The sequence below is a fragment of the Pseudoalteromonas sp. SG44-1 genome (genome assembly GCF_014164315.1).
Classification (GTDB): Bacteria; Pseudomonadota; Gammaproteobacteria; order Enterobacterales; family Alteromonadaceae; genus Pseudoalteromonas; species Pseudoalteromonas rhizosphaerae.
This window is the reverse complement of record NZ_JACJEW010000026.1, coordinates 1-57,671: the sequence shown is the minus strand read 5'-3', so window position 1 is coordinate 57,671 and position 57,671 is coordinate 1. Positions and strand designations below refer to the sequence as shown.

At 40.4% G+C, this 57,671-nt stretch carries 54 protein-coding genes (1 of these 54 running past the window's edge); 16 read left to right on the top strand and 38 right to left on the bottom strand.

The genetic code is table 11. The annotated features are described in order from the left end of the window. Positions 1-364, bottom strand: partial view of a potassium channel family protein gene (locus tag H5187_RS13305; RefSeq protein WP_182718559.1) — the 5' portion only. The gene continues 704 nt to the left of window position 1, outside the view; 364 of the gene's 1,068 nt are visible here — the first part of the coding sequence; the start codon lies at positions 362-364; its stop codon lies off the left edge, out of view. 169 nt (positions 365-533) lie between these two features. Here H5187_RS13305 and H5187_RS13300 point away from each other — a divergent pair, with 169 nt between their 5' ends. Beyond that, positions 534-1,484, top strand: coding sequence for a chemotaxis protein CheV (locus tag H5187_RS13300; protein ID WP_149980441.1), 951 nt, complete (start codon positions 534-536; stop codon positions 1,482-1,484). 165 nt (positions 1,485-1,649) lie between these two features. Continuing rightward, complete coding sequence (locus H5187_RS13295; protein ID WP_182797937.1) at positions 1,650-2,963, top strand: short-chain fatty acid transporter; 1,314 nt, start codon at positions 1,650-1,652, stop codon at positions 2,961-2,963. 51 nt (positions 2,964-3,014) lie between these two features. Here the strand turns inward: H5187_RS13295 and H5187_RS13290 are convergent, their stop codons facing one another. Further along, entirely contained in the window at positions 3,015-4,031 is a 1,017-nt protein-coding gene (locus tag H5187_RS13290; protein ID WP_182797940.1) for a metalloprotease, read from the bottom strand. A gap of 144 nt (positions 4,032-4,175) precedes the next feature. Here H5187_RS13290 and H5187_RS13285 point away from each other — a divergent pair, with 144 nt between their 5' ends. Then, positions 4,176-5,396, top strand: a complete 1,221-nt coding sequence (locus H5187_RS13285; RefSeq protein WP_149980438.1) for an EAL domain-containing protein — start codon at positions 4,176-4,178, stop codon at positions 5,394-5,396. Here the strand turns inward: H5187_RS13285 and H5187_RS13280 are convergent. Continuing rightward, positions 5,393-6,469 (bottom strand): CNNM domain-containing protein, encoded by a 1,077-nt coding sequence (locus H5187_RS13280; RefSeq protein ID WP_182797939.1) that lies wholly within the window; start codon positions 6,467-6,469, stop codon positions 5,393-5,395. The two genes, H5187_RS13285 and H5187_RS13280, sit on opposite strands and share 4 nt — an antisense overlap. Positions 6,470-6,625: 156 nt before the next feature. Here H5187_RS13280 and H5187_RS13275 point away from each other — a divergent pair, with 156 nt between their 5' ends. Both H5187_RS13275 and H5187_RS13270 read left to right on the top strand, forming a co-directional pair. Beyond that, positions 6,626-9,121: a S9 family peptidase gene (locus tag H5187_RS13275; RefSeq protein WP_182718557.1), complete on the top strand. Its 2,496-nt coding sequence runs from the start codon at positions 6,626-6,628 to the stop codon at positions 9,119-9,121. A gap of 154 nt (positions 9,122-9,275) precedes the next feature. Further along, the gene (locus H5187_RS13270; RefSeq protein ID WP_149980436.1) at positions 9,276-9,983 is read left to right on the top strand and encodes a response regulator transcription factor; all 708 of its coding nucleotides are present in this window, start codon (positions 9,276-9,278) and stop codon (positions 9,981-9,983) included. Positions 9,984-9,996: 13 nt separating this feature from the next. Here the strand turns inward: H5187_RS13270 and H5187_RS13265 are convergent, their stop codons facing one another. The 3 genes from H5187_RS13265 to dinF all read right to left on the bottom strand — a co-directional run bounded on the left by H5187_RS13265 (position 9,997) and on the right by dinF (position 13,610). Next, the gene (locus H5187_RS13265; RefSeq protein WP_182731733.1) at positions 9,997-11,511 is read right to left on the bottom strand and encodes a YifB family Mg chelatase-like AAA ATPase; all 1,515 of its coding nucleotides are present in this window, start codon (positions 11,509-11,511) and stop codon (positions 9,997-9,999) included. 33 nt (positions 11,512-11,544) lie between these two features. Further along, the gene (locus H5187_RS13260; protein ID WP_145237840.1) at positions 11,545-12,159 is read right to left on the bottom strand and encodes a trimeric intracellular cation channel family protein; all 615 of its coding nucleotides are present in this window, start codon (positions 12,157-12,159) and stop codon (positions 11,545-11,547) included. A gap of 116 nt (positions 12,160-12,275) precedes the next feature. Continuing rightward, positions 12,276-13,610: an MATE family efflux transporter DinF gene (gene dinF / locus H5187_RS13255; protein ID WP_182731732.1), complete on the bottom strand. Its 1,335-nt coding sequence runs from the start codon at positions 13,608-13,610 to the stop codon at positions 12,276-12,278. Here dinF and H5187_RS13250 point away from each other — a divergent pair. Further along, a complete protein-coding gene (locus H5187_RS13250; protein WP_182797936.1) occupies positions 13,587-14,618 on the top strand; it encodes a polysaccharide deacetylase family protein in 1,032 nt (343 codons plus the stop codon). The two genes, dinF and H5187_RS13250, sit on opposite strands and share 24 nt — an antisense overlap. 64 nt (positions 14,619-14,682) lie before the next feature. Here the strand turns inward: H5187_RS13250 and H5187_RS13245 are convergent, their stop codons facing one another. The 13 genes from H5187_RS13245 to H5187_RS13185 form a co-directional block, all read right to left on the bottom strand. Continuing rightward, complete coding sequence (locus tag H5187_RS13245; RefSeq protein ID WP_149980432.1) at positions 14,683-15,714, bottom strand: chemotaxis response regulator protein-glutamate methylesterase; 1,032 nt, start codon at positions 15,712-15,714, stop codon at positions 14,683-14,685. A 10-nt stretch (positions 15,715-15,724) separates the two neighbouring features. Next, entirely contained in the window at positions 15,725-16,342 is a 618-nt protein-coding gene (gene cheD, locus H5187_RS13240; protein WP_182718552.1) for a chemoreceptor glutamine deamidase CheD, read from the bottom strand. Further along, a complete protein-coding gene (locus H5187_RS13235) occupies positions 16,335-17,156 on the bottom strand; it encodes a protein-glutamate O-methyltransferase CheR (RefSeq protein WP_182718551.1) in 822 nt (273 codons plus the stop codon). Before H5187_RS13235 ends, cheD begins: the two co-directional genes overlap by 8 nt. A 121-nt stretch (positions 17,157-17,277) precedes the next feature. After that, positions 17,278-19,965 carry a methyl-accepting chemotaxis protein gene (locus tag H5187_RS13230; RefSeq protein WP_182794414.1) on the bottom strand — a complete coding sequence of 896 codons (2,688 nt, stop codon included), beginning with the start codon at positions 19,963-19,965 and terminating at the stop codon, positions 17,278-17,280. A gap of 47 nt (positions 19,966-20,012) precedes the next feature. After that, the gene (locus tag H5187_RS13225) at positions 20,013-20,498 is read right to left on the bottom strand and encodes a chemotaxis protein CheW (RefSeq protein WP_149980428.1); all 486 of its coding nucleotides are present in this window, start codon (positions 20,496-20,498) and stop codon (positions 20,013-20,015) included. Then, complete coding sequence (locus H5187_RS13220) at positions 20,495-22,582, bottom strand: chemotaxis protein CheA (protein WP_182718549.1); 2,088 nt, start codon at positions 22,580-22,582, stop codon at positions 20,495-20,497. Before H5187_RS13220 ends, H5187_RS13225 begins: the two co-directional genes overlap by 4 nt. Positions 22,583-22,597: 15 nt before the next feature. After that, complete coding sequence (locus H5187_RS13215) at positions 22,598-22,960, bottom strand: response regulator (RefSeq protein WP_145237813.1); 363 nt, start codon at positions 22,958-22,960, stop codon at positions 22,598-22,600. Positions 22,961-22,969: 9 nt separating this feature from the next. Beyond that, entirely contained in the window at positions 22,970-23,242 is a 273-nt protein-coding gene (locus tag H5187_RS13210) for a lipid asymmetry maintenance protein MlaB (RefSeq protein WP_149980677.1), read from the bottom strand. A 168-nt stretch (positions 23,243-23,410) separates the two neighbouring features. Beyond that, positions 23,411-24,034, bottom strand: a complete 624-nt coding sequence (locus tag H5187_RS13205; protein ID WP_182718548.1) for an SCO family protein — start codon at positions 24,032-24,034, stop codon at positions 23,411-23,413. Next, positions 24,031-24,939: a heme o synthase gene (cyoE, locus tag H5187_RS13200; protein WP_182794413.1), complete on the bottom strand. Its 909-nt coding sequence runs from the start codon at positions 24,937-24,939 to the stop codon at positions 24,031-24,033. The genes H5187_RS13205 and cyoE overlap by 4 nt, the downstream gene beginning before the upstream one ends. Positions 24,940-24,947: 8 nt before the next feature. Then, positions 24,948-25,937, bottom strand: a complete 990-nt coding sequence (locus H5187_RS13195) for a heme A synthase (protein WP_145237805.1) — start codon at positions 25,935-25,937, stop codon at positions 24,948-24,950. Between the two features lie 17 nt (positions 25,938-25,954). Next, positions 25,955-26,449: a transmembrane cytochrome oxidase associated protein gene (locus tag H5187_RS13190; protein ID WP_182718545.1), complete on the bottom strand. Its 495-nt coding sequence runs from the start codon at positions 26,447-26,449 to the stop codon at positions 25,955-25,957. Beyond that, positions 26,446-27,186: an SURF1 family protein gene (locus H5187_RS13185; RefSeq protein ID WP_145237798.1), complete on the bottom strand. Its 741-nt coding sequence runs from the start codon at positions 27,184-27,186 to the stop codon at positions 26,446-26,448. Before H5187_RS13185 ends, H5187_RS13190 begins: the two co-directional genes overlap by 4 nt. A gap of 12 nt (positions 27,187-27,198) precedes the next feature. On the opposite strand from H5187_RS13185, the gene H5187_RS25045 reads away from it, so the two are divergent. Continuing rightward, positions 27,199-27,513: a DUF2909 domain-containing protein gene (locus H5187_RS25045; protein ID WP_149980424.1), complete on the top strand. Its 315-nt coding sequence runs from the start codon at positions 27,199-27,201 to the stop codon at positions 27,511-27,513. Here H5187_RS25045 and H5187_RS13175 read toward each other — a convergent pair. The 6 genes from H5187_RS13175 to H5187_RS13150 all read right to left on the bottom strand — a co-directional run bounded on the left by H5187_RS13175 (position 27,413) and on the right by H5187_RS13150 (position 33,499). After that, the gene (locus tag H5187_RS13175; RefSeq protein WP_182739924.1) at positions 27,413-28,288 is read right to left on the bottom strand and encodes a cytochrome c oxidase subunit 3; all 876 of its coding nucleotides are present in this window, start codon (positions 28,286-28,288) and stop codon (positions 27,413-27,415) included. The genes H5187_RS25045 and H5187_RS13175 overlap by 101 nt on opposite strands. A 35-nt stretch (positions 28,289-28,323) precedes the next feature. Further along, positions 28,324-28,851, bottom strand: coding sequence for a cytochrome c oxidase assembly protein (locus H5187_RS13170; RefSeq protein ID WP_182794412.1), 528 nt, complete (start codon positions 28,849-28,851; stop codon positions 28,324-28,326). After that, positions 28,851-30,449 (bottom strand): cytochrome c oxidase subunit I, encoded by a 1,599-nt coding sequence (gene ctaD, locus H5187_RS13165; RefSeq protein ID WP_145237784.1) that lies wholly within the window; start codon positions 30,447-30,449, stop codon positions 28,851-28,853. Before ctaD ends, H5187_RS13170 begins: the two co-directional genes overlap by 1 nt. Continuing rightward, positions 30,449-31,591 (bottom strand): cytochrome c oxidase subunit II, encoded by a 1,143-nt coding sequence (gene coxB, locus H5187_RS13160; protein WP_182718542.1) that lies wholly within the window; start codon positions 31,589-31,591, stop codon positions 30,449-30,451. Before coxB ends, ctaD begins: the two co-directional genes overlap by 1 nt. Positions 31,592-32,012: 421 nt before the next feature. After that, the gene (gene lexA / locus H5187_RS13155) at positions 32,013-32,630 is read right to left on the bottom strand and encodes a transcriptional repressor LexA (protein WP_145237778.1); all 618 of its coding nucleotides are present in this window, start codon (positions 32,628-32,630) and stop codon (positions 32,013-32,015) included. A 74-nt stretch (positions 32,631-32,704) separates the two neighbouring features. Further along, positions 32,705-33,499 carry a hypothetical protein gene (locus tag H5187_RS13150; protein ID WP_182739926.1) on the bottom strand — a complete coding sequence of 265 codons (795 nt, stop codon included), beginning with the start codon at positions 33,497-33,499 and terminating at the stop codon, positions 32,705-32,707. A 121-nt stretch (positions 33,500-33,620) separates the two neighbouring features. Here H5187_RS13150 and H5187_RS13145 point away from each other — a divergent pair, with 121 nt between their 5' ends. Beyond that, positions 33,621-34,064 carry a PaaI family thioesterase gene (locus tag H5187_RS13145; protein ID WP_149980420.1) on the top strand — a complete coding sequence of 148 codons (444 nt, stop codon included), beginning with the start codon at positions 33,621-33,623 and terminating at the stop codon, positions 34,062-34,064. On the opposite strand, the gene H5187_RS13140 is transcribed toward H5187_RS13145, so the two are convergent. After that, entirely contained in the window at positions 34,061-34,441 is a 381-nt protein-coding gene (locus tag H5187_RS13140; RefSeq protein WP_145242456.1) for a hypothetical protein, read from the bottom strand. The genes H5187_RS13145 and H5187_RS13140 overlap by 4 nt on opposite strands. A gap of 167 nt (positions 34,442-34,608) precedes the next feature. On the opposite strand from H5187_RS13140, the gene H5187_RS13135 reads away from it, so the two are divergent. Together H5187_RS13135 and H5187_RS13130 are read left to right on the top strand one after the other, a co-directional pair. Continuing rightward, complete coding sequence (locus H5187_RS13135; RefSeq protein ID WP_182794411.1) at positions 34,609-35,325, top strand: hypothetical protein; 717 nt, start codon at positions 34,609-34,611, stop codon at positions 35,323-35,325. Positions 35,326-35,437: 112 nt separating this feature from the next. Further along, entirely contained in the window at positions 35,438-36,091 is a 654-nt protein-coding gene (locus H5187_RS13130; protein ID WP_145242452.1) for an endonuclease, read from the top strand. Between the two features lie 67 nt (positions 36,092-36,158). Here H5187_RS13130 and hmpA read toward each other — a convergent pair whose 3' ends face one another. Both hmpA and H5187_RS13120 read right to left on the bottom strand, forming a co-directional pair. Beyond that, positions 36,159-37,340 (bottom strand): NO-inducible flavohemoprotein, encoded by a 1,182-nt coding sequence (hmpA, locus tag H5187_RS13125; RefSeq protein ID WP_182739928.1) that lies wholly within the window; start codon positions 37,338-37,340, stop codon positions 36,159-36,161. 10 nt (positions 37,341-37,350) lie between these two features. Next, the gene (locus H5187_RS13120; RefSeq protein ID WP_182739929.1) at positions 37,351-38,583 is read right to left on the bottom strand and encodes an NnrS family protein; all 1,233 of its coding nucleotides are present in this window, start codon (positions 38,581-38,583) and stop codon (positions 37,351-37,353) included. Positions 38,584-38,749: 166 nt separating this feature from the next. On the opposite strand from H5187_RS13120, the gene norR reads away from it, so the two are divergent. Continuing rightward, the gene (gene norR / locus H5187_RS13115; RefSeq protein ID WP_182739930.1) at positions 38,750-40,318 is read left to right on the top strand and encodes a nitric oxide reductase transcriptional regulator NorR; all 1,569 of its coding nucleotides are present in this window, start codon (positions 38,750-38,752) and stop codon (positions 40,316-40,318) included. A gap of 234 nt (positions 40,319-40,552) precedes the next feature. After that, positions 40,553-41,602, top strand: coding sequence for a ribosome small subunit-dependent GTPase A (rsgA, locus tag H5187_RS13110; RefSeq protein WP_145242444.1), 1,050 nt, complete (start codon positions 40,553-40,555; stop codon positions 41,600-41,602). Between the two features lie 84 nt (positions 41,603-41,686). Here the strand turns inward: rsgA and H5187_RS13105 are convergent, their stop codons facing one another. After that, the gene (locus tag H5187_RS13105; protein WP_145242443.1) at positions 41,687-42,583 is read right to left on the bottom strand and encodes a LysR family transcriptional regulator; all 897 of its coding nucleotides are present in this window, start codon (positions 42,581-42,583) and stop codon (positions 41,687-41,689) included. 126 nt (positions 42,584-42,709) lie between these two features. Here H5187_RS13105 and H5187_RS13100 point away from each other — a divergent pair, with 126 nt between their 5' ends. Beyond that, a complete protein-coding gene (locus H5187_RS13100; protein WP_145242441.1) occupies positions 42,710-43,279 on the top strand; it encodes an NADPH-dependent FMN reductase in 570 nt (189 codons plus the stop codon). A gap of 5 nt (positions 43,280-43,284) precedes the next feature. Here the strand turns inward: H5187_RS13100 and H5187_RS13095 are convergent, their stop codons facing one another. Further along, the gene (locus H5187_RS13095) at positions 43,285-43,731 is read right to left on the bottom strand and encodes a TerB family tellurite resistance protein (RefSeq protein ID WP_145242439.1); all 447 of its coding nucleotides are present in this window, start codon (positions 43,729-43,731) and stop codon (positions 43,285-43,287) included. 96 nt (positions 43,732-43,827) lie between these two features. Here H5187_RS13095 and H5187_RS13090 point away from each other — a divergent pair, with 96 nt between their 5' ends. Beyond that, positions 43,828-44,199: a hypothetical protein gene (locus H5187_RS13090; RefSeq protein WP_145242437.1), complete on the top strand. Its 372-nt coding sequence runs from the start codon at positions 43,828-43,830 to the stop codon at positions 44,197-44,199. A gap of 3 nt (positions 44,200-44,202) precedes the next feature. Here the strand turns inward: H5187_RS13090 and H5187_RS13085 are convergent, their stop codons facing one another. The 7 genes from H5187_RS13085 to H5187_RS13055 all read right to left on the bottom strand — a co-directional run bounded on the left by H5187_RS13085 (position 44,203) and on the right by H5187_RS13055 (position 52,473). Then, positions 44,203-44,796 (bottom strand): hypothetical protein, encoded by a 594-nt coding sequence (locus H5187_RS13085; RefSeq protein ID WP_182797935.1) that lies wholly within the window; start codon positions 44,794-44,796, stop codon positions 44,203-44,205. 125 nt (positions 44,797-44,921) lie between these two features. Continuing rightward, complete coding sequence (locus H5187_RS13080) at positions 44,922-45,887, bottom strand: hypothetical protein (protein WP_182767854.1); 966 nt, start codon at positions 45,885-45,887, stop codon at positions 44,922-44,924. Positions 45,888-46,005: 118 nt separating this feature from the next. Beyond that, complete coding sequence (gene leuD, locus H5187_RS13075; protein WP_182739932.1) at positions 46,006-46,605, bottom strand: 3-isopropylmalate dehydratase small subunit; 600 nt, start codon at positions 46,603-46,605, stop codon at positions 46,006-46,008. After that, positions 46,605-48,005, bottom strand: a complete 1,401-nt coding sequence (gene leuC, locus H5187_RS13070) for a 3-isopropylmalate dehydratase large subunit (protein ID WP_182739933.1) — start codon at positions 48,003-48,005, stop codon at positions 46,605-46,607. Before leuC ends, leuD begins: the two co-directional genes overlap by 1 nt. Before the next feature lie 75 nt (positions 48,006-48,080). Beyond that, the gene (gene leuB / locus H5187_RS13065) at positions 48,081-49,157 is read right to left on the bottom strand and encodes a 3-isopropylmalate dehydrogenase (protein WP_182735445.1); all 1,077 of its coding nucleotides are present in this window, start codon (positions 49,155-49,157) and stop codon (positions 48,081-48,083) included. After that, a complete protein-coding gene (leuA, locus tag H5187_RS13060) occupies positions 49,154-50,707 on the bottom strand; it encodes a 2-isopropylmalate synthase (RefSeq protein WP_182739934.1) in 1,554 nt (517 codons plus the stop codon). Before leuA ends, leuB begins: the two co-directional genes overlap by 4 nt. 551 nt (positions 50,708-51,258) lie before the next feature. Continuing rightward, the gene (locus H5187_RS13055; protein ID WP_182718531.1) at positions 51,259-52,473 is read right to left on the bottom strand and encodes an ankyrin repeat domain-containing protein; all 1,215 of its coding nucleotides are present in this window, start codon (positions 52,471-52,473) and stop codon (positions 51,259-51,261) included. 142 nt (positions 52,474-52,615) lie between these two features. Between H5187_RS13055 and H5187_RS13050 the strand changes: the two genes are divergently transcribed. Both H5187_RS13050 and H5187_RS13045 read left to right on the top strand, forming a co-directional pair. Beyond that, a complete protein-coding gene (locus H5187_RS13050; RefSeq protein ID WP_182767852.1) occupies positions 52,616-55,306 on the top strand; it encodes a hypothetical protein in 2,691 nt (896 codons plus the stop codon). Beyond that, positions 55,303-56,658, top strand: a complete 1,356-nt coding sequence (locus tag H5187_RS13045; RefSeq protein ID WP_182718529.1) for a tetratricopeptide repeat protein — start codon at positions 55,303-55,305, stop codon at positions 56,656-56,658. Before H5187_RS13050 ends, H5187_RS13045 begins: the two co-directional genes overlap by 4 nt. A 72-nt stretch (positions 56,659-56,730) precedes the next feature. Here H5187_RS13045 and H5187_RS13040 read toward each other — a convergent pair whose 3' ends face one another. Next, positions 56,731-57,174, bottom strand: a complete 444-nt coding sequence (locus tag H5187_RS13040) for a hypothetical protein (protein ID WP_182718528.1) — start codon at positions 57,172-57,174, stop codon at positions 56,731-56,733. Between the last annotated feature and the right edge of the window lie 497 nt (positions 57,175-57,671).

Here is a 57,671-nt window from a genome sequence, read left to right as displayed (position 1 = left end):
TGTGAAAATGTGCAAAACTTTTATCACCCGTCATAGCGCGCCTAATTAAATAAGTAACTGTTTGCCCTGTTTTACCTAACAGAACACCAAATAAAGCTAAACCAAATGGAATTTGCAGTATCGCCACAATCCATCTACCCAGATCTGTAGTTGCACTAAAATCACCATATCCTACCGTTGAGGTAGTAACGATATAGTAATAAACAAAGGTGCTAACGGGCCTTAGTGCGGCTTCTCCTGCGAAGATTAACAACAACCAGATCAAGACCATATGTAATAATGTCGCAATAGCGACAGCTTGCCAACTAACCTGATCAATATGATTTCTGACTAGTAAAAATAATCGTTTAAATATAAAAGGCATGCCCACACTTGGTTATTCAGCTATCAATTATCCGATAAGTTACTGTAATGCTGAAATGAAGGCAATGCTTGAAATACCTTTGAGGATCAAGATTATTATCTAGACTGCTTTTTTAAAGTAGAACAGTGTAAGCTATACTTGAATTATTAATTATAAAGTCGAGCGTGTTATGTCAGGTGTATTAGCTTCTGTTGATCAACGAACTCAACTCGTTGGTGAAAATCGCTTAGAGTTATTATTGTTTTATTTGCACAGTCGTCACTTGTTTGCTCTTAATGTCTTTAAAGTTAAAGAAGTAGTGAAACTGCCGCATCTTAGTATCATTCCACATGCCCATCCTAAAATATCAGGCGTGGCCAATATTCGTGGTGAATCAATCCCTGTTATTGATTTACGCCAAGCGATTTGCATGTCTGCGGCTAAGAATACTGAAGATAGTAACTTAGTGATCACTGAATACAATCGTACAGTACAAGGGTTTTTAATTGGTAAGGTTGATCAAATCGTTAATATGACATGGTCAGATATAATGCCACCGCCTTCCTCTATCGGTAAAAATCATTATCTAACTGCGCTCACTAAAATTCAACGTGATGGTCAAGAGCAGTTAGTAGAGATCATTGATGTAGAAAAAGTACTAGCAGAGATTATTGAGTACGAAGTGCAAATCTCTGATGAGGTACTTGACCAAAGTATCGTAAACGAATTTGTTGGCCGAAAAATACTCCATGCAGACGACTCACCTACAGCACGAAAGCAAGTGAGCGATACATTAACGCAGTTGGGTATTGAGATTATCCCAGCGAGTAATGGTCTTGAAGCACTCAATATGCTTAAAGCCTGGGCTGATAAAGGCATGGACGTAGAAAAAGAGTTACTGATGGTGATCACCGATGCAGAAATGCCAGCAATGGATGGTTATCGCTTAACGCACGAGATACGTAACGATAACCGCTTAAAAAATCTGCATGTGGTACTTAACACATCCCTCAGTGGCAGCTTTAACCAAGCCATGGTCGAGAAAGTGGGTTGCAATGCGTTTTTATCTAAATTTCAACCAGATTTACTCGTAGAAGAAGTACAAACACGTTTAAAAGCGGTCCTCGCACCACAGAAATAGCACTGTATCTAAGCGTGGCTAATGCCACGCTAGTGCTTGAATTAACGTTTGTTATAATGACGAAGAAATACGCGATTTAACACCACGACTACAACTCTATTTGCCAATTAAACGCTTTCGTGATTAATTGGCAATATGTAGCAATAATCAAAACACACAATCATTATGCTAAATCATGTTGCCAAACCGTTCACTAAATTAGTGGAACGTTACCTACCCGATCCCTTTATTTTTGTTATTTTACTCACACTACTTACCTTTATAATTGCGTGTGTAGTGACACCTTCAAACCCACAACAAGTGCTGAGCGCGTGGGGCAGTGGTTTTTGGAACTTACTGAGTTTTGCCATGCAGATGCTGTTGGTATTACTCACCGGATATATGCTGGCAAGTACACCGATGATGAGCCGACTGCTCACGCAATTAGCAAAACTTGCCAATACTGCGCCAAAAGCTATTTTATTAGTGACTTTTGTATCATTACTCGCCAGTTGGATTAACTGGGGATTTGGCTTAGTTATTGGCGCTTTATTTGCCAAAGCCATTGCCCGCCACACACTCGTTGATTATCGCTTACTGGTTGCCAGTGCGTATTCTGGCTTTATTGTTTGGCATGGTGGCTTGGCAGGCTCAATTCCTTTAACTATCGCAACGTCAGAGCATTTTGCACAGCAAAGCATTGGTGTGATAAACACCAGCGAAACACTGTTTTCAGGATTTAATATAGCTATAGTTATTGGCTTATTTATCATTATGCCACTGGTTAATCGTTATATGTTACCCAGCGCAAAAGACAGCATTTATGTTGATAAAACGCTATTAGCAGAACCGATACCTAAGCCCTACAATGTTAGTCGCCCTGCCGATAAAATTGAACACAGTAAGTTATTAGGACTAGGCATTGGAGTACTTGGGCTAGTTTATTTAGCTAATTATTTTGTGTTTAGTGGCGGCTCACTTAATTTAAACAGTGTGATTGCACTGTTTTTATTTTCTGCGATTTTACTGCATCAAACGCCGTATAATTTACTTAATAGCCTGCAGCAAGCAGTCCCCAGCGGCGCAGGGATTATTATCCAGTTTCCATTTTATGCAGGGATCATGGCAATCATGGTACAAACGGGTTTGGCGCAGCAGATATCACAAGGATTTATCGCCATCGCCAGTGCACAATCATTGCCATTTTGGAGCTTTTTAAGTGCTGGCTTAGTAAATATATTTGTGCCCTCAGGTGGCGGCCAATGGGCTGTACAAGCGCCTATAGTGATACCCGCAGCACAAGCTCTGGGTGCAGATATGCCGCGCGTCGCGATGGCAGTAGCGTGGGGGGATGCGTGGACTAATCTTATTCAGCCATTCTGGGCTTTACCGGTATTGGCAATTGCCGGCCTAAAAGCCAAAGACATTATGGGCTTTTGTTTAGTGCAGCTAATTATAACCGGCGTGTTTATATCATTGATGTTGAGTTTTTATCCGTAACGCTTGCTGCAAAAATACAGCGTGAGTAACACCTCACGCTATTTAAATTTGTTAACTCGATAGAATTTTCATTGGCAGGCTTAAAATTGCGTTTTCAGAGTCAGCAAAGTGCATCATCACCCCGACGTGTCCTGCAACGACGAGTGCATACATTACCGCTGAAAAACCTTGCCCGTATTTATCTAGTGGCAGTAAATGCGAATAGTGGCGGCCGCGCCATTCAAAGGCGATTTCCAGTGCACCGATAAATAAGAAAAACACTAATAGCATTAAACCAAAGGTGTAGCTTAGCCATAAGCCAAATAACACGCCTAAAATACAAATACTTAAACCAACCCATGAACGCATTGAGAAGCTAATACTTTTTAATACATGCCCGCCATCAAGCGGTAAAATAGGCAGCAAGTTAAATAAATTCAATAATGCGCTGAGTACTGCGACCCCGGCAAATATTTCCATCTCGGTGGCATAATAAAGCACCACACCAAGTACGGAGGTGATCAAACCAAATGCAGGCCCCATTAAAGAAATCACCACATCTTGCCAGCGGGTGGTAATTTTATCGTCGCTTACGGCAAGCCCGCCAACAAATGGGATTAAATAGATACCCTTGGTTTTAATACCAAAATATTGCATTGCTCTGACATGGCCGTACTCGTGGATCACCAAACAAGCAATTAGCATAAGCGCAAACTCAAACGTAAATAACCAAGCATAACCAGCCACTGAGGCGCCCGCTAATACTACCTTGACGACTTTCGCACTTTTAAAAATCTTAAAACCGAGCGCAAATAATCCAAGCAGCCCCTGCTTAGGTTTAGTTTTTTCAATAGGCGGTAATGTCAGTTGTTTTACAAATTCATTATCAATATGTAGCGCTATACTATGCTCAATGACCGTACTGGTGTCTAAACCAATCACTTGATTATTTAGCTTAAATTCAAAATAGTTAACACGTGGATTATCAAATCCGATTGCCTGTTGTTGCTGAAAAATTTTTACAATTTGTTGCCCCGCGAGCACTAAACTAAATTGTTGATCAGCAAGGGTCAGCTGTATTTGCATGATGTCACTTCAAATCTTAAAAATTATATCGTTAGTATACCCATTTTTTTAGCTAGATTATGGAATATATTTGCAACTATAAAGCTGACACCTTCGCTATTCTCGACTACTTTTAATTAACGAGTAAATTTTATTTCAGGGAAGAAAATGACAAAGCTAGCACGCAGCATTTTGGTCGTTGATGATTCAAAAGCTATTTTAGTAGTGATGCAGGCTATCTTAAATGAGCTTGATGTGCCCAATGTAACAACCTGTTTAGATGCGCAAGATGCCCTCAATAAAGTAAAAGCGCATCCATATGCTTTTGATGCCGTATTTACTGATCTGAATATGCCGAACATGGATGGCATGGAGCTTATTCGTCACCTTGGCGAGTTACATTACCCTGGGGCAATTGTCATTATTTCTGAAATGAATTCAAAAATCATTGATTTAGCGGCTGATTTAGCGCGTAAAAACAACGTACATTTAATTGGTAATATCGCCAAACCAGTACAACTCAACCAAGTTTATACACTGCTACAAAAACTAGAGTATTTAGCTTGTCATACTGAAAAGCCCACAGAACCAATTTCTGAAACGCAATTACTGCATGCGATAAGCCATAATGAGATAACGCCGTTTTATCAACCAAAAATAAACCGTACTAATAATAAAGTTGAAAGCGTAGAAGTATTAGCCAGAATTGTGACCGCAGCACAAGGTGCTATATTTTTACCTGAACGGTTTATTTGTGTTGCTGAAGATTTAGATTTAATTAATCTGATCACGTTTCAGTTGTTTGAAAAGGCAACAGGCGATTTCTCAGAAATAAAAACTCGTTTAGGCTACAAACTTAAACTGGCTTTTAATTTGTCCCCCTGCCAGCTAGAAGATTTAAGCTGCCCGGATAAGCTGGCTTTAATTTTACATCTTAATCAACTGACCCCAAGTGAGATTATTTTAGAGATCACAGAACAGCATGCTTTATCCAGTTCTGCACAGCTAGAAACTCTAAACCGTTTACGAATGCGCGGTTTTGGCATTTCTCTTGATGATTTTGGCACCGGCTTTACCAATGTACAGCAATTAAAAACATTGCCTTTTACTGAGGTGAAAATAGATCGTACCTTGATCAGTAATATTGAAAGTGATTTATTTTCTCAAGTCATTGTTAGTAGCTTAGTAAATATAGCCATTCAAGATGACTTAACAATTGTCGCTGAAGGCATTGAGCGCGTTGAAGAGCTTGAATACTTAGATCGTTTTAAAGAGCACATCTTAATGCAGGGCTTTTTGATCAGTCGCCCAAAAGGCAAAACTGAATTTATTCGTTGGGCGCAATCATGGCTACATATGGTTTCATTAAATAGTCATAGCCGACGTTAATTTTTTCGTTTCGCCATGGTATTCTCAGTACTTAACAATTTATTGCTACTTTCCAAGCGCTGACGCCAGCGTTGCTTAGCAACTGCCTGCATATTAGCTGATTGATCATGCTCATCGACTATTTCAAAGCCCATTAACGCTTCGATCATATCTTCGAGTGTCACAATCCCCTGCACATCACCATATTCATCTATCACTAAACAAATATGAGTACGCTCAGCTAGCAAAGTATGCAATAAAGTAGGTACGTATAAAGTCTCTGGCACAGTATAAATAGGTTTTATCAACTTACTGATTTTATAGTTTTCACCCAACCTATGATACGCCAGCATAATATCGTTTTTATGCACAAAACCGATAATATCATCACCATTTTTATCATATACCAACACCCGAGAAAACGACGCTGAACCATGCTCAGCCAAATATTGATTTACGGTTAAATCTTTATGTACTTTAAACAAAACGGTACGCGGGGTAATTAACGCATCTAATTTGGCGTGACGAAAATGCAATAAACTACGGATGATTTCAGACTCTTCCTGATGTAAGGCACCTGATTGCGATCCCATATCAGCCATGGCTTCAATTTCTTGGCGAATATAGTACTCTTCGTTGTAATTACGACCCAACATACCGGTGAGTTTTTCAGCAAGCCACACAAAAGGTTTGAGTGCGATAACTAAATACTGTAATGCTTTGGTCACCATAGGAGCAAGCGTTCGCCAATGCTTTGCGCCCAGAGTTTTTGGAATGATTTCCGACAACACTAATACTAACAAAGTCATTATCGCCGAAGCAATTCCCACCGCCGCATCAGAAAAAACTACGGCAGCTTGTGCCCCTACACCGGCAGCTCCAGCAGTATGGGCAACCGTATTTAAGGTTAAAATAGCAGCTAAAGGCTGATCAACATTGGTTTTCAAGTGCTCGAAACGCTTGGCTAGTTTAGGCTTTTTTTTACGTAATACTGCAACATAGCTAGGCGTTATACTCAATAATACGGCTTCCATAATCGAACATAAAAAAGAAATCGTAATCGCCGCTACCATGTAAACGATTAATAATGTCACTGTTACCTCTACGCTACTCAATTGCTCAACACCTTACCAAGTGTCAGCCCTAACCTCAAACCTTATACTGCTGAGCAATGGAATCCATCGCAGAGCACTTTTTGACATCACAACCACATGCTATATTAAATTAAATTCCCTACATCAGGCTCAATAATGAATTTTAGTTCACTATGGCGCGGAAAAACACCTCGCCTAACAACCACACTCGCGGTGTTAACTTTAAGCACGTTAAGTAGCGCTCTAGTGGCTGCACCATTAGATAAAGCAGATATTAAGTTTATTGGCCCAATTGCAGCCGACATGCAGCTAAAGCCATACCAAACTGAGCATCAAGATGCGATTATTAACGCCCTATTACCTAGCATTCAACAACCAACAACAAGCATTACGGTATTTGGCGAAAAATTAAAATGGCAAACCTTAGATAAAGTAAATGCATTAACCCTCGGCGGTCTACAAGCATTAAAGTTTACCACTCATGCTGAGCGCTTTAGCCAAGGCACATTGACACTTAAAGGTATCGAAAAAGCGCAGTTGTTTATCAATGGTGAAAAACAAACAGCCACAAAAGAAAGCTATGAACTGGCATTACCGCAAGGCGATCACCAAATAGTGATTATTGCTGAACAAGTTGCTAATTGGCACGATGTTGACGTTGATTTCGAGCCTAAAGCAGCAATTGATCGATTAACTTTTAGCAATAAAGAGCAACATGGTTTATCTGCCAAGCAACTGTTTGATGCCACAACGGTCAGTTCACTATCTTTAGCACCTGATGCCAAACACTATTTAGTGGCAAAACGCCATTATCAAGATAGCACGGGTAATCAAGCAAATGTGATCACTGAGCTAAAAAATGATGATAATCAAATAGTTTACCGTTTTGAGTCGGGTCAACCGAGTAACATTATTTGGAGCCCCGATAACAATTATTTAGTCTATCTATTAGATGGAAAATTAAAGCAATTAAACCGCAAAACCCTTAATCTTAAAGTGATTGCCAACAACCTAGAGGGCGCGGGTGACTTTGCTTATTACGATAACAACAGCTTAATCTTCAGCTGGTCCAAATCACCAGCAGCTGATAACAGCCTAACTAAACACTACCAAGGTTTACAAGATCGCTGGTCATATGCCCGCACAACCTCACAAGCTTACTTATTAGATATAAGTACAGGCCTGAGTAAAGCATTGAGCCAAGGACCACTTAGTCACAGTATTGAAGATTTTAATAGCAAACGTGGTACGGTATTACTGAGTCGTGGTGTGCAAGTAATGCAAGCGTCGACTCACCCCACCACAGAGTTAGTGGAACTGAATATTGCCAATGCGAGCAACACAGTTATTGGTCAGTTTACTACGTTTAATCAAGCTAAATACACAGGTGATGACATTTATGTCACTGCGGGTCCTGATTTTAAAGATGGTTTAGGCAGAAACCTACCTGAGAATATGCTTGCCAACAACTATGATGGACAGCTTTACCTATTAACTGATCATGGTAAAAATGCAGCACCATTAAGTCGTGAATTTGATCCTGCCATTGGTCAACTTGAAGTACTCGCTAATGGCGATGCCCTCGTTAAAGTCACTGAGCAAGATACGATTGCTTTATACCTGTACGATAAAAGCAAACAACGCTTTAGCAAACTCAAAACAGGTTTTGATGTAGTTGAACAATTCAGTTATTCAAACAACCGCAGCCCAGCTATTTTAGTTAGCGGCTCTAATGCATCATCTCCACAGCAATTAAAACAGTTAAGTATTAATAAAAACACCGCAACCACATTGTGGGATTCTAAACCACAAGCGTATGCAAATACCGATATAGCCAGCTTAGATGAATTTAACTTCATCAATACCGCAGGTGTTGAAATTAAAGGTCGTGTTTACTTTCCAAGCAATCTTGATAAGAACAAACACTACCCAGCATTAGTATATTACTATGGCGGTACATCACCGGTTACTCGTGGTTTTACTGGGCGTTATCCTTTCAATTTATGGGCAGAGCATGGCTATGTGGTTTATGTAGTGCAACCGACCGGTGCAACTGGATTTGGCCAACAGTTCTCTGCTAAGCATGTGAATGCGTGGGGTCAATATACTGCTGACGATATTATGCAAGGTACCCAAGCACTATTAAAACAGTATCCATTTATTGATAAAAATCGTTTAGGTAATTTAGGCGCATCATACGGTGGCTTTATGACTATGTTACTGACCACTAAAACAGACATGTTTAGTGCCTCAATCGCACACGCGGGGATTTCTAATATTACCTCGTATTGGGGTCACGGTTGGTGGGGCTATTTATATTCTGGCGAAGCCTCTAAAAACAGCTATCCTTGGAATAATAGTGAACTATACAGCCAACATAGCCCGGTTTTCCATGCAGACAAAGTAACCACACCGCTACTGCTATTACATGGTGATGCTGATACCAATGTACCTGTAGGCGAAAGTCACACTATGTATACTGCGCTGAAACTACTAGGCAAAGATGTTGACCTTATTGAATATAAAGGGGCGGACCATCAAATTTTTGCTCGCGATCAACGCTTTGATTGGTGGAATACTATGCTTGCCTACTTCGATAAGCATTTAAAAGAGCAACCACAGTGGTGGCAGTACTTATACCCTGAAAAGTAGCTTTTATTCTGTTCAACAGGTAAACCTAGTATGTTTACCTGTTGATAATAATTAAATAATCACCTAAATAGTGCATAAATACTAAAAATCGCCCTTCTCACCTTTTACGAATGAGTGATAACATAGAGGCATCATTAAAGGTAATTAAGATACTATGACTATTCATGTTTTATTGGTTGAAGATGACGAACTATTAGTTAAACGCATAATCAATCATTTTGCAGAGACTGAATTTTGCATTGAGAATGATGCAACTGGCGCTGATGCCTTAGCTATAGTGCAATCTCGCGCTAATAATTATGATGCCATATCATTAGCAATTATTGACATAGTATTACCTAAACGTGATGGCTTACATTTAGCAAAAGAACTCAACACCCTCACAGACATTGGTGTGATCATGCTTTCAAGCCGAGATTCTCAAGCCGATCGTATTGCCGGACTTGCTCAAGGCGCTGATGACTATATTTGTAAACCTGTTGATTTATTAGAGCTTGAACTGCGTATAAGAGCACTTTATAAGCGCTTAAAAAGCAATAATAACAGTAGCGATGAAAGCGAAGAATTTATTGAATATGCTGACTTCAAACTGCATCCAGACAACCGCACTTTAATCACTGCTAATGGCATTGAATCTAGGCTCACTGAAGCGGAACATAAAGTGTTAATTTGTTTGATCTCAAACGCAGGAAAAGCCACGTCTCGTGAAAAAATATCAGAAGAAATTGGCCAGCCAGATTGGAGTCCAAATGACAGAACTGTTGATGTTTTAATTGGTCGCTTACGTAAAAAACTGAGCGATGAAAAAGACCAAAAACGCATCGTTACGGTACGCGGTAAAGGCTACATGCTGTCAATTTAATGCAATCTAACCACTAATACTGGGTTAATTGTGATAACAAACGTTCAAATGCACGATAATTGAGTGCCTCTTTTAGTTCATCTAAACTAATATTATCTTGCCCTTTTAGATCACTAATTGTTCGCGCTACTTTGATCACTCGATGATAAGAGCGTGGCGATAATGATAGCTTTTCACTGGCTTTAGCTAAAAACTGTAACTCCGGCGCTGCAAGCGCACAATGCACACTCATTTCTTTATTATTAAGTCGCGCATTGACTTTACCTTGGCGACGCAATTGCAGATTATATGCCGCCTCGACCCGCGTGCGCACAGTCGCACTACTTTGTTCTTCTTGAGTGCTTTGCAATTGCGCACTGCTTAAACGTGGTAGCTCTATTTGTAAATCAATACGGTCAATAAATGGTCCTGATACCCGCGATAAATAACGCATAACTTGATCCGGAGTTGCGCGCTTATCATTATGACAACCCGTAGGACTTGGATTAAGAGCCGCAATTAATTGAAACTGTGCAGGAAACTCCATTTGCCTTGCCGCTCTTGAAATCGTTACAGTGCCTGTCTCCATTGGCTCGCGTAATGAGTCAAGCACCTTACGTTCAAACTCAGGTAGTTCGTCAAGAAATAATACGCCATTATGTGCCAGTGAAATCTCCCCTGGTTTTGGGTTTGAAGAGCCTCCGACTAGCGCCACAGCGGAGCATGTGTGATGAGGATTACGAAATGGTCGCTTGCGCCAGTTAGTTAGATCGACACTTTGACCAATAATTGAATACAACGCTGCGGTGGAAAGTGCCTCATCATCGGACATGCCCGGCATAATAGTCGGCATACGTTGCGCGAGCATTGACTTCCCCGTACCAGGTGGCCCCAAAAAAAGTAAATTATGGCCACCCGCCGCAGCGATTTCTAACACTCTTTTCGCGCCCGGCTGGCCTTTTACATCACTTAAATCAATTAAGAATTCAACACCGCTATGTTGCTGTTCTGGGTAGCTAATATTAAGAGGTAAAGGCTGCTGATTGAGTAAATCACTCCATACTTCTTGGATAGAAGAGACCGCTTTGCGCTCAACGCCATTTACTAAACTCGCTAAACTGTCATTTACTAAAGGTAAAAAACAACAACGCCCTTGTGCTTTAGCTGCTAAAACTGATGGGAGTATTGCATTCACGCCACGCACTTCGCCATTCAGTGCCAGCTCACCATAAAATTCATAGCGTTCAATATCAGTGCAAACAATTTGCTCTGAAGCGATGAGAATACCAACCGCAATCGCTAAATCAAAACGCCCCCCCTCTTTGGGTAAATCAGCAGGTGCTAAATTGACTGTAATGCGTTGGTCTGGAAAACCAAATTTAGAGTTTTCTAATGCGCTGCGTACACGATCTTTGGCTTCTTTTACTGAGGCTTCGGGCAAACCTACAATATGAAATGCTGGTAAACCATTACCTAGATGCACCTCAACGATCACTTCAGGTGCTTGAATACCCACTTGGGCACGAGAATAAATTCGAGCTAATGACATCCTTTGTCCCTGTAACGTTCTGTTCTTTACAGTCTAGTCAGGATATTTAAAAATATGTAGTGTTAGTTGCCATTTCATTGCTGCAAGGCGTAACAGCAAGGTGGTTAACATCGCTAACACCATCGCTATCTCTGTCTCAATGTTCAATACAATTGCTTGGGTATAAACAATACCACCAGCAATACAAGTAATTGCATATAGCTCACCTTTTAATAGCATAGGAATATTGCCTGCCAACACATCTCGCGTTACTCCGCCAAAGCAACCGGTGATCACTCCCATAATAATTGCGGTTGTAGCTGGCATCCCCGCGAGCAATGCTTTTTGCGCCCCCATTACAGCAAAGAACGCTAAACCAAACGCATCTGCAACTTGTAAATGATATAAAGGAATTGATTTTTGCTTATTGATCAATCGCGTGGTAACAAAGACAGACGCAAATATCGCGATAAAATAACTTTGGTCGTGTAACCAAAATACCGGAACATCTAAAATCAAATCTCGAATTGTGCCACCACCTATCGCGGTGACCGTCGCCAGTACCACGACTCCAAAGCCATCCATTTTTTTATCATAGGCAATTAAAGTGCCTGACATGGCAAATACGGCGATGCCAATTAAATCAAACCAATGATAAAGTTCAGTCATATATCCAAGCCATCCCAAGATGCGAATCGAAGTTAAAATAAACAGTGCTTAACGACGCCGTTTTAGCACAATAAATCCAAAGTTATAAGTGAACTTTAGATTTATTGCTATTTCTATTAATTCAGTAACTGCTGCGCTGTTTGCAACTGCTTATAACGTACGACCAATGTAATGCCACGCAGTAGCATAAAGCAGGTCATTGCTAACCAAAGCGCATGATTTTGCCAAGCATTAAACACCCAAAACACGCCAAAGAATCCAACTAATGCTGAAATTAGCATGGTATTTCGCATATCTTGAGCTCTGGTTAGGCCAACAAAAATACCATCAAACAAAAAGCAACTCATTGCCGCTAATGGCATAAAAATCAACCATGGTAAGTATTCATTAGCGGCTTTGATCACTTCAGGAATATCTGTTAATAAGGTAATAATTTGCGAACCAAACAATGCAAAAAACACGCTATAACAAAAAGCAAATAGCATTCCCCAAAATACGCTTATTTTTACCCATAAGTTTATACGCCGTACGCTATGTTGACCTTTTGCTTGGCCAACTTTTGCTTCACTTGCATAGGCAATACCATCAAGAGCAAAGCTCACAAGCATTAAAAAGTTCAGTAATACAGCATTTACCGCAAGCGTTACCTCGCCAATGCGTGCACCATAGAAGGTCATAAAGCTAAAACACAGTTGTAAAATTAAGGAGCGAATAAAAATATCACGGTTAAGACTTAATAACGCCCACATTTTATCTCGGCTAAACCACCCACCTAAAAATAGCGGCACAGTCATTTTTTTCGCTAACCTAAAAACCAAGAATAATGCAAATAATAGCGCGGTATAATCGGCAATCAACGATGCCCAAGCAGCTCCGGCGACTTGCCAATCTAAGTACACAACAAAATAAATATCTAAAACAATGTTGGTGATATTAGTAACTAGTAATAAATAAAAAGGCCCTTTACCGTAATGAATCCCTAACATCCAAGCTAATAATACCAAGTTACATAATGCCGCTGGTGCACTAAAAATACGAATTTCAAAATAACTATAAGCTTGTGCGAGCACCTGCGCACTGGAACCAGAAAGGTAAGCTATGGCATTTTTAATAAGTGGCGATAAAGCAATTAAAGAAAATGCCACGATAAGCGCTAATACTAAACTGCGCTTTAATAATCCGGCTAATTGAGGATAATCTTTCTTGCCATAAGCTTGCGCAACCAGCCCTGTGGTACTCATGCGTAAAAAGCCCGCCAACCAAAATAGCAATGAAATTACCGTGGCGCCCAAGGCAATTCCGGCAAGAAAATGAGCACTACCAAGATGCCCTATTACTGCAGTATCAACTATTCCTAACAGTGGCACGGTTATATTTGATAATATCATTGGACCAGCTAACAACAGCAAGCTTTTATGGTGTGCTTTATGACGATTAAGAAATTTTTTCACAGTCTGCTATCGATCCTCTTTTGTCTATCTTTATCTGCTCACAGCGCAGTTATTTTACAGTATCACCATGTCAGTGAGACCCTGCCAGCAGTCACCAGTGTCAGTGCAGAAACCTTCACTGAGCATTTAAACTATCTAAAACAGCATGACTTTAACGTAGTGCCACTGAATGAATTACTATCTGCTTTACAACAAGGCCAAAGTTTACCAGATAAAACCGTCGCTATTACCTTTGATGATGGTTACAACAATAATTATGAACAAGCAGCGCCGATATTAGAAAAGTTTGCTTACCCCTATACGATTTTCGTTAATCCAAAATTGATTGATGAAGGTAAAGGCTATGTAATGGGCTGGAATAAACTCAGAGAACTTGCCAAAAAAGGTGCTCTGATCAGCAATCACAGCGCACAACATGATTACCTACATCGTAAATTAGCCGATGAAACACCCCAACAATGGCAGGCGCGTATTAAGCAAGATATTTTGTCATCACAACAACGGATCAAAGAAGAAATTGGCCATGACTATAAATACTTAGCATATCCATATGGCGAGTTTAATAACCAATTACAAAGTTTAGTGAAAGAGTTGGGCTTTATTGGTATTGGCCAACACTCTGGTGCCATCAACAAAGATTCTGATTTTAGCCGTTTACCACGCTTTCCGGCTTCTGGGTTTTATAGCAAGCTTGATACGCTAGTGACCAAACTAAACTCTCGCGCATTTTCAATCCAAGAGCTTACTTATATTGATAGCGTGACCAGCCAAAATCCACCTCAGATCAGCATTAAATTTAATATGGGAGACTTTCATAAAAGTCAGCTAGCTTGTTATGTATCGGGCATCGGTCAGGCAAAACTAGACTGGTCAGCAGCTGATACTGTGACCATAAATTCACCGAAAAATTTAGCTCAAGGGCGATCACGATTTAACTGCACAGCGCCATCAATTGCTCATAAGAATAGCTATTATTGGTTTTCACAACCGTGGGTAATTGTGCAGTAAAAATATAATCCCTTGATAATTATCAACCTGAGCCCGGGATAATCAGCTCAAGTTTATAAGGTGACTACTTTTTCATTGCTTGGTTTAGTAGATGCTGCGTCACTTTATCAAGCGAGACCACCGCTAAAGCTGCTCCGATCTCTACAGCGGCTTTAGGCATGCCCCATACCACTGACGATAGTTCATCTTGCGCTACGGTATAAGCACCATGCTGTTTTAGCGCCAGTAAACCTTGCGCACCATCGCTCCCCATACCCGTTAATAAAGCTGCGATGGTATTTTTAGGGCAAACTTTAACCAGCGAGTTAAACAATACATCAACCGCAGGACGATGACGGTTAACCGGCTCGCTCTCATCAAGCTGACAATATAAGCTGCCTCCTTGCTGTATAACGCTTAAGTGTTGACCACCCGGGGCGATAAACGCCCAGCCAGCTTTTAACTTATCGCCTTGCTGCGCCTCTTTGACATTAATAGTACATGTCCTATCCATGCGCAAAGCAAATGAACTACTAAACACAGGTGGAATATGCTGCGTGATAACGATCGGAGGGCAGTTTTCTGGCATTCTTATTAGCACCTCTTTAATCGCCTCTGTTCCTCCTGTTGAAGCTCCAATCGCCAAAACCTTATTGATACTAAACTGTGCATTACTTAGCGTTTCGATAGGTTGTACTTGGCTTAATTTAAAAGGCCGTACTCGTGCCGCCGCTGCCGTACGGACCTTTTGTTGCACTAATTTAGCATACTGGCTTAATTGCTCAGATACATTGACTGTCGGCTTAGCTATAAAATCAACTGCTCCTAATTCCAGCGCCTCCAAAGTTATCGGTGAACCTTTTTGGGTGAGCGTTGATATCATTACCACAGGCATAGGCCGTAGACGCATTAGGTTTTTCAAAAAACTAATGCCATCCATTTTCGGCATTTCAATATCTAAAGTCAGCACATCGGGATTAAGCTGTTTAATCATTTCTCGTGCTTGATAAGGGTCTTCTGCACACCCTACGACCTGAATATCATCAGCCTGGTGTAGTACCTCCGTCAATACTCGTCGAATCAATGGCGAGTCATCAATCACTAACACCTTGACCATTTTTTACCCCTTAAAATAACTCAATATCGGTTTTAGAATCTTGTTCTTCAATATCGTGTAAATAACGGACTTCGCGTTTTTCAATCACATCAGTGTGCATGTCGCGCAATTTTTTAACCTGTGCTTTGCCTGTTTGAGGGTTAAAATTGACCTTACGCGGCCAAGGCCCCCCCACATCATGAGACACTAATTCTAGCCCTTCTTCTTGCACATAAGAATAAGCAAAGCGAATATTACCAAGGCCAATATCTGTCATCGAGCGAATAATTTTACCGCCGCCAAACAGTTTTATTTTTAGATTTTGCCTAGAGGCGCCATTTTTAAGTACTTCATTAATTAAAAACTCCATCGCCCAGTTACCATAACGACAATTTAAGTTATGCGCACTAGTTGGCTCTGCGCCTTTTTCAATCGGTAACATAAAGTGATTCATGCCACCCACACCAAGCTTGTCATCATAAATGCAAGCTGCAATACATGAACCTAGCACAGTGGAAATCATCTCATCGTTTTTTGACACGTAAAATTCACCGGGCAATACTTTAGCAATAACTTGCCGCTGACCTGAGTCCCAAAACCGCTTAATATGCTCAAAGCCATGTAATACTGGCTTAAAATGACTATCCATAAATCACCTTCTGATACATAGTTTTACCTAAGTTTTTAAACTCACTATGCTCCTTTCCCATGGTTTCAGAATGACCTAATAATAGGTATCCATGATCAGCTAAAATATGACAATAACGGTGGAATAGCTGATCTTTTGTTTCTTTATCAAAATAAATCACCACATTACGACAAAAGATCACATCAAAAGGCCCTTTCATTGGCCAGTCTTGTAATAAATTCAACCGCTTAAAATGAATTTTTTGCTGTAATTCAGGTTTAACTTTGAATAACTCACCATCTTTAGTTTTTAAAAACCAGCGCTGTAATTGATGTTGTTCAAGTCCATTCACATTAGCCGCAGTGTAGGTACCTGATTGTGCTTTAGCTAATACGTTTGAATCCAAATCAGTGGCTAAAATTTTCACATCCCAATCGGCTGGAAATAACCCATGTAAGGTCATAGCTAAAGAATAGGGTTCTTCCCCAGTTGAACAACCTGCAGACCATATCCGAACTCGCCGAGTACTTTTATTTGTCACTAATAACTTTGGTATTACATGGGATTGCAAATAATCAAAATGATGTGATTCACGAAAAAAAGAAGTCAGATTAGTTGTTATTGCATTGATAAAATCACTAAATTCTTGCTCTTTATGTGCCTCTAAATAAGCTAAATACTGTTTAAAATTTGTCAGCTGCAATGTTCTGAGCCGACGAGCAAGACGTGAATAGACCATTTCTCGTTTATGATCACCTAATACAATGCCACACGCGTCATAAACTATTGCAGCTATTTGCTTGAAATCATGGTCGGTTAGTAAAAACTCTTTCATTACAATTACTCGCAATAGGCGTGACTGAGCTGCGATTGAATATTAACAAAATTGCTAAAAGTTAAGACTCTGGATTTTTCAAAGTACAGAGGCTTAACTAGTAATCCGATTGCAAAAAACGTTAAAATTCCTCCCATTCATCAGCTGAATTAGCAAAGTTATTACCTCGCGCTTTACTACGGATATTATTACTACGTGGTGGCGCGGTAGTAGGAGTTACTGATGCAGTATTAATTACAGCGTCTTGCTGACTTATAGTAAAAAAGTTCAGTAACCGGGTCATATCATTCGCTTGCTCTGACATTGACTCGCTGGCCGCGGATGCTTGCTCAACTAAGGCCGCATTTTGCTGGGTCATTTCATCCATTTGCGAAATAGCTTTGTTGACTTGCTCAATACCTGAACTTTGCTCTTCGGATGCTGCTGCAATATCAGATATCATTTCAGTTACTTTTTGTACTGCAATAACAATTTCTTTTAAAGTGGCTCCTGATTCATTAACTAATAAAGTGCCATCTTCAACTTTACCAACGCTATCTCTGATCAACTCTTTAATTTCTTTTGCAGCCCCCGCGGAACGCTGCGCTAGATTACGCACTTCGCCGGCAACGACAGCAAAGCCACGCCCTTGTTCACCAGCTCTAGCAGCTTCAACAGCGGCATTAAGAGCTAATAAATTAGTTTGAAAGGCAATCTCGTCAATCACGCTAATAATATCGGCAATTTTTTTACTCGACTCATTAATTGCCGACATGCTGATCACCGCGCGATTAACAACTTCGCCCCCTTGCTGCGCTTTGTCGCGCGTTTCTTCTGCTAATTCATTAACCACTTTTGCATTATCAGCATTTTGACGTACTGTACTGGTCATTTCCTCCATGCTAGATGCTGTTTCTTCAAGCGATGAGGCCTGCTCTTCTGTACGCTGGCTTAGATCAGCGTTGCCTTGAGATATTTCCTCTGCCCCACTTGCCACTAAGGTTGCCGAGGTATTAATACGATTAATGACTTCCGTTAATTTATCAGCCGTGGTATTGGCATCACGCTTGAGTTTTTCAAACGACCCCTGATACTCTTGCTCTATCCGTTTTGATAAATCACCATTGGCCATCGCATCAAGCATATTAGCAGTACCGGTGACAGCATCATCAACAATACCAATTAAACCATTTAGACCTTTAGCTAAACGTAAAAAGAAACCGCCCTTACCTTGCTCTGTAACACGAGCGTCTAGATTACCTTTGCGTGCAGAGCTGACTAAGTCAGCAATTTCTTTTTCTATTGCGACTTCGGCTGTTCGATCTTCCCACTCCACCACAGTGCCGATTCGTTCATTTTCTGAGTTAAAAATAGGGTTAGCAACTAAACCAAAAGTGCGCCCGCCAACCAGTATCTCTGCACTGTAAGTATCGGTTAGCTTGCTTAACAGATTGCGTTGATGCGCTGGATTTTTATGAAATACATCAATGTTTTGCCCTAATAACTGGCTACTATCAAAATTAGGTAAATCGCGACGTAAATCTTGCTCAGCGTTGCGCATCATATTTTGCACTGCTTCATTCATATAAATAATATCGTTTTTAGTATTTGCAATCATGGTATTTGTTGCAACTCGATCCAGGGCTTGACGCACCCTAAGATTTTCTTCAGCAGCACGTTTTTCAGCAGTCGCTTTTTTAATACTTTCGGTTAAATCTTGCCACTCAATTATAGTTCCTAATCGTTTACCTTCTTTATTAAACCAAGGGGTCGCAATAATATTAAAAATTAACGATGCAATTTCTAGTTTTGATTCAATAGAGTCGGTCAAGTTTGTATACAACTGAGCCTGCTGTGCTGTATTTTCAAAAAATGCCGTAATACTTGAGCCCACTATACTATTGACGGAAAAATCACCTAGTACACTCTGCAGCTCACCTTGTCTGGCTTGGAGCATTTGTTTTAGTTGATTATTAGCAAACACTATCTGTAAATCATTGTCTGCCATCATCACACTCGCCTGGCAGATCGTTAATGCGCTCGATAGATCAGCATCCCTTTTTGATTCTTTTTCTAATTCTTTTTGAGCTGTGATGTCTGTCGCATATTTAACCACCTTATAAGGTTTGCCACTGAGATCAAATATTGGATTATAAGATGCTTGGATCCATACTTCACTGCCATCTTTAGCAATACGTAAATACTCACCGGAGTCAAATTCACCACGGCCTAATTTTTGCCAAAACAGTTGGTATTGCTCACTTTTAGCAACCTCAGGCTCAATAAATATACGATGATGCCGTCCGACTATTTCCTCTAACTGATAACCAAATGTCTGCAAAAAGTTGTCATTCGCGGTCAACACGCTGCCATCTAAATCAAACTCAATCACCGCTTGAGATTTACTAATAGCAGCAATTTGCCCCGCAGCTTCAACAGCGACCATCTTTTGCGCCGAAATATCACTGGCAAATTTCACAACTTTTATAACATTTCCATGCTCATCCTTAACGGGGTTATAAGTTGCTTGGATCCACACTTCTTTGCCACTTTTACTGATCCGCTTAAACTCATCAGCAATAAACTCTCCGCCTTTCAAGCTTTGCCAAAAGCTTTTATATTCACTGCTCTGAGCTTCTTTTTTAGATACAAATATTGAATGATGCTGGCCCTGAATTTCTTCTAAGGGGTAACCCATTACATCTAAAAAGTTATTATTCGCCGTAATAATTATGCCGCTAGGCTCAAACTCAATCACCGCAAGTGACTTATTTAATGCCGTAACGATTAAATCATTATTTGATTTTTTAGAATTACTAAACCACCCCATGCCCATCACCTTCTTGTTGATCACCATTTGCTATATTTAGTATTTGGCTAAATATCCATTGTTTTTTGCAGGTCCAATAACGCGACCATCTTCTCACCGACATTCACTAACCCTGCGATAAATTCAGCATTCTCTGAGCCGCTAAAGTTAGGCACCGTCTTCGCATCTTGCTCTACAATACTGTAAACATCAGATACGGCATCGACTACCATTCCCATAATCTTGCTATTTTGCTCAAAAATTACTTTCACTACGATCACCACTGTTAACGGTCCATAGTCAATCGTCGCTAAGCCAAACCGTAATCTAAGATCTAAAATAGGTACTATGGTGCCACGTAGATTAATCACCCCTTTTACATAATCTGGGGCATTCGGGATCTCGGTGATCTCCTCCCAACTACGAATTTCTTGAACAGTTAAAATATCAACACCGTATTCTTCATCAGCCATAATAAAGGTTAAAAACTGCTTAACTCCTTGGCCCTGTTCAAGCATTATTTTGTTATTTAATTCGCTGTGCGCAGAGATCATGAAGCCTCCAAGTTAGCTTGCGATTCAATAATCAATTCTTGGCTACCGGGTTTTCTTAATCCTGATAATTTAATTAAGCCGCTGATATCGACAATCAACGAAACCCGACCATCCCCTAATATAGTGGCACCTGACACGCCATCTACTTTTTGGTAATTAGCTTCTAAACTTTTAATCACTACTTGTTGCTGTGACAATAAATCATCAACTAACAAACCAATTTTTTGATTATCGCTTTCAACTACCACTAACAAGGTTTTATCAAGCGCTTCTATCGCACCTTGATGATTGAAAATACTGTATAAACGCAAGATAGGAATGTATTCATCACGCAGTCTAAGTACGTCTAAGTCTTTACCCACTCGACTGACTTTATTGATATCAATTTGTAATGATTCAACAATAGATATTAATGGAATAATATAGGTGTGCTTTGCAACCCTCACTAACTGACCATCTAAAATAGCCAGAGTAAGTGGCAAGCGAATAGTAAAGGTAGACCCAACACCTGCAGCAGATGACACTTCAACCGAGCCATTAAGTGATTGGATATTACGCCTGACCACATCCATACCAACACCACGTCCGGATATGTCACTTACCTCATCTGCGGTTGAAAAACCGGGCATAAAAATGAGCTCATTAATTTCATCATCATCTAACTCATCAGCTTCGCTTACGAGCCCATTAGCAACCGCTTTTTGTTTAATCTTTACAGTATTAAGGCCTTGTCCGTCATCCATGATCTCTATAACAATATTGCCACCTTGGTGAAATGCATTAAGTGTGACTGTACCGACTGGGTCTTTACCTGCAGCAAGGCGCTGTTCAACCGTTTCTAGCCCATGATCCAGCGAATTTCGTACTAAGTGCACCATAGGATCTGATATTTTTTCCATTACGGTTTTATCAAGCTCGGTCTGTTCACCTAACAGTTTTAGCTCAACTTGCTTATTCAGTTTTTGCGAAATATCTCGCACCAAACGCGGAAAACGACTAAATACAAAGCTGATTGGCAGCATTCGGATACGCATTACATTTTCTTGTAAATCACGAGTGTTATGGGCCAATTGCGCTAAGCCTTCCTGCAAAGAGGCGATAGTCGCTTCGGTGATCTCTTGTTGACCAATTTGGCTCAACATGGCTTGAGTGATAACCAGCTCTCCAACCATATTGATCAATGAATCAACTTTATCTATGCCTACTCTGATTGAAGTAGATTCTGCAGCTGGAGTGCTTGCTTTGACCGCAGTGCCTTTTTTTATTGGTTTAACCGCAGCAACATTGACAACTGCAGGGGCTGAAGTTGAATTAGAGTTTTCCTCAATTACATCAGGTGTTGTAATTTGCGCATCATCATCAGCAAATAACCCTCCACACAACGCGATGGTAATATCAGCATCATCTTCAACCCACTCAAATATTTCTCGAATCGCACTCTCATCTTTTGCTGTGTTTAAAAAGAATCGCCAAGATAAAAAACAATCGTCGGGACTTAAATCAGCAATGTCAGGGATCTCATTATTGAAAGCTTGAGTCTCTAAATCGCCCAATTCAGCCAACTCACTGATCATATAAAGTGGCTCATTGCCTGTTTTAAATAAATGATGATGTGGTTTAAAATCAATCTGATAGGTGTTTAGCGCAAGTTGAGCGGGGCTAGCAGTGACTTCCAGTTTATTTTGTTCGGCTTGGTTTACTCCTAAAATCTGTTCAAACTTAATTCTCAGTGCAATTGCTTCTTCTAAATTAGGTTCTTGCTCTGCTTGTAAGCCACGAAGTAACTCCCGCAAGCAATCAACAGATTTAAGTAATAGGTTAACATGCTCTGCGGTAAGCTCTCGTTTCCCCTCACGAATTTGATCTAATAGGGTTTCTAGCACATGAGTAAAGTCAGACACAGAGTTAAAACCAAATGTACCACTGCCGCCTTTGATAGAATGCGCAGCACGAAAAATGGTATTGATTGTTTCTAAATCTTCTTCGCCAGGTACTAAGTTTAATAACTCAGCTTCCATCGCATCTAAGCCTTCAAAACTTTCCTCAAAGAAGACTTCAAAAAATTGACTTAAATCTATACTCATACCCCGTCCCCTAGATTAGCGAATTACTTTTTTTAAAACCGCTAATAACTGTTCAGGATTAAAAGGTTTAACTATCCAGCCTGTTGCACCAGCAGCTTTCCCTTCTACTTTTTTGTCCATACCTGATTCTGTTGTTAGCATTAGCAATGGCGTAAATTTATAGTTTGGTAAGGTGCGTAACTCCCTGATCAAAGTAATACCATCCATCACTGGCATGTTTACATCTGAAATAACAGCATCAAAACCTTGTTGTTTTGCGATGCTAAGTGCTTCACTTCCGTCCTTTGCCTCAGTGACATCAAAACCCGCCTTTTTCAGTGTAAAACTCACCATTTGACGCATTGATGCCGAATCATCCACGGCTAAAATTCTTTTCATATGAACCCCTTAATCTACATTTTCAAGTATCAGATATTCACTTAGGCCTAAGCGACTAATGGCATTTTTTAAAGGCTCACTTTGCCCAACCCAAATAATTTTGTGATGGACGCACAGCAAGTGCTTTTGCAGAGCACACAATAGTTGAATAGAGGCAGTATCTACGCGTACAACTTCACTAATGTCTAAACAAACATCATCATTGCGGTGTAATTCTTGTAATAAATCTTGGTGTAAGTTTTCAACTTGGGTGATTGCTAGTTCAGCGGGAAGCTTCATCATATTGTTCGCACTTTCCATGTTTAACCAATTCATAACAAAAGCTTAGACTGAGTTAGTAAAAATGCCATAAATGCGTTGAAAAAAGAGTGAAATTATTTGCTGGGGATAAAAGAAAAACAAAAAAGGAGCTCATCGCTCCTCGAAAAGAATTAAAGTATACTTATGCTATTAATAATGATCCGCAATCTGTTTAAACTCAGTTATTAATAATTTAGCATTAATTAACGGCACACTGCCTTGTTTAAATTCAGGTTTAAATATGGCTCTTACCGCTCCTTGAGGGTCAACCATCGCAATTGAAGCACTATGGTCAACGGCATATTCTTGCTCATCACTATTGCTAATTGCGTAAATTAAACCTAGCTCTCTAACTAGTGGGAATAAATCTTTATGCTCCCCTGAGACCGCTAAAAAATCAGGATTAAAATAATCAATGTAGGCTTTACGTTTAGCGACTGTATCGCGTTTTGGATCGACCGCTAAAAACCAAATTTGTAATGGGTATTCATCTTTCAACGCTTTATAAACACCATTGAGTTTAGCTAATGTCAGAGGGCAAATATCTGGGCAACTGGTATAACCTAAAAACACTAAATTCCATTGACCTTGCAATGTTTGCTTAGTTACTGGCTGAGCATTTTGATCTTGTAAAGTAAAATCACTCAAAGGTTTGGCTTGTTCATATACCAAAGCTTCAACGTCAGGCATAGCGCTGTCACTACAAGCTGTTAACAGCAATAAACTTAACGCCAACCACACTCTCCCCCCACGCTTAACTGCTAAGCTATTCATATAACGAACCATTTATCTATAAATAAGGCGACAAAGAGTATCATTAAATGAATAATTGAAAAACGGAATAAATCCATTGCTTTATCGTCATTCCCCGCTATTTTTAGTTTTACCGCTTTATAGATGAAAATCCCATTAAGTAATGTCGCAGCAATTAAATAAATGAGCCCCGACATACCAATTAAATAAGGCAATACACATACCAAAGCCAATAAAATAGAGTATGCAACTACACAGGTTTTACAAAAATCAATACCATGAGTGACTGGCAACATGGGGATCTTAGCGCGTTCGTAATCACTTTTGCGAGCAATTGCCAGCGCCCAAAAATGCGGCGGAGTCCAAGTAAATATGATCATCACCAATAACCAAGGAGCCGCTGCCATATGCCCGGTTTCTGATACCCACCCTAACAACGGCGGCATGGCACCGGCCAGCCCTCCTATAACAATATTTTGTGGCGTTGCACGCTTTAAAAAGGAGGTATAAATAAACGCATAACCAACTAACGCAAATAAGGTTAATACAGCGGTTAAAGTATTAGCCCAGATCATCAACATAATGAAACCACTCACCCCAATAACAGTAGCAAAACTTAAAGCATGCAGTTTAGATAACCGCCCCTTCGCCACTGGCCGATGGCGTGTACGTGCCATTTTGCTATCTATTTCGCTATCAACCACATGATTGATCACCGCAGCTGCTGCGGATAACAAGCCAATCCCCAGTAAACTAATAAACTGTACGCCAATACCACGACCAACATCGGGTGCCAGCGCTAAACCAACCCATGCTGTTAATACCAACATCGCGACTACTTTAAATTTACTGATCGCTAAATAATCATTTATTAAGCCGCTAATTTGGCTAGGTGCTAACTTTGTTATTGCTATTAATGGTGTCATAACTGCCCCTATGTACGTGCTTTTAAGTAAAAACATAAACGAACGACTGTTAACAATAGTATGGCAGCCATTAAATTATGTGCCAGCGCAACGCCGAGCGGGAAATGCCAGTGCACAACCGCCAAGCCCAAACAAATTTGACACAGCAACGCGACCAATACGGAGACTGTACAATGCTTTATTTTTCTCGACACAGCACGGCTATAAATGCGCCACATGATCAGCGCTAATACTACACAGGTAACTAACGCCCACATTCGATGTAATAAATGGATCGACATTCTAGCCTGCTGTGAAAGTACACCATATTCATAAGTACTTTGCTCTAATGGCAACTGAAATACACTACTCAATGAAAACGGCTGTCCGTAACTACACAATGGCAAGCCATTGCAGTGCGGCGCCGCATAATTAGCAGCAAGCCAACCGCCTAGCGCTATTTGCAATACCAACACCACTAATGCGACTAGACTAAGTTTAAAGTAACGCCGAGCTGGGGCGTCGCCGCCAAAAATTGGTTTTGCCGTTAGCCGTAAATACAATAATGTAACCAATGATAAAATACTAAATCCACCTAATAAGTGCCCCAATACAATCAGCGGCTGTAAATTCATGGTGACGGTCCACATCCCTAAAGCCGCTTGAAACACCACCAGTATTAGTAATAGTAAGGGTAATTTAATTGGCGTGGTTGGATATTGACGTTTTAATAAAGCCAATATAAATAACGCTAAAATAAGTAAACCTAACGTGCCGGCAAAATAGCGATGGATCATTTCTTTCCACGCTTTAGCGGTTTCGAACATCATATCTGGGTAGGTTTGCTCTACATGGGCTAAATCAGCCTCATGCTTGGGTACCGTCAAAAAGCCATAGCAACCGGGCCAATCCGGACAACCCAATCCGGCATCACTCAAGCGCGTATAAGCCCCTAAGCCAACAACTAAGATCGATAACATAAAAGTGGCTAATACCAAATGTTTATAGTTTTTATACATAATTGGCACTCCTTAAATTAGCTAGAACGCGAATAGTTAAGTAATTTTTTTAAATCTTTTAACAGTCCTTTTTGAGTCAAACGGTTTTGCTGTGGCTCACTATGGTAAGGATACTGCAAGACCACTAAGCCCATATGATCAATTAGATATAAACTAGCTGGTTGCAGTACATCAACCTCAGGTAACTGACGCCATGGCAGCTCTTTTTGCTGTGTCTGGCCAAGGATGGCTACATCGACTTTACCTTGATTTTTACCAAGAGCGATGTAGAGGTTCTCTAGTGCTTGTAACTGCTGTGCACAAGCTTGTTGGCATTGTGCTGGGTGATTTAAAGCAATAGTCCATTGTTTATGCTCCGTTTTTTTCCAATCTTGTAGTTTTATTTCCTGTTTTAAAAATTCCCCTTTATTACTCGATGCACTAGGTATCCACTCAAGCTTTAACGCCAAATACGCCAGTATTAAAGGCACTAAACAACAGCCAATAAATATTAATAACGGATTGTTTTTCATTGTAATTCCTTCTTTTTAAAAGCAAATACAGCAATAACAAGGCAGGCAATCGCAATCAATAACCATTGCACTGCGTAGGCTTGATGTTTTTCGGGGCTCATCACCACAGCTTGGTAATGCGGCGCAGCAATCTCATCCGCGATACCTTGCCGATAACCAATAAAGTCAATCATGTCGCGACCTGTTTGCTGTGAAAACAATGCTAAATCGATAATTTGTACGCGCTTGGGCCATGCTGTATCCGTCTTGTGTTGTGCATCTTGCAAAGTAAAGCCACTGAGCTTTCCTTGCTTTAATTGCACGGTCATTGCCAAAGGAGTCGATGGTAGGTTTATACTAGGGAGTTGCTGGCGAGTAAGTGGTGCTTTAACCCAACCCAAATTCACCAACAGAGTTTGCTTACTTTGCTGTAAACGCAGCAAGGTAAGTACATCGTAGCCAACCTGACCTTGGTAAACTTGATTATCTAACAACCAATATTGCTGCGTATCTAGCACTCCAGAGATACTTATCTGCAAGCCCGTTTTATTCCAATCACTAGGCAGTTGCTGCATTTGCTGCCAGCTCATTACTCCCTGACTTTGCAGGGCTGCTATTTGTGTTAATTGCTCAGTTTTACTTTCAGCTCGCTGTAATTGCCAATACCCTAGGCGTAAACATACCAATACCACAATGGTTACCACGCAAATGGTAATAATTGAGCTAAGCTTTTGTTTACGCCATAAAATTAACTGCATAAAGGTGACCCAGTGATTATTAAAATTATTATCGTACTGTTGCTACTATTTATACTTTTTAACTTGTTCCGTGCCTTATTTATTATGGTATCGGGTAAAACAGATGGACGGCCTATGTCTCACTATTTAGGCCGTCGTGTGCTGTTTTCTGTTATCGTCTTAGTAATTGTTATTGCAGCCCTTAAACTAGGTTTCATCCACAGTAACTCATCACCAATTGATAAAGTTACAGCACATATACAAACACAAATAAACACAACCACACCACATCAACAAAATGCCAATACCAAGCTGCGGCTTGAAACGCAAAATGTTTATCTGGGCTAAAGTGGCCCTTTAAAATACGGATCAGCATGACTAATAATAAAATAGTTCCTAAGGTCACATGCATGCCATGAAAGCCGGTTAGTAAAAAGAAAGTATTGCCATATACGCCAGCATCTAAGGTCAGTCCTAAATCCTGATAAGCATGCATATACTCTACGACTTGCAGCCCTAAAAAACAGACCCCTAATAAGATTGTCAGTGCCATAAATACTTTTAATGGCCCACGCTTATTGTTCTCCATGCCTACATGAGCAAAATGTAAGGTAACCGACGAGGTTAGTAATATTAATGTGTTGATCAGCGGCAATCCCTGCCAACCCATAGCCTGTGTCGTACTACCACCAGGTGTAGTAACTAATGGCCAGATTGCTTCAAAAGTAGGCCACAGTACCTCATTGGTCATGGCATTATTTCCGGCGCCGCCAAGCCAAGGCACAGAGATCATCCGGGCATAAAAAAGGGCACCGAAAAAAGCCATAAAAAACATTACTTCAGAGAAAATAAACCAGCTCATACCTTGACGAAACGAGCGATCCATTTGCGCTGAATATAAGCCTTGATCAGACTCTTCAATGACATTTTTAAACCAGCGAAATAGCATAAACAGCAACACACCAATTCCTGCGTAAAGCACATAATGGCCAGCACCACCGCCGCTGCTTGCTTGCATTACGGTAAGACCTGCACCAACAGCAATAAAAAACATCGCAAATGCGCCAACTATTGGCCACGGACTTTGCGCGGGAACATAATATTTTTCGTAATTTTTATCCATTTTGTTTGCTCCTAATTAGCTATTAGCTTGGCAACCTAATTACTAGCCACTACCTGCCCGCTAATATCAAACACGGTATAAGACAAAGTTAACTCTTCAACATCTTCAGGTAATTGCGTATCAACATAAAAAAGCAGTTTAAATTCCACTTCTTCACCTGCTTTCAAAGGTTGTTGATCGAAACAAAAGCAAGCCATTTTATGCAAATACTTAGCTGCTTTGCCTGGAGACACCGACGGTACCGCTTGCATAACTTTATCTTCATTACTGGTATTTTTTGCTCTAAACAGCACTTCGCGCATAGCTCCGGGCTTTACTACCACACTATACTCATGTGATTGCACCTCAAATGGCGCTCCACTTTGCGCATGAGTTGTGAAGCTTACGTCGATTTCTCGTGCCTCATTAACACTCGTACTTTGCTTTGCTTGCTCTAACGAAGGCTTACCATTAAGGCCTGTTACATCACAAAAAACGTCGTACAACGGCACCAAAGCAAACGCAAAAGCGAACATGCCAAGACATATTAAAACTAAGCGCTTAAGCAGTGGTGCATGACTCATTACTTAATCTCCGGTGGCGTTTCAAAAGTATGATAAGGCGCAGGCGATGCCACCTCCCATTCCAAACCCTCAGCACCATCCCACACTTTGGCGGGCACTTTATCGCCGCCTCGTGCACACTTAAATACTACAACCACAAATAACAATTGTGATAAACCAAAAGCAAAGCCACCAATACTAATAATCGCGTTAAAGTCTGCAAATTGCAGTGCGTAGTCAGGAATCCGGCGTGGCATACCGGCCAAACCAACAAAGTGCATAGGGAAAAACAATACATTCACGCTCACTAACGACAACCAAAAATGCCATTTAGCCAAGGTGATATTGAACATATTTCCCGTCCATTTTGGCAGCCAATAATACGCCCCGGCCATAATTGAAAATATCGCCCCAGTCACTAACACATAATGAAAATGCGCCACCACAAAATAAGTATCATGGTATTGAAAATCAGCAGGAGTAATCGCCAGCATCAACCCAGAGAAACCACCTAAAGTGAATAACACAATAAACGCAATACTAAATAACATAGGCACTTCAAAACTAATCGAACCACGCCACATGGTGGCTACCCAGTTAAATACTTTGACCCCAGTTGGCACCGATATCAGCATAGTGGCATACATAAAAAATAATTCGCCAGCAACAGGCATACCTGTGGTAAACATATGATGCGCCCAAACTATAAAGCTCAGTAAAGCAATCGAAGATGTGGCATATACCATAGAGGCATAACCAAATAATTTTTTACGTGAAAAGGTCGGCACTATAGTCGAGATAATGCCAAAGGCTGGCAGTATCATAATGTACACTTCAGGGTGACCAAAAAACCAAAATATGTGCTGGAACATCACCGGATCACCGCCCCCAGCAGCATCAAAAAAGCTGGTTGCAAAATACTTATCAGTCAATACCATAGTCACAGCACCGGCCAATACCGGCATCACAGCAATCAATAAAAAAGCGGTGATAAGCCATGTCCACACAAACAGCGGCAGCTTCATCCAAGTCATACCTGGCGCACGTAAATTAACGATAGTTACAATCACATTGATTGCGCCCATAATTGAACTAATACCCATGATGTGAATAGCAAAAACAAATAATGCGGTATTATCGTTACTGTAAGTTGTTGACAGTGGTGCATAAAAAGTCCAGCCAAATGCCGGGCCACCACCTGGCATAAATAGGGATGCCAGTAAAATAATAAAAGCAAAAGGTAAAATCCAAAAGCTCCAATTATTCATCCGTGGTAATGCCATATCTGGTGCGCCAATCATGAGTGGTACCATCCAGTTAGCCAATCCTGTAAAGGCCGGCATAACGGCACCAAAGACCATGATCAAGCCATGTACTGTGGTCATTTGATTAAAAAAGTGAGGCTCTACTAACTGTAAGCCAGGTTGAAATAACTCTGCGCGGATCACCATCGCCATGGCGCCACCAATTAAAAACATCGTCAACGAAAAAATTAAATATAAGCTTCCGATATCTTTATGGTTAGTAGTATAAAGCCAGCGTTTAAAACCTTTCGCAGGATGATGATGTCCATCATGGTGTGCAGCTTGATCATGTTGTTGCTCTGTTACGCTACTCATTATTTAGCCTCCGAAGTTGCATCAATCGCGGCTTGTATCTGACTCGGTTGAATTACATCCCCAGTGTCATTGCCCCATGCATTACGCTTATAGGTGATCACAGCTGCTAGCTGCTTGATTGATAACTGCTTGTCAAATGCTTGCATAGCGGTACCTGGGCGACCATGAAGCACTACATCAATATGATCTTTAATATCTCCTAATACTACCGGACTGCCTTTGAGCGCAGGGAAAACCCCCGGTAAGCCCATACCTGTTGGTTGGTGACACGCAGCGCAACTGGCCATATAGACTTGCTCGCCGAGTGTCATTAATTCTTCTTTTGGTAATGTTTGATCTAATAAGGCAGCATCAGCAATTGCAGCGTTTGCTTTTGCCTGCTTAGCTTCGCTCAGCCAGTTTGCAAATGCTTGCTCAGATTTAGCTTCAACCACCACAGGCATAAAGCCATGATCCTTTCCGCATAGTTCTGCACATTGCCCTCGATAAATGCCCTCTTCATTAATTCTGGTCCAAGTTTCATTGATAAACCCAGGGTTAGCATCTTTTTTCACTGCAAAATCAGGCACCCACCAAGAATGAATAACGTCGTCTGAGGTCATTAAAAATCGTACTTTTTGATTAATTGGCAACACCAAAGGTTTATCAACCTCTAGTAAATAGGTGCTTGATTTATCTGCTTGGTTGGTAATTTGTTCTTGCGGGGTAGCTAAAATAGAGTAAAAAGAAACATCTTCTCCCATATACTCATAATGCCACTTCCATTGAGAACCAGTAATTTTAATGGTGAGATCAGCCTTACTGGCGTCTTCCATCGAAATTAAGGTTTTAGTGGCGGGAACAGCCATGGCAATTAAAATCACAAATGGGATTGCCGTCCAAAGGATTTCAACTTTAGTACTTTCATGAAATTGGGCTGGTTTTGCCCCTTTAGATTTACGGTGGTGGATCAGTGCCCAAAACATCACGGCGAACACGATGACCCCAATCACACAACATATAATAAATATTGTCATGTGCAGCTGATAAACATCATTACTTATATCTGTTACGCCCTTACGCATATTAAACTGGCTATTAGCCAATACTTGCTGCGGTAGAACAAACAATATAAGCCACAAGGTAGAGCTCAATTTACCCATGTGACGGCTCCTTTAAATGCTATTGCAAAACGCAAAGCGAAAAGGCGGCACAGCTTTATTCGCGCCAATTCGTTATTTTTTATTGTTACTGAATATTAACGCAACCCTAAATTATGCTATTGAGCAAAATTGTTAGACTTTTAAAGTAGCTGTTAACACAGTGTATTAACCAATTAGTTAAAAAACGAACAATTAGCAAGTTTTAAGAGCAATTAAATTCTTTTTTGGTGCATAAATAACAGCTAAAAATCAGCGCGTTATTTTGTAATTAGGGATAATATTAGAGGGCTAAAAGTAGCTGGTAAGTAGATTTGATAGGGCTTAGGACGCTATAGCTAAGTATAAAATCTAGCCATTAAAGCGGTAAAAAATTAAATGCACCAAACTTCACCAATTTGGTGCAAAATATAGATCAAAAAATTTACATCCAATCAGCGTTGCGGATCACCCCAACAGCCAACCCTTCAATATTGAAAGATTCATGTTCAAGATCCACTTCAATCGGTGAAAATTCATCATTTTCAGCATGTAAAAAAACTTTTTTACCTGCTTTTTCAAGGCGTTTTACTGTTACATCGTCATCAACACGGGCAACCACCACCTGGCCATTTTCAGCAACTTGAGTGCTGTGTACAGCCAATAAATCGCCATCCATAATACCAATGTCTTTCATACTCATGCCTTGCACACGCAGTAAAAAATCAGCAGCCGGTTTAAACAAGAGTGGATCTATTTTGCAATGACTTTCAACATGCTGCTCTGCCAAAATAGGCTCACCAGCGGCAACTCTGCCTATTAGAGGTAAACCAAGTTGTTCCGGCTCATCCTCTTCAACTAACTGAATACCTCGACTGGCACCGGGCTTCATTTTAATAACGCCCTTTTTCGCTAATGCCTTTAAATGTTCTTCCGCTGCATTAGCACTTTTAAAACCTAACGTTTGCGCAATCTCAGCACGGGTTGGCGGCATACCGGTATCTTTAATAAAAACTTTAATAAGTTCGAGAATTTGAGCTTGGCGATTCGTTAATGGGCGCATACAACTGGTTTTCCATACAGTACATTTAACTGTGAGTATATACAGTTATCTGAAAATCGCAAATATAAATTGGCTTAAAATCGCGCCGTTAATAACAAGCTCATACTATTTAAACCACTTCCAGAATCAAGCGCAGATCCAAGACCAAACTTTAATGCTACATGTTGATTAAACCAATATTGCGTTTGCAGTTCATAGTTGTCTTTTAGATTTTTCTGATTACGAATATTAGCAACGACTCCCACTGACCATGCTTGATTTACATAATAAACCGCCTGCCCCTGCACATAACGATAACGCCCTGCCAATTGCTTTAGCTCTAAATCCCAACCTTGATTGCTAACTATATTTGTCCAACGAACATAAGGAGCATAAGTCCATTCAACCGCGACTCTTTCATTATCTTTGCCAAACCACATATCATGGCGCTCTAAGCGACTGTAATATATATTGAACCCTAGTTGTAACTGCTCATTCATTTGCTTACCAACAGCGGCACTCACTAAATAATCAGTATTTTGCCAATAGCTATTATCCTCACAGAGGCGCTGCGCGCTGGCACTAATAACTAATCCTGCGGGACCATAGATGGCAGCATCGGCATTTAAATAGCTAAAATCATCATTAGCAAACCCACCAATAGCATAATTATTGACTTGATTTAAATACGCTTTTAGCTCGTATGGACCAGTCAACGATTCAAGATCTTGCGCAAAATATCGATACCGTGCGCCTAAAAAAGATTCATCTAAACCAGCTAAATCGGTAAAACCAATATCGAGTTGATGTTGGGTACTAGCAACAGCCTGCGGCTGAGCAACAAGGCTCATTAATAATATTGCACCACATCCAAATACCTTTACTTTCATCCTTAAGATCCATTAACAGTTAGATAATATAGGTACATTTTATCTATTTTTATGATCTTAACTGTAGGAAAATGTTTAAAAGTGTAGACTGATTTAGTAAATAACTTAGTGAGGTAGACAGATGAGTATTTGGTATCAACCGATCACCCTAGCACAATGTAAGCAACTTGATGACGGCATAAGTGGTCAAGGCACATTGATGAAAACCATGGGCATTGAAATAAGTGAAATAGGCGATGATTATTTAGTAGCAACGATGCCCGCGATCCCAGCTCATCATAACCCTATGGGTATGGTGCATGGCGGCGCAAATGTTGTACTTGCAGAAACGGTGGCGAGTTATGCTGCAAACTTTGCTGTTGATTTTACAAAGTTTTATTGTGTTGGCCAGGAGATCAATGCCAATCATCTAAAAGCATCACGTAATGGTATATTAACCGCGATAGCAACACCACTACACTTAGGCAAGCGTACATCCGTATGGGAAATAAAAATCACCAATAGTCGTGGAGAACTGTGCTGCGTATCAAGAATGACCGCAGCAATTGTAGAGCGAAAAGGCTAACTTGAAAGTGGATAAATTGTAATTTCAATACCTGCGCCAATAGCAGAAATACGCAATAAAGTATCGGCACTGAGCGCTTGATTAAAGCATTTTGGCGAAGTGCCTGATTCAAAGCCAATATCAAAGGTGCGCTTTGAGCATGATAACCACTGCTTTAATGCATTGCGTGAGCAAGATTCAATTAACTCACATAAGTGGTTAATCGCTTTATCTGGTGAGATAACGTCTTCATTAGACTCAATACGTGCTAGTTGACGGTACTCATCTTTATCGTAATGCAAAACCACAGCACTTTTTTTTAAGTCTGCAACTAACAAACTAATATCTTGCTTTGATTCAAGCTCTAGATCTACATTTAAAAATTGAATTTCCGACATTGTTTCATTTTTACCCTGCGTTAATAACAACGCAAACTTTAACCTAATTTTGCGTATATACCAAATCTAGAGTAGCTAGTTTTATTTTGTTGATGCGACAATTTGCCACATTGGCAAACTCAATATAATTTATAGAATACCGCACTAATAACAAACAGGTAGTCACTATGGATAAACGCATTTTTAAACATGCGCGTAAGTTTCACAAATGGTTAGGTTACTTATTAGCGCTACAAATTTTTGCATGGTTACTCGGTGGTTTAATTATGAGTGCTATACCGCTTGAAAAAGTTCACGGTAAACATTTAGCTGCGCGGCAATTAAATAACCCATTCAAACAAGCTGATTATCTAGCCTCAGTTGATAATATCGTTGCAAAAATTACTCAACCAAGACAAATTAGTTATAGTCACTTTTTAACAATCCCTACCATTATTGTGAGCAACAGTAACGGTGAGTACAGCTTTAACGGAGTTACTGGCCGTCCTTTGGTAGCACCGAGTAAAGCGCAAATTATTGCCAATGCCCAAGCTCATCTATTAATTAATGCGCAAGTAACAGACGTGATCAAACTAGCTAAAGGTACTCGCGAAGTTGGCTTTAAAGAAAATATTTGGCAAGTAAATTTTGACGATACGTTTAACACCACACTATATTTATCCGCTGATAGCGGCCAAGTTATTACTGTTCGCAGCACAATTTGGCGAATTTTCGATTTTTTCTGGATGTTACACATAATGGACTATGAGCAACGTGAAGATTTTAATAACCCATTATTAATAAGTTTTGCAGCCAGTAGCGTATTGTTTTGTTTAACTGGCTTTATTTTATTACTACAGAATATCCGTTTTAGAAAACGTACTTCCCGTCGCCCAAGTAGCTAACCTTACCTTAGAGATGAGTTAAAATTCCCACTACATCACACAGTTAAGCGATTTACTTTTTGAATAATCGCTCTAAACTAGCGCTTCCTGTAGTTCACTAAAGTGATTGGATATGCCGCATTTAATTATTGCGCTGGTATTGTGTTGTGTGAGTTTTAACCTTTATGCAGAACAATTCACCAGTTTTTACAGCGCAAAAAAACACCTCATCAAAACCCTTCCTGATAACGCCACCAGCCTCTATTGTGGCTGTAATATTAAACGCCAAGGTAAAAAACTGGTGCCCGACCCAAATGCATGTGGTTATGTGCCTCGCAATGCGGTTACTCGTTCAGGCAAACCAAATGCGCGCGCAACTCGGATTGAGTGGGAACATATTGTGTCTGCATGGGAATTTGGTCACCAGCTACAATGCTGGCAAGATGGCGGCCGAAAAAATTGCATTAAAGTCAGTGCGCAATTTCGGAAAATGGAAGCTGATATAAATAATCTCGCTCCGGCAATTGGTGAAATAAACGCAGACCGATCTAATTACAGCTTTGGCATGATTGCAGGTAATGCAAGCCAATATGGTCGCTGCCAGGTAAAGGTAGATTTTAAACAGCGTGTGGTAGAGCCGCCCTTTTATGCACGAAAACGCATTGCCGATGCTTATTTTTATATGCAAAAAACCTATGGTTTAAAAATTTCCGACAAGCAACAAAAATTATTTACCGCATGGCAAAACCAAGCTTTAGCAGCGAAAAATAGCAATGCTGTACTTTAAGTAGCCAAAACCATAAAAAAGGCGCATTTAGCGCCTTTTCACTTAAAACCTACATTTAGTTTCGTCATTAAATATCTTGATGTGGGCCAAACACCTCGTAGTGAATACGCTCAGCAGCGACTCCTAATACGAGTAATTGCTGTTTAATTGCAGCCATAAACCCCGTAGGGCCACAGATGTAGAAGTCACCTTCTTCAAGCGGAAGCTGTTCAGCAACAGCACTGACATTCATCAATCCAGTAAACTCAGCTCCCTCGCCACCTTGATTAAACCAAGTGTAGTAATTTAATCGAGTATGCGCCGCGGCTTGCTCCGCCAAAAACTGACTAAATGAATGCTGCAGGATATTTTCACAGGCGTGTAAATAGGTGACCGCTTGATTCGATGTATCACATAATAATGTTTGTAACATTGCCAGCATCGGTGTTTGACCAACGCCCGCAGAAATTAATACCACAGGTTTTTTATTTGCGCGTAAAAAGAAGTCTCCAGCCGGTGGATAAAGCTCCACAACGCTGCCCACATCAAGTGAGTGCAAATAATTAGATACAATCCCCGCTGCTGGCAATAACTCTTTTTTCACGCTAATACGGTAATTTTCACCATTACTTTGCTGAGAAATAGAGTATTGGCGTATCTCACTATACTGTGCATAAGCTGGTTTTACTTTGATACCTAAATACTGCCCTGGTTTATGAGTCATTACCGCTTTACCATCGACTGGCACTAAAGTAAAACTGGTTACTAACTCTGATTCAGGCTGTTTTTTAGCAATAACAAATGCTCTAGTACCCGACCAGCCACCGTGGTTATTTTTACTGTGCTCGTATAGCGCCGCTTCTTCGGTAATACAAATATCAGCAAGTAGTGCGTAAGCCTCACGCCATGCATATTCAACTTCAGCTGTAAATTGCTCAGGGATCAATTCTTTTAAAGTGCCAATCAGGTGTCCGCCAACTATTGGATAATGCTCAGGTAAAATATGCATGCTGGTATGCTTATGATTAATGCGTGCCAGCGCCTCTTTTAATACGGCTAAATTATCAATATTTTGAGCATACGCAGCCAAGGCATTAAATAATGCAAATTGCTGACGGCCACTACGTTGATTGGCCATATTAAAAATATCCTGCAGCTCAGGGTTATGACTAAACAGCCGGTTATAAAAATGCTCCGTGACAACGGTGCCCGCCTGCGCCAATAAAGGCGCTGTGCTTTTTACTATTTCAATGGTTTTATCAGATAACATACAACTTCCTTTAACCACGACGCCCATCAACACGACGCCGCGTTAAAATAGGAATACAGTGGAATAAGAACAATAAAAATGCCACGATCCACAGTACAGCACTCAGCTGCCATGCGATGTGTGGCCCAATAACAACAGGTAATAACGAACGAATAATTGCTGCAATAAACACTAAAGCAAACGCCACAGCCATAAAGTGAGGAATAGTTAAAGGGCGGCCAGTATGACCATGAGATACCCGCGTCATCATCGCTAAGATCATCATGCCAATCGTACCTATAGTGATCATATGCAGCGCGTCTTTAAACAAAATAACCGAGCTGTAAAAACTCAGCGCAAGCAATACTAAACCAAGCCCAAGAGCTAGATAAGAGAAGTGCAACGACCATAACAGTGGTACTTTGAGTATTTGATTATTCCACCACAACAATGAGCGACTTAAATGCACTACAGCAACAACAGCCAATGCCCAACCAGGATTAACGCTTGCTATAAATAATTGGCTGATAAAATAAAGCGCGACAGCAAACAATGAGCTGTAAAGCAGCACTTTATCTAAACGAGGAGTACGCACTTGCTCCGCTAAACCAAGACCACGAGCAGTAAAAAAAGGTAATACCCGCCCAGCCACCACACCGACAAGTAAGGTCATTACTAGTACTGCGGTATCGGCGACTGCCAATGCAAGTAGCATGTTTTGTTGTATTGCTAAGCATAAATAAATAATATTGAGCACACACAATGCGCTTAGCATCAGTAAAAATTGGTAGTTATTTTTATTGCCAGCTTTAAGGAGCATATTAGCCAGCGCCATAACTGCACCTAACCACCAAAGCAATTGGAACAATAACACCGCATATAAACTAAAGTTTTCAATACCTGCACTGGTAATAAAAAACGCAACACGAGCTGCTAGCCACACTAGGGTTAGCAACATCAATTTACGACCATTAATACTCGCAACCCCGCTCCAAGTTTGTGCTGCGGTTAATAAAAACCCCACAGCTACAGCGCCTGCAAAGCCAAACATCATTTCATGGGCATGCCAAAGTGTTGCTGGCATAGTCAATTGCCATCTGGCATGGCCTGTTAAAATGAGTAACCAATAACTAATCGACAAAACGGCCAATAAGCCAGCTCCTAAAAAGTAGGGCCGAAATGCTAACATCCATAACGGCCATTGACTGACTTGATAAAAACGCATTTTTTTGGGCATTGGTTCGGTTAAATTGATTGCTCGCATCAGCGTATTAGACTCATCTATCTAGGTATTTATAACACGCTATTGCACAAGCCGAGCCAAGATTTAAACTGCTTATTATTCAACATATTAACTATTTTGCTATTGACAAAAAAGTCTTTATGACTCACCTTTAAATAAGATAAAAACACATTTGAGTCATTTTGACATGGTAGATAAACAAAGCTTACTTAATGTCGCCCTTGTGCTTGCTAAAGTGAGCGACCAAAAGCAGCCTTTTCAGCAGTTAATTCAGTGTATCAAACAAGTAATACCCAGTGACGCTATTGCACTGCTTACCTTACAAGGCGATGTGTTAAAACCACAAGCTATTCATGGACTGACGCCTGACACCCTAGGACGACGCTTTGTAATAAACGAGCATCCACGTTTACATGCCATTTGCAACGCTAAGCAACCATTACAGTTTGCCCATGATTGCCCAATTCCTGATCCGTACGACGGTTTACTATCGAGCAAAGCTGGCGATATTCCTGTTCATGCTTGCTTAGGCATCCCTCTACTTGATAGCGACGATAACTTACTCGGGGTGATCACCCTCGACAGTCTCGATGCAAATGCATTCGACAGTTTTGACCTTGAGCTATTTACTCAACTAGGTACGCTTTGCACCGCGCATTTGCAAACTGTATTAAAACTGCAGCAATATCAAAACCACGCGCAACATAGTAGCGCTTTAGTGCAAGAGCTAAACCGCGAAGCGCTTACCCGCGATGGTGCAGAGATCATCGGCCAAAGCACGGCCATGCAAGCCCTTCGAAGCGATATAAAACTAGTGGCGGCTTCTGAGTTTAGTGTCTTGATCCAAGGTGATACCGGGGTAGGTAAAGAGCTAGTAGCACGCAATATCCATCTTCATTCAAAGCGTAGCGAAATGCCGTTAATTCACTTAAATTGTGCATCATTACCAGAGAATCTCGCCGAAAGTGAATTTTTTGGCCACGCCAAAGGCGCATTTACTGGCGCCCATAATGCACGTCAAGGCAAGTTTCAGCTGGCTGATGGTGGCACCTTATTTTTAGATGAAATTGGTGAACTGCCACTTGCCATGCAAAGTAAACTATTGCGCGTCTTACAAAGTGGTGAAATCCAAACGGTTGGCGAAGATGAAGTAAAATACGTCGATGTAAGGGTTATTGCGGCTACAAACAGGCATTTAAAAAACGAAGTCGCTCAAGGGCGTTTTCGAGCCGATTTATATCATCGGTTAAGTGTTTACCCGCTCAACGTTGCGCCACTTAAACAACGCGAAAACGATGTAATTTTACTTGCAGGTTACTTTGTTGAAAGAACAGCCCGTAAGCTAGCTATCAAACAACTCAAACTCAGCGTCGAAACGCAACTACTACTCACTCAATATGACTGGCCGGGAAATGTGCGAGAACTTGAGCATGTGATCAGCCGTGCAGCATTAAAAGCCAAACAAAGCCAGTGGCAGCAAGCAATAATTACTATTGAACCTGCTCATTGTGAACTTAACCTAAGTACAAATAACCCAACGCCTGTCGCATTAACAACTGCCGATAACAATAACATAAATAAACAAAATTTCTCGCTCAAACAAGCAACGGATACATTTACTCAGCATTTAATCAGCCAACAGCTAGAACAACATAATTACAACTGGGCCAGTGCAGCACGAACATTAAAAGTTGATCGCGCTAACTTAGTGCGATTAGCCAAACGTCTTGGTATTACAGTAAAAAAATCTATTTAATGTGTATTTTATTCACCCAAACTTGGCTATAGTGCCAACTGGTGTAAAACCACAATAAACATCTAAACAGGAGATATTTGATGATTGTATTAAACCCCCTTGCTGGGCAAGTAAGTGCTTAATTTTATTTTTTAATATTAAGTTTTGCCCGGCCATTAGCCGGGGCGCTGTTGATAGCTAAAATTTAACAGCAAACCCCTTTGTTATTTTTACTCTTTGCAGTAATGGGGTTATATGAATACTAATTTAAGTTTAAGCCAACTGGGTTGGCGCGCATTTTTCCAACAACAACTTACGCTCAATGATTTAGAGCACACACTGATTGCACGGATCATTACCTACCATCGCGACCACTTTGTTGTACAGAGTGAGCAGGGTTGCCACAAGGTATTGGTAAATTCAGATCATCCCCCCTTAACTGTGGGTGACTGGATATTACTTACGCAACACAACGAACACTGGCTGTTTACCCGATTGCTTGAGCGCTTAACATTGCTCAGTCGCAAAAGTGCGGGAAGTAAATTAAGTGAACAGCTTATTGGCGCTAATATTGATACTTTGTTTATTGTCAGCTCGCATAATCAAGATTTCAATCTAAGCCGCTTTGAACGCTACTTAGCGTTAGCATATCAAAGTGAGTGTTTACCCGTTGTTGTACTGACCAAACGCGATCAATGTGCAGCACCAGAGCAACATATAGCACAACTAACAGCGCTTGATAATCACTTAACCGTGCTGTCTGTTAATGCATTAGAGCGTGGCAGTGTTGAGCAATTAATGCCATGGTGCGGCAAAGGTCAAACATTAGCTTTTGTTGGGTCTTCGGGTGTAGGTAAATCCAGCTTAGTTAATAGCTTATGTGAACAGCAGCTAAGTGACACTGGTGCAATTCGCGAGGACGACAGCAAAGGTCGCCACACCACGACTCATCGAGCATTGCATGTTCTTAACGTAGGAGCGCTGTTACTCGATACTCCCGGCATACGCGAGCTGCAACTAAGTGACTGTCAACAAGGTGTAGAGCTTACTTTTAACGATATAAGTGAACTGGCGCAGCAGTGTCGATTTGCCGATTGTAGTCATCAGCTAGAACCCGGTTGTCAGGTGCTAGCTGCGTTACAAAAAGGCTTATTAACGCAGCGGCGTATCACTAATTATCAAAAACTGTTAAAAGAGCAGCAACGCAATACTCAGAGCCTTGCGCAATTACGTAGCCAAGATAGAAGCTTAGGTCGGTTTTATCGTAACGTACAAGCAGACATGCGTAATTTAAAAGGACGTTAATTAATTTTTCTCAGTCGTTAAACAAAACGTGGCTAAATACTGTTTAGCCACGTTTTTGCTGATAGAAAGATTAACGCAGCTAAATTACGCGAGCTTATGCTCCTTAAAATACGCTTTTAAAAGCTGACTGAACGCCTGTACCTTAGCTGTTCGGTGCACTAAGTGATGGGTTACTAGCCATAAATCCGTTGGCCAACTCAGTTCATCCGCTAGTATTGGTACTAAATCAGCATACTGCGCCGCCACGTCATGCTGCATCCCGCCAATTCCCAAGCCTTTAACAATTGCACGGGTTGCCTCTGAGGTTTCAGACACGCGTAATTTCACTTGTGAAGTTGGTATATTTTCATCAACCCAAACAAAATAAGGCACTTTGCCATTATAGCCGGCCACCCCCGAAACAAAATTATGCAACGGCAATTGCTTAATACTTTTTGGCACGCCATGCTTATCAATATAACGCTTTGATGCATAAAATCCTGACGACAAATGCGCCAAATGCTGGGCGATATAATCACCTTCATCAGGACGAGGACCTGCGCGTACCGCTATATGTGCTTGGCCGTGATCAAGACGTAACCGGTTTTGATCAAGTATCACTTCCAGCTGTACTTGCGGATGTAAACTTTGAAATTGTTCACACACATCACTCAGTACATCAATAAAACCACTGACCGTTGTAAGCAATAAACTACCACGCAAAGTACTATCTGCGGCAATAATATCATTGTGTAAGCGTTCAAGTTCACTATTAATAGACTGCGCTGCTGTAAAGAGTTTAGCGCCAATCTCAGTTACTTTATAACCCCGGGCATGACGATGAAATAAACGTGCATTTAAACTTTGCTCTAGGTTATTAATGCGCCTAAGTACCGTACTGTGATGGACGTTGAGCTTTTCAGCCGCCGCTGTTAACGTTCCTAACCGCGCAACTTCATAGGCTACTTTTACATCTTGCCAGTCATCAAATTGAATCGCCATACCTGCCCTTAACCTTAAGTGTGCGTATATGCACATAAGTTTTGCGTTTATTTGGCTTTTCTGCAAGTAAATATTTGCTAAAGTAGTTAACAGGCAAACCCAACTACGTTATTGAAGGCGACCACCATGACAGCACCAAAAATTATTGCCTTAGCAGGCAGCTTACGTAAAGACAGCTTTAACCAAAAATTGATCAATGAAGCAGCCCGCTTTGCATTAGAAAGCGGTGCAGAAGTTGAAGTAATTAAACTGGCAGATCTAAACTTACCCATGTTTGACGAAGACGTTGAAGCGCAAGGCACACCAGTAGGCGCTCAGTTATTAAAAGACAAACTACGCGCTGCAGATGGCATCTTACTTGCGAGCCCTGAATATAACGGTTCAATTACCGCGGTACTAAAAAATGCCATTGATTGGGCATCACGTACTGAGCAAGGCGCAGTTCCAGCATTTCGTAACAAGGTAACGGCTTTATACGCCTCATCACCGGGAGGCTTAGGTGGCTTGCGTGGTCTAAATCACGTTCGCGATATTTTATCGGGTATCGGCAGCTTGGTATTGGCAGATCAACTTGCCGTACCTGCAATTCACACTTTGCTTGATGAAAATGGCCGCATTAGTGACCCTGTGACAGCAGAACGAATTGCAGGCCTTGCTCAGCAGCTCGTCAGCGTTGCCAGCAAATTAAATAAATAAACCGCTTAAGAAAGCTTTGTCGCTGCTAACTTGGCAGCGATAAAATCCTCATGCGCGACATACAACAAGTTAGAAACACGGCGAATTACATACTCTTCTTGCGGATCTAACTCACCATCGGCATACGCTAAGCGCCATAGCAGCTCTATAATTTCAATGCGTTGCTCTGCGCTGCATTGATCATTAATTTGTTTAGAAAACTGAAAGTAATCAATCGCGTCATCCAAACTTTTTCCTGCGCTTTGCATTAGCTCACTAACGTCTTCATCACTCAAATTAAAATACTTTTTTAAAGTCAGAGATAACGTTTTCAATTCATCGTCTTGCTGCTCGCGATCAGCACGCATGACTTCAATCAATAATGCCGCTACAGCCGTTTTCAAATCATGCTCTTGCAGCTGAGCTGGTTGCTCATCAAAAGCTGAAAATAGTTGTTTTATTTGTTTGAACATCACATTTTCCCTTTTTGGGTGTTAGACTTACAGCATAACTCGTTGCATCACTGTAATTAAATAGTGCGCTCAATACAATAATGGAGTTAAAGGTTTATGAAAGGAAAAACAGCAAATAGGCTAGTAATTATCAGTGCACTGGCACTATTAATAGGCAGTAATGCGGTATTAGCAGAAAAAGGTGAAACCGAAAAACTCTATGACTTTGATGAAAAAGTCCATTATTACCAAACAAAATTAGACGCAAATAACTATCATCTAGAAATTCAATCTGACGACTATCAGCACTTTAAAAATCAAAGTGTATTTTTATTGCGCCATGCTGACCGTTTATGCCGTGGTAATCCGTTTATGCTAAAAGTGACTGATGGTGTACAAGAGTATGATCGTTTCCCAACCAAACCCCGCGCCTATCAGCCACCTTTAACGGTATTACTACAATGTGAGACAAAGCCCAGCAAAGACTAATCTTTAGTCTTTATAACCCCAAGGCGCTGGCGGTGGTGTAATTGGTTTTGTTAAATCAAAATCAACGCGAAACTCGCGGCCTTGGCGAATTAAACGATAAGTAAACTTTTCAGGGTAAATATACATCTGCCATGTATTACCGATAGATTGTGGAATACCTTGGCTAACAAACAATTCTTTTGAATACTGATCCGCAGGGAACGACTGCACGTTAGCAAACCCAGCATCAACCGTATGACCACCGTACATAGTCGATACATCATCAGTCCCATCTTGATGGCGATGATCGTGTTTTAAACTCAAACCACTACCGGTTTTGGTAATGATCCACGTACGTGATGCATCATCACCTACATGAAACGGAATTTGTAACTCACTATCAGTACATTTACGAACATGCATGACTAGTTTTTTGCCTGCAAACGAGCTAGGACCAGTGGCATTATCAACCGTTACTTTACCCTCAAAAGCTTTACCACAATAGGCGGCAATATTATCAAAAAAATCATCATGTGTTGGGATAGATACTAAAGGCGCAGGGCGAGCAAACGCCGCCGTAGATGCCAGCAATAAAGTTGCCGCAGTTAATAATTTCATAGCATGTTCCTAAAAGTATAAAGTTGCAGCTTAGCCTGTTAATAAATACAAAGGAAGTAATCGCGGTGAATGGTGGTCCAGCGGTGAGTAAGCTAAAAAAGTTTGCAAGCCAACCATAAAATAGCTTAAACGGCTTTTTCAGCTCGGCTTTTCATCAACTTTAATAGTGAATTATGAAAGTCTTGAAAAATAACCTCACCCCATAATCGAGAGTAAATAGTAAAGTTGGTATTATCTTCAACAGTGGTTTTTAACGTTAAAACGGTTTGTCCATTAGCGGTTTCTGCTAAATAATAGCCTCCATAAAGAGGAGAAAAATATTCTCCACCTAGCTTTACATGTTTATCTAGTGCGTTGTCTGGAATCAAATCAGGGTCGATATCAAACTGGTAGAGCATTTGTTTATTTGGCTGCCAATCTGTTATAACTTCTTTAAATGCAACGCCATTTTGCCATTTACTAGTTCTCACTGCACCTACACCTTGTGCATCCATATCCGCCTGCAAAGGGCGAGGAATACCAATCAATTGCGAAAATGACATTGGGAACTCCCCCTCTGCAATGTAACTTACATTCGCCAATTGCCGCCAAACAACATCTATTGGTGCATTGATAACAACTGAATTTTTAACTTCGTATGTTTGCGATAGCTTTAAAAAATTCACCTCTAGCGGTGATAAAATCAAAGGTATTAATGCCACTGACATGACGACTTTTTTACTTTCTTTTTCTAATTTACGATGTACAAATCCAGCTAAGACTCCTCCTATACTTGCAAATAACATAAATGCAGGTAGCGCCATAGCGACACAGATACTCCCCTCTAAAAGAGTGACTACACTGACCAGTAAAAATACAAAAATAGGCTGCCAAGCCTTAACTGCCATTTGCTTATAAGACATTGATTTATTGAGTTTGCATTCAAAATAAATACGAATATAGCCAATCGCAATGGGGACTAAAAACATAAAAGAAATAGTGACTAAACTGCCGAAGTTAAACGCATCACTAAACTCTAGAAATACCCGTATAGATATGCCGTAAAGCACACCTAAAATAATGCCTATATATTTTGGAGAAAGCGTTCGCATAAATAGTTCTTTCAATGTTTAATTGCCAATAATGTTCCGAAGTTAACAACTATTTCTAACCGCAGCAATAAAAAACGCGGCCTGAGCCGCGTTTCATTGTTTAATAACTTTTAAACCTTTACTGCCAAGGGCGCTCAGCGTTAAGCTTTGCCTCAAAGGCGTCAATTTGTGGGTTGAGGGTTTCGGTGACGCCGATAAAATCTAAGCCACTTAATAAACGCTCTTTTACGTCTTTGCGAATATCAAAGCAAATTGGTGCAAACTTGTTACTGATAAGTACCTGATTTTCAAGATCGATGTCGATATGAATATCGTCGTGTTGCTCGCTCAGTACAAACAAGTCTTCCAATGTTTGCGCTGGTAGTGCAATAGCTAGCATCTGGTTATTGCCACAGTTATTAAAGAAAATATCAGCAAAGCTTTCCGCTAAAATCACTTCAAAACCATATTGCTTAAGCGCCCATGGTGCATGTTCACGTGATGAGCCGCAGCCAAAGTTATCGCGAGTTAGTAATATTTGCGCGCCTTGGTAACATGGCCGATTTAAAATAAACTCAGGGTTTGGCTCGTCGTTATCTAAATAGCGCCAATCATAAAACAACGCCGCATCAAAACCATCGCGGCTGGTTGAAGTTAAAAACTGCTTTGGAATGATTTGGTCGGTATCGACGTTGTTTTTATCAAGTGGGGCCATTAAGCCACTAAAATAAATGCTCATTAGGCTTCTCCTCTAATATCAACAAAGCGACCATGAATAGCTGCCGCAGCGGCCATTGCAGGGCTTACTAAGTGTGTACGACCACCACGGCCTTGGCGACCTTCAAAGTTACGATTTGAGGTGGATGCACAGCGCTTGCCTGCACCTAAGCGGTCATCGTTCATCGCTAAGCACATTGAGCAACCCGGTTCACGCCACTCAAAACCAGCAGCTTTGAAAATATCAGCTAGGCCTTCATCTTCAGCCTGTTTTTTCACCAAGCCAGAGCCAGGTACGATTAACGCCTCAACACCAGCAGCCACTTTTTTACCTTCAACAATCTGTGCGGCGGCGCGTAAATCTTCAATTCGGCTATTGGTACATGAACCAATAAATACCGTATCTACGCTCGCTGACGATAACTTATCACCGGCTGTTAAACCCATGTATTTAAGCGCGCTGCGAATCGCATCAGCTTTAATTAAATCAGGCTCTTGATCTGGATCTGGAATGCATTCATCAACACCAATAACTTGCTCAGGGCTAGTGCCCCAAGTAATTTGCGGCTGAATGCTACTCGCTTCTAGTTCAACTTCTAAATCAAACTGCGCACCTTCGTCAGTTTTTAAGGTTTCCCAGTAGGCAACTGCAGCTTCAAAATCATCGCCTTGTGGAGCAAATGGGCGGCCTTTTAAGTAATCATAAGTGATTTGGTCTGAAGCGATTAAACCCGCTTTAGCGCCCATTTCAATACTCATGTTACACAATGTCATACGCGCTTCCATTGACAGTGCTGCAATGCCTTCACCACAAAACTCTGCCACATAACCTGTACCACCAGCGGTACCTAGCTTACCAATCACCGCCATGATCAAATCTTTGGCTGTAACCGTTGGACGTAGTACACCATTAATTTGAATTTTTAATGACTTGGCTTTTTTCTGTTGTAGTGTTTGCGTTGCGAGTACGTGCTCAACCTCAGACGTACCAATACCATGGGCCAGTGCACCAAATGCACCGTGAGTAGAGGTATGGCTATCACCACAAACAATGGTAGTGCCAGGTAAAGTAATACCTTGCTCAGGCCCCATTACATGCACTATGCCTTGGTTAATTGAGTCTAGATCGTAAAGTACAATACCAAACTCTTTGCAGTTGGCATCAAGCGCCATCAATTGGTTTTTTGATACTTCACTGGCGGCATCTAATGAGCGACTTTTGGTCGATACATTATGATCCATCGTTGCGATGGTTTTTTCAGGACAACGCACTTTACGGTTTTTCTCTCGCAGGCCAGCAAAAGCTTGCGGCGATGTCACTTCGTGTACTAAATGACGGTCAATATAAAGTAAATCGGTTTGCTCATTAATACTAGCAACTACATGTGCTTGCCAGATTTTATCGTATAACGTTTGGGCCACTTGCTGATCCCCTAATTTGTTTGACTCGCCGCGTGACGGTGCAGCGAGTGAATAATTGTTTAAATACGTGCTGTTTTATATACGAGCGACAATTGCTGCGGCAACGTCTTGCGTTGTATAACCTGCATTTGGGTAAATATCCGGTGTACCTACGCCTGCTTCGACCGCTTCGGCTACTGCTTTTTCAATGCTGCGCGCCGCTTCATCTTGCCCTAGTGAATAACGTAGCATTAACGCGGCACTTAAAATTTGTGCGATTGGGTTTGCCACCCCTTTGCCAGCAATATCAGGTGCCGAACCACCAGCAGGTTCATACATACCAAAGCCTGACTGATTTAAACTTGCCGATGGCAATAAGCCCATAGATCCGGTGATCATCGCGCATTCATCTGACAATATGTCACCAAATAAGTTATCACACAGTAACACATCAAACTGGCTAGGTTGTTTAACCAGTTGCATTGCCGCGTTATCAACGTAAATATAATCAAGGCTTACTTCTGGGAAGTCTTTGCTTACTTCGGTTACTACTTCGCGCCATAATACACTTGATGCTAATACGTTGGCTTTATCAACCGACGTTACATGGTTATTACGTAATTTTGCTGCTTCAAAGGCAAAACGTGCAATGCGTTCAATTTCTTTGCGTGAATAAGTTTGCGTATCAAACGCCACTTCTTCAGCCCCTTCGCCACTGCGGCCTTTTTCGCCAAAGTAAATACCGCCGGTTAATTCACGCACGCATAAGATATCAAAGCCTTTTTCGCTTATATCGGCACGTAATGGCGATGCAGCGCTCAGTGCTGGTAATAGTTGCGCTGGGCGTAAGTTACAAAACAAACCAAAGTGTTTACGTAGTGGCAAAAGTGATGCGCGCTCTGGTTGCTCATTGGCAGGAAGATGCTCCCACTTTGGACCGCCCACTGAACCAAACAAAATTGCATCGGCACTTTCACACGCTGCAAGGGTTTGATCGGGTAACGCTTTACCAAATTGATCAATCGCAGCGCCGCCAATGGCATGATGATGACGAGTTAAAGTAAAACCAAATTTACTGCTCACAGCATCCAATACCTGCTCTGCTGCTGCCATTACTTCTGGGCCGATACCGTCGCCTGCTAATACTGCAACGCTATAATTTGATTGACTCATCCTGCTTTCCTTTGTTGTTTTAAATCAGACACTTTTTGTGCGCGATAAATTAAGTTATAAACGCGGATCATGGCGCGTACTGACGCCTCAACCACATCCGCTGCAATGCCCGCGCCGTGATAAGGGCGGCCATCGTATTTAGCTATTATATTTACTTCACCTAATGAGCTGGCACCTTCACCGGTCGCCTCTAGATTAAATTCAATCATTTCAACAGCCATACCCGTTAAACGTTCAATCGCTAAGAATGACGCCTCTACAGGGCCATTGCCGGTAGCCGCTTCTTGTTTAGACTCACCATTAATCGTCATCCCAATCGTTGAGCTTGCTACTGATTGCGAGTTAGACGTTGAGTTAACAAACTCTAATTGGTATTTGTCGTCTTTATCACTGATTTGGTTAAAATAAATCATCGCTTCTAGATCGTAGTCGTACACTGTGCCTTTTTGATCTGCAAGGGTTAAGAAGCTTTCATACAGGCTATCCATATCATAATCAGATTTTTGATAGCCCAATTCTTCAAGGCGGTGCTCAATAACATGGCGTCCTGAACGAGAGGTCATATTTAATTGGTTATTTGGCACACCGACGCTTTCTGGCGACATAATCTCATAGGTATTTTGCGCTTTTAATACACCGTCTTGGTGAATCCCTGAACTATGAGCAAACGCATTCTCACCAACAATGGCCTTATTGGGCTGTACTGGCATATTACAAATTTTCGCCACTTGCCGTGAAGCACGGTAAATCTCTTCACTGCGAATATCGGTATACACATTTAAATGGTCTTTACGCATCTTCATGATCATCGCCACTTCTTCAAGTGAACAGTTACCCGCACGCTCACCAATGCCGTTAATCGTACATTCGATTTGCCGTGCACCGGCTTGCACCGCTGCAACAGAGTTGGCAACGGCCAAACCTAAGTCGTTATGGCAATGTACACTTAACCGCGCTTTATCAATATTTGGCACGTTATTCATTAAATGGCGGATCATCGCCGCATATTCGTCTGGCGTAACAAAACCAACTGTATCTGGTAAGTTGATGGTTGATGCACCAGCATTAATCGCCTGCTCAACAATTTTGCATAAATCCCAATGCGGTGTACGGCCTGCGTCTTCGCATGAAAATTCCACATCATCAGTATAATTACGGGCAAGCTTAATTGATTTAACCGCCATGGCTGTCGCATCATCTAAGCTCATACGTAGCTTGTGTTCTAAATGCAAAGGGCTGGTAGCAATAAAAGTATGAATTCGACTTTGTTGTGCTGTGCGAAGTGCTTCGCCACAGGCTTCAATATCTTTAGCAACAGCGCGTGCTAAACCACAAATAATAGGGCCTTTCACTTCTGTAGCTATACGTTGCACTGAACGAAAATCGGCAGGGCTCGAAACCGGAAAACCTACTTCCATCACATCCACATTTAGGCGGCTAATAGTATGCGCCAGCTGGATTTTATCTTCTTCAGTCAGGCTCGCTTTAAGCGCTTGCTCACCATCACGTAAAGTGGTGTCGAAAATCCATACTTTATCTTGTTCTTGCATAATCTACCCTTAATTCTCTGCTGCCCTGGATGCGAGATAAAAAAAACCCCGCGATATGCGGGGTTTTTTGTGTTTACTTAATGCAAATACACTAATCCCCGCTCACGTGCGCTTGCAGTAAGAGGTTCAGTTTTAATGTAATTAAATGAGTGTTTTGCATCGTCTTTACTAAATGTGTGTGTTCAGTGAGCCCTATTTTTAACACTTCAAAACTGCGCATGCAAGCATAATCTCACCTTTAAATGGAATGAAAAACCACAATAAAAGAAAATAAATTTCGTATAAAACCAACTTTAAGGTTATATAATTCAAACCAAACCTAAAGCAACCATAATATACTTTACTTTATGGCCGATCCTGCTTAGATAAGTTTTCTATTTTAATGTCAACCTACTCGCCGATAATACAATCCCGATATGCTCAATTAACAACGCCAACTTACTTATTGCATCAATTGCAGCTTTACTCACAGATACTTGAAGTGTCATGTTAGAAATAAAAGGCTAGCCGACATAAAGCAGCCTCTCTAATTGTCACTCATTCAATAAGTGTTATTTATATACATAAAGAGAATATTCTTTTAAAAGCTCTAAACTCGCTTTTTCTACTTTTAAGTTATTTACTTTTTTATGCGAGCCATACCATTGGATGGAGCCTTGGAATTCATCATCAAATGGTAACACTATAAAAGAAGATGTTTCTGAACCAATCGGTGAATTTGGCTCATACCAAATAAGATTACTATCTTGAGAGTAAATCCTCCCAGACTTGCCAGTAATGAGGTAATGGTAATACTTCCAATCCGGGCAACCTCCAAAAACAAATGCATCCATTCCTGTAGACATACTCAGCGTATTATTCATTTGTTCATTGAGCGTTATCCCCTGAGGACCATTCCTTGGCCCACCCATTAAACGAAAAGAACAACTTAAATCGAGGTTGTGAGCATTTATAAAATTTGTCCAATAATCCATATATTTAGACCAAGAAGCCTGCCTTTTTTTCTGCCTTTCTAAAAACTCTTGCTCGCGCTTATTTTGTATCTTTAATTGCAAGGCATTATTGACAACTTCACCATTAATATAGCTCTGCGCGCCTTTAGATTTTAAAAGATCGATGACTTTTGAATTATCATTTGTAATAGCAATGCCTAATGCTGTACTGCGGTCCATGTTTTTATAATTTAAATCAGCACCATACTTTATAAATATCTCAGTATGTTTTGCGTTCCCGCTATTATTGATAGAGTACATCAAGGGTGTGTCGCCAAATACATTCTGATGATTAATATCAACGCCTAGTCTTACTAACTTATCAATATATAACGCCAATGTTCTGTAATTCAAAGAACTAGACATTATATGAAAAGCATTTTCACCCACTTCATTTTCATATGAGTAGTTACAACCATTACTAGCCATGTAGTTCATTAAAGTAAGGTCAGTGGTATCTTTTAAAAGAGTTTCCATACAGACAGGCAAGCTGTCACGACTCTCTTTGCAATTAGGGTCAACCCCACCTTCAAGCGCATATTTAATCAAAGAAAAATAACTATGTTCAATGCCTTGGCTAAGCGTTCTGCAGCTTTTAGCTATTTTTTCATCATCCATAAAATCTTGTAATCGAGGAGTAACTTTTTTACCACCTCGAATAATCTCTACATCTAAAACTCGCTCATAATAACCACTGTTGTTTTTTTTATAATACAAATAGCTCGCCCAAGCGATAAGGCTCAGTAATACAAAACTTAAAAATATTTTTTTCATCTGTTATTCCTTAACGTAATTTATTAGAAGTTCCTTTTTTTTACACAACCGAATAGTGTATTATATTTACCGAAAATACGATATTACTTTTGCATTTTCAATAGTCATGTAAGACACGGAAACATTTTATAAAGGATTATTTATGCCAAAGCATACTGCTTTTAAGATCATTACATACCTCATTTTTGTCACTTTGCTTGGTTGTGAAAAGACTGACCCTGACCCTGACACACAAAAAAACGAATCTAAAGCAACCCAACCCATAGCTTTAAAAGAAGATATCACCGACGCTGCGCAATTTGATCAAGAGCGTATCCAGTTTTTGTGGCAGGGACCTCAGCAAGAAAAAAGAACGATATGGAGCATCAAAATAGATGGAACAGATCTTCGCCAGGTGCTTGATGAGAAAGAACTTTCATTCAACACCCCTCCTGGCGGTAATGGTGGGCACATAACATACCTTTCTCGCTCACCAAATAACCGCTATTTAGCGCTAATTATGTACCAAGAAGTCATTGTTTATGATCTGTTAACTCGAGATCACCTTATCATCGGTGAAGCAGTAAGAGGCCAACCACAACTGATAATTTGGAAAGATAATACCTTCAATGTTTACATGTCTAAATTTGGCGACCACTCGCGAAACTTATATGTCGACTTGAACAACCTAACAGTAACAGAGAAAAAAGAAAATAGTGATACGGTCTATTTAAAAGATGGTTCAACTCTCTCTTTTCACAAGTTTCATATGAGTAAATACAAGGACGATAAAAGGCTCTTTAAAATTGATCTAGATGGGTATGATAAACTTAACAAACCATATCTAAATGGATACGATAAACTTAATGAACTATATCTTAATAATGAACAAACACATGGGCTACTGCACACTAAAGAAAGGTCTTTTTACTTTAATATAACAACTGGAAAAATACTCAGCACCTTCGATAATAACTTTTTTACACCGTGGCATATTAACCATGCTAATAGCCAACTAATAGGCACTGACAAAGAGCATAAACAGTTAACCTTTTATAATATAACGACAAAAACAACAACAAACATTTTAACCTCCGCCACCAAATTAAGAATAATAAGCCCACTTAAAGCAAGTGCCTACAATCAAGAAAAGCCCTCCCTTTTACCTAAACTCTCAAACTTACCAAAAGGGTACATTTACGGAGACCGCAAAGTCGATGAAAATTATTATTTTGGAGAAAAAGTTGATGGAAAAGCAGAAGGTTATGGGGAAATGTATCAACGTTACACTCACCTTTGGCAATATCAAGAAAAAAACAATACTCTGATACCGCTTCACTATAAAGGAAATTGGAAAGCGGGTGTATTTGAGGGTAATGGCGAGGTTATTTATACAAACGGTAGTCGCTATAAAGGAGAGTTTTCTTCTTACCTTCATCACGGTCAAGGACGTTTTACTGATAAAGACGGAAACGGCTTTGATGGAAGCTGGAACAAAGGACAAAAACATGGCCGTGGCCTCTGCCTTACCTACCGTAAACCAACTCCATGTGAATACTACTACAATGCAATAGTTACTTATGAGGGAGAGCTAGACGACAACGGCATACGTAACGGTACGGGTACTTTTAGTTGGGTACCTTACATTAAAAAAAACATCTATAAAGGTAACTTCAAAAATGATTTATTTCACGGTCAAGGCGTGCTAACCAAGACCTATTATAGTAACGACGTTTATAAAGGGCAATGGCAATTGGGCCTGCGCCACGGTCAAGGCACACAAACCAATGGCGAAACTCATTATGAAGGACAATGGAAAGCCGATAAGCGCCATGGTAAAGGTACACAAACTAAAGGCAACATTCGCTACGAAGGCATGTGGCGAGTCGATTATTATAATGGTCAAGGAACATTAAATGAAAATGGTAATATCTACAGTGGACTATTCAGTGCTGGCTGGCTATTTGGTCAAGGCACATATAAAAACAAAAATGGAGACAGCTATAACGGAGAATTTGAATACTCCCGTTACAATGGATATGGAGTAATGAACTACGCAAATGGTGATCAATACAGTGGCCAATGGCTATCCCACATGAGGTGGGGTAAAGGCAAGTTAACCTTAGCAAATGGTGACTTTTATGATGGCGATTGGGACAACGATACAAAGCATGGCGAAGGAGTCTGTCAAGAGAATTCAGAGGAATACCCATGCCAATACTTTCGTGGTTATAAATTACATAATATACGTGATGGTTATACAAAATCTAGAGTTATCATAGACGATGGCTACGGTGAGGTGTTGGGCGACTATATTGGGGAGCTTGAAAACAATATCCCCCATGGACAAGGGTCATTTATAAATAAATATCAACGTTTTTATATTGGTCACTTTGACCACGGTCTATTCAATGGTCAGGGGATATTACTAACTTCACATCATGGCATTATCTATGATGGTATGTGGATCAAAGGCAAACCTAATGGCTACGGAAAAACGAATATATTTGAAGGGCACTGGAAAGATGGCGTGGCTCATGGAGTAGGTAAGTTACATATAGGTATTAACAGCACGAGGCGTATTATTAAAGGTAACTGGCAAGATGGAGAAATCAGTGAGGGAACTATTATATACCAAGATGTTGATTATATAGAAGATAAAGCTATTTACACTAATAACTGTGTTTATACTGGGAGGTTATCGTTATCTATTAATACAAAAATTACCTATTCAACAAGTGACATGACTTTTGTTAAGGTCACCCCACAAGGGAAATGTGTACGTGTAGAACAAGAAAAAGAACACAACACTAATGCTTTGAGTAAAAACCATTTACAAAAGGATAGCAAATGAAACGTATTATAGTATCGATATTAGTCATTTGTTTTAGCTTAGGCGAGTGCGAACATGAAGCTCGAGCTCAAGTCCCACCTAAAATGGAAGCACAGCAAATCAAACAACCATTACTTGACTTGTTTGCCAAGCCAAAGTTGACAACTGAAAAAGCTAAACTAGAGGAAGCGCTTATTCTAAAAGCAATAGCAGATGACCCTTCGGCCCAAATCGCATTAGCAAATATGTATGAAAATGATAACCAACAAAAACGCGCCTTATTTTGGTATCAGCAAGCAGTTGAACATGGCGGTATAGATGAAGAAAATGCCATTCTTAAATTTTCTCAACAAAAACTAGCACAAAGTAACGACCCTAAAGATATATTTATGTGGACAAAGTATGCAGCTGAACACGGCGATATTAGCGCACAAGAAAAAACAATGGAATACTATCGTAGGGGTCAAAAAGTTAAAAAAAACCTTATTGAAGCCGAAAAATGGCTAAGAAAACTAATTAGCCACGAAGCCAAAAAACCTACATTTAAACTGGTAGAGCTACAGTTAGATACAATTAATTCAAATAGAGAAAAGAACATCCCTAGCGCGATTGCCCTAGCCAAAAAACTCGCTGAATCGGGGTCTGTAGACGCGGCTTATTTTTTAGGTTGGTTGCACCAATTTGGCTCATTGTTGGATAAAGATATTACCAAAGCGATTTACTGGTATAAAAAAGCAGCCGAGTTAGCTGATATTCGTGCATATCGCAGTTTAGGGTGGATATATCACTCTCACTATAACGATAATAAAGCAGCCGCTCACTGGTATGAAAAATCTGCTTATTTAGAAGATCAAGTATCTCAGTTTAATTTAGCCGTTTTATATCACTTAGGGAAAGGGGTAGATAAAGATTTAAAAACTGCAGCCCAACTGTATGAAAAAGCAGCTTATACAGGGCATAATTCCGCAAGAATTAATTTGGCTAATATGTATGCGAATGGTATTGGGGTGAGCAAAAATAAAGAGCTGGCCGAGCAATATTATAACGGTTATCAGCATATAAACCTCGCGACTGAAAAAAAACAAAGTCAGCTAAATATAGAACCAAATATTGATTATATAAAAATAGATATAGCAGATTTGGATTTATCAACTCAAAACTTTTATACGCTCCATGAACGTTTAGGAATTTATAGCCACTCAATTGATATAAGTAAACTTCCCGTTTTAGAAGATAACTCAGTGATCCTATTATTTGTTAATATACCAACTTTAGGGCATTACTCTGTAAGTAAAGGAACAAAAAGTAGCTTATACCAACGAACTCTTATTAATGATGTAACTATTAATAATTTTAGATCTGGTAATTTATAACACAATAAAACGTTGGTCCATTATCATGGGTCAACGTTCATAATAAGCGCTTAAATAGGATAATTAAAAACATCACTCCAGTATTATGGACGGCATTACGGGCACATCCGAATACGGATTGTAAAGATCTTTATAGGCTACACCTTTTAAAATGTAAGTAGGATCTTCCCCATTTCTAAGATCTTGTAATAAATCAAAATCACCACTTTTAGGTATGTCGGTAAATTTTATATTTACATAAGCATTACCATCGAAAACACTAGATATTGACCTAATCTGCTGCCAGTCATGTTGTTTGTTTCTAAAAATCAATTGCGCTTGGCCATAATTAGGGTTACTGGCATTAACTTTGTAAACGTATTCATAATCACTGCTGGTAATTATTACTTTATTCAATTGGTTAACTTGGATTGGCACCAGCGGCGAAGCTTTAATACTAGCCGCCCCGAGCGAATTTTGCGATAGTAGCGCACTTAAGGCAACAATGACTGTTGTGTATCTTTTCAAAAAAAGCATTTTTCCCTCCTTGGTAAATTAAGATATGTTTATACTTTCACTTAAACTTTGTAGTAGAGCAACAACCAGCCACTATACTACGGCATAACATTAAACCATTGTTGTTCCTACTAGGTTTACCCATTAATGATAGTCGCACACTCTTCTCAACTGTTCTAGCAATCGTTTTTCCGATTTATTTTTGCACAATGGCTGTCAAGACAATAGTAAAGCTTTTTATCATCGTCATAGCATTGTTGCATTAATCTGGCTTGATATTCGCTATCGCTCAACGTTAATAGATTATTCAGCTCAGATATTACTGATTTATTTTGCATGTCCCACTTTTGCGTTCTCAGCTTTTGATCATTATTATTAATTACAGCGGTGTAAACCTAAAGTATCCCCAGAATTAGCCTTTATATATCAATGAACTAATAGTATTAAAAAATGTGGGAAGCGAGGGAACATTCATGGTGTTTTGTGATCTTATGAATCGCTTAAAAACAACAGAGCTA

Excerpts from the sequence above, each read along its gene's own strand:
- H5187_RS13095 (WP_145242439.1), bottom strand. The coding sequence starts at position 43,731 with ATGTTCAAACAAATAAAACAACTATTTTCAGCTTTTGATGAGCAACCA.
- cyoE (WP_182794413.1), bottom strand. The coding sequence starts at position 24,939 with ATGACACCATTAATAGCAATAACAAAGTTAGCACCTAGCCAAATTAGC.
- H5187_RS13175 (WP_182739924.1), bottom strand. The coding sequence starts at position 28,288 with ATGGATAAAAATTACGAAAAATATTATGTTCCCGCGCAAAGTCCGTGG.
- H5187_RS13140 (WP_145242456.1), bottom strand. The coding sequence starts at position 34,441 with ATGTCGGAAATTCAATTTTTAAATGTAGATCTAGAGCTTGAATCAAAG.
- H5187_RS13225 (WP_149980428.1), bottom strand. The coding sequence starts at position 20,498 with ATGATCTCTGCGCACAGCGAATTAAATAACAAAATAATGCTTGAACAG.
- hmpA (WP_182739928.1), bottom strand. The coding sequence starts at position 37,340 with ATGTTATCTGATAAAACCATTGAAATAGTAAAAAGCACAGCGCCTTTA.
- H5187_RS13265 (WP_182731733.1), bottom strand. The coding sequence starts at position 11,511 with ATGTCATTAGCTCGAATTTATTCTCGTGCCCAAGTGGGTATTCAAGCA.
- H5187_RS13250 (WP_182797936.1), top strand. The coding sequence starts at position 13,587 with ATGACGATTAAGAAATTTTTTCACAGTCTGCTATCGATCCTCTTTTGT.
- H5187_RS13300 (WP_149980441.1), top strand. The coding sequence starts at position 534 with ATGTCAGGTGTATTAGCTTCTGTTGATCAACGAACTCAACTCGTTGGT.
- H5187_RS13245 (WP_149980432.1), bottom strand. The coding sequence starts at position 15,714 with ATGGTCAAGGTGTTAGTGATTGATGACTCGCCATTGATTCGACGAGTA.
- H5187_RS13210 (WP_149980677.1), bottom strand. The coding sequence starts at position 23,242 with ATGATGAAGCTTCCCGCTGAACTAGCAATCACCCAAGTTGAAAACTTA.
- H5187_RS13275 (WP_182718557.1), top strand. The coding sequence starts at position 6,626 with ATGAATTTTAGTTCACTATGGCGCGGAAAAACACCTCGCCTAACAACC.
- H5187_RS13295 (WP_182797937.1), top strand. The coding sequence starts at position 1,650 with ATGCTAAATCATGTTGCCAAACCGTTCACTAAATTAGTGGAACGTTAC.
- H5187_RS13100 (WP_145242441.1), top strand. The coding sequence starts at position 42,710 with ATGACAGCACCAAAAATTATTGCCTTAGCAGGCAGCTTACGTAAAGAC.
- H5187_RS13090 (WP_145242437.1), top strand. The coding sequence starts at position 43,828 with ATGAAAGGAAAAACAGCAAATAGGCTAGTAATTATCAGTGCACTGGCA.
- H5187_RS13235 (WP_182718551.1), bottom strand. The coding sequence starts at position 17,156 with ATGAAAGAGTTTTTACTAACCGACCATGATTTCAAGCAAATAGCTGCA.
- H5187_RS13190 (WP_182718545.1), bottom strand. The coding sequence starts at position 26,449 with ATGAAAAACAATCCGTTATTAATATTTATTGGCTGTTGTTTAGTGCCT.
- leuD (WP_182739932.1), bottom strand. The coding sequence starts at position 46,605 with ATGAGCATTTATTTTAGTGGCTTAATGGCCCCACTTGATAAAAACAAC.
- H5187_RS13215 (WP_145237813.1), bottom strand. The coding sequence starts at position 22,960 with ATGAAAAGAATTTTAGCCGTGGATGATTCGGCATCAATGCGTCAAATG.
- H5187_RS13230 (WP_182794414.1), bottom strand. The coding sequence starts at position 19,965 with ATGGGGTGGTTTAGTAATTCTAAAAAATCAAATAATGATTTAATCGTT.
- H5187_RS13055 (WP_182718531.1), bottom strand. The coding sequence starts at position 52,473 with ATGAAAAAAATATTTTTAAGTTTTGTATTACTGAGCCTTATCGCTTGG.
- leuB (WP_182735445.1), bottom strand. The coding sequence starts at position 49,157 with ATGAGTCAATCAAATTATAGCGTTGCAGTATTAGCAGGCGACGGTATC.
- H5187_RS13205 (WP_182718548.1), bottom strand. The coding sequence starts at position 24,034 with ATGAATAGCTTAGCAGTTAAGCGTGGGGGGAGAGTGTGGTTGGCGTTA.
- lexA (WP_145237778.1), bottom strand. The coding sequence starts at position 32,630 with ATGCGCCCATTAACGAATCGCCAAGCTCAAATTCTCGAACTTATTAAA.
- H5187_RS13185 (WP_145237798.1), bottom strand. The coding sequence starts at position 27,186 with ATGCAGTTAATTTTATGGCGTAAACAAAAGCTTAGCTCAATTATTACC.
- H5187_RS13170 (WP_182794412.1), bottom strand. The coding sequence starts at position 28,851 with ATGAGTCATGCACCACTGCTTAAGCGCTTAGTTTTAATATGTCTTGGC.
- H5187_RS13260 (WP_145237840.1), bottom strand. The coding sequence starts at position 12,159 with ATGACTGAACTTTATCATTGGTTTGATTTAATTGGCATCGCCGTATTT.
- H5187_RS13145 (WP_149980420.1), top strand. The coding sequence starts at position 33,621 with ATGAGTATTTGGTATCAACCGATCACCCTAGCACAATGTAAGCAACTT.
- H5187_RS13150 (WP_182739926.1), bottom strand. The coding sequence starts at position 33,499 with ATGAAAGTAAAGGTATTTGGATGTGGTGCAATATTATTAATGAGCCTT.
- cheD (WP_182718552.1), bottom strand. The coding sequence starts at position 16,342 with ATGGATAGTCATTTTAAGCCAGTATTACATGGCTTTGAGCATATTAAG.
- H5187_RS13105 (WP_145242443.1), bottom strand. The coding sequence starts at position 42,583 with ATGGCGATTCAATTTGATGACTGGCAAGATGTAAAAGTAGCCTATGAA.
- H5187_RS13135 (WP_182794411.1), top strand. The coding sequence starts at position 34,609 with ATGGATAAACGCATTTTTAAACATGCGCGTAAGTTTCACAAATGGTTA.
- H5187_RS13050 (WP_182767852.1), top strand. The coding sequence starts at position 52,616 with ATGCCAAAGCATACTGCTTTTAAGATCATTACATACCTCATTTTTGTC.
- H5187_RS13045 (WP_182718529.1), top strand. The coding sequence starts at position 55,303 with ATGAAACGTATTATAGTATCGATATTAGTCATTTGTTTTAGCTTAGGC.
- H5187_RS13130 (WP_145242452.1), top strand. The coding sequence starts at position 35,438 with ATGCCGCATTTAATTATTGCGCTGGTATTGTGTTGTGTGAGTTTTAAC.
- coxB (WP_182718542.1), bottom strand. The coding sequence starts at position 31,591 with ATGGGTAAATTGAGCTCTACCTTGTGGCTTATATTGTTTGTTCTACCG.
- H5187_RS13120 (WP_182739929.1), bottom strand. The coding sequence starts at position 38,583 with ATGCGAGCAATCAATTTAACCGAACCAATGCCCAAAAAAATGCGTTTT.
- H5187_RS13195 (WP_145237805.1), bottom strand. The coding sequence starts at position 25,937 with ATGTATAAAAACTATAAACATTTGGTATTAGCCACTTTTATGTTATCG.
- rsgA (WP_145242444.1), top strand. The coding sequence starts at position 40,553 with ATGAATACTAATTTAAGTTTAAGCCAACTGGGTTGGCGCGCATTTTTC.
- H5187_RS13285 (WP_149980438.1), top strand. The coding sequence starts at position 4,176 with ATGACAAAGCTAGCACGCAGCATTTTGGTCGTTGATGATTCAAAAGCT.
- H5187_RS13080 (WP_182767854.1), bottom strand. The coding sequence starts at position 45,887 with ATGCGAACGCTTTCTCCAAAATATATAGGCATTATTTTAGGTGTGCTT.
- H5187_RS13040 (WP_182718528.1), bottom strand. The coding sequence starts at position 57,174 with ATGCTTTTTTTGAAAAGATACACAACAGTCATTGTTGCCTTAAGTGCG.
- H5187_RS13220 (WP_182718549.1), bottom strand. The coding sequence starts at position 22,582 with ATGAGTATAGATTTAAGTCAATTTTTTGAAGTCTTCTTTGAGGAAAGT.
- H5187_RS13270 (WP_149980436.1), top strand. The coding sequence starts at position 9,276 with ATGACTATTCATGTTTTATTGGTTGAAGATGACGAACTATTAGTTAAA.
- H5187_RS13085 (WP_182797935.1), bottom strand. The coding sequence starts at position 44,796 with ATGAAATTATTAACTGCGGCAACTTTATTGCTGGCATCTACGGCGGCG.
- leuA (WP_182739934.1), bottom strand. The coding sequence starts at position 50,707 with ATGCAAGAACAAGATAAAGTATGGATTTTCGACACCACTTTACGTGAT.
- ctaD (WP_145237784.1), bottom strand. The coding sequence starts at position 30,449 with ATGAGTAGCGTAACAGAGCAACAACATGATCAAGCTGCACACCATGAT.
- norR (WP_182739930.1), top strand. The coding sequence starts at position 38,750 with ATGGTAGATAAACAAAGCTTACTTAATGTCGCCCTTGTGCTTGCTAAA.